53 protein-coding genes (2 of these 53 running past the window's edge) are annotated in these 57,671 nt (G+C 34.3%); 24 read left to right on the top strand and 29 right to left on the bottom strand.

Translation table 11 applies throughout. From position 1 onward, the window contains the following. The 12 genes from WHC90_RS12320 to WHC90_RS12265 all read left to right on the top strand — a co-directional run. Positions 1-195, top strand: partial view of a DUF1456 family protein gene (locus WHC90_RS12320; RefSeq protein ID WP_188599063.1) — the 3' portion only. It extends 60 nt beyond the left edge of the window; the window shows 195 of its 255 coding nt (coding positions 61-255); its start codon lies off the left edge, out of view; its stop codon occupies positions 193-195. Between the two features lie 17 nt (positions 196-212). Beyond that, positions 213-1,370 (top strand): TlpA disulfide reductase family protein, encoded by a 1,158-nt coding sequence (locus tag WHC90_RS12315; protein ID WP_188599064.1) that lies wholly within the window; start codon positions 213-215, stop codon positions 1,368-1,370. Positions 1,371-1,562: 192 nt separating this feature from the next. Next, entirely contained in the window at positions 1,563-2,240 is a 678-nt protein-coding gene (gene trmD, locus WHC90_RS12310; RefSeq protein WP_188599065.1) for a tRNA (guanosine(37)-N1)-methyltransferase TrmD, read from the top strand. Beyond that, positions 2,233-3,711, top strand: a complete 1,479-nt coding sequence (locus WHC90_RS12305) for a glycosyltransferase family 39 protein (RefSeq protein ID WP_188599066.1) — start codon at positions 2,233-2,235, stop codon at positions 3,709-3,711. Before trmD ends, WHC90_RS12305 begins: the two co-directional genes overlap by 8 nt. A gap of 113 nt (positions 3,712-3,824) precedes the next feature. Further along, entirely contained in the window at positions 3,825-4,175 is a 351-nt protein-coding gene (gene rplS, locus WHC90_RS12300; RefSeq protein ID WP_188599067.1) for a 50S ribosomal protein L19, read from the top strand. A gap of 710 nt (positions 4,176-4,885) precedes the next feature. Next, entirely contained in the window at positions 4,886-7,111 is a 2,226-nt protein-coding gene (locus WHC90_RS12295; RefSeq protein WP_188599068.1) for an NADP-dependent isocitrate dehydrogenase, read from the top strand. 80 nt (positions 7,112-7,191) lie between these two features. Further along, complete coding sequence (locus WHC90_RS12290; RefSeq protein WP_188599069.1) at positions 7,192-8,445, top strand: efflux RND transporter periplasmic adaptor subunit; 1,254 nt, start codon at positions 7,192-7,194, stop codon at positions 8,443-8,445. 2 nt (positions 8,446-8,447) lie between these two features. Next, positions 8,448-9,824: an ABC transporter permease gene (locus WHC90_RS12285; RefSeq protein ID WP_188599070.1), complete on the top strand. Its 1,377-nt coding sequence runs from the start codon at positions 8,448-8,450 to the stop codon at positions 9,822-9,824. A gap of 9 nt (positions 9,825-9,833) precedes the next feature. Continuing rightward, positions 9,834-11,294: a TolC family protein gene (locus WHC90_RS12280; RefSeq protein ID WP_188599071.1), complete on the top strand. Its 1,461-nt coding sequence runs from the start codon at positions 9,834-9,836 to the stop codon at positions 11,292-11,294. A gap of 81 nt (positions 11,295-11,375) precedes the next feature. Continuing rightward, positions 11,376-12,197: an N-acetylmuramic acid 6-phosphate etherase gene (murQ, locus tag WHC90_RS12275; RefSeq protein ID WP_188599072.1), complete on the top strand. Its 822-nt coding sequence runs from the start codon at positions 11,376-11,378 to the stop codon at positions 12,195-12,197. Further along, positions 12,184-12,432: a DUF6095 family protein gene (locus WHC90_RS12270; protein ID WP_188599073.1), complete on the top strand. Its 249-nt coding sequence runs from the start codon at positions 12,184-12,186 to the stop codon at positions 12,430-12,432. Before murQ ends, WHC90_RS12270 begins: the two co-directional genes overlap by 14 nt. After that, a complete protein-coding gene (locus WHC90_RS12265) occupies positions 12,429-13,493 on the top strand; it encodes a hypothetical protein (protein WP_188599074.1) in 1,065 nt (354 codons plus the stop codon). The genes WHC90_RS12270 and WHC90_RS12265 overlap by 4 nt, the downstream gene beginning before the upstream one ends. A 75-nt stretch (positions 13,494-13,568) precedes the next feature. On the opposite strand, the gene ettA is transcribed toward WHC90_RS12265, so the two are convergent. The 9 genes from ettA to aceB all read right to left on the bottom strand — a co-directional run bounded on the left by ettA (position 13,569) and on the right by aceB (position 23,597). Next, the gene (ettA, locus tag WHC90_RS12260) at positions 13,569-15,263 is read right to left on the bottom strand and encodes an energy-dependent translational throttle protein EttA (RefSeq protein WP_188599075.1); all 1,695 of its coding nucleotides are present in this window, start codon (positions 15,261-15,263) and stop codon (positions 13,569-13,571) included. Between the two features lie 95 nt (positions 15,264-15,358). Beyond that, positions 15,359-15,541 carry a CAL67264 family membrane protein gene (locus WHC90_RS12255; protein WP_188599076.1) on the bottom strand — a complete coding sequence of 61 codons (183 nt, stop codon included), beginning with the start codon at positions 15,539-15,541 and terminating at the stop codon, positions 15,359-15,361. A 166-nt stretch (positions 15,542-15,707) separates the two neighbouring features. After that, a complete protein-coding gene (locus WHC90_RS12250; protein WP_188599077.1) occupies positions 15,708-17,732 on the bottom strand; it encodes an NADPH-dependent 2,4-dienoyl-CoA reductase in 2,025 nt (674 codons plus the stop codon). A 118-nt stretch (positions 17,733-17,850) separates the two neighbouring features. Next, entirely contained in the window at positions 17,851-18,567 is a 717-nt protein-coding gene (locus WHC90_RS12245; RefSeq protein ID WP_188599078.1) for a pirin family protein, read from the bottom strand. 15 nt (positions 18,568-18,582) lie between these two features. After that, positions 18,583-19,446: a pirin family protein gene (locus tag WHC90_RS12240; RefSeq protein WP_188599079.1), complete on the bottom strand. Its 864-nt coding sequence runs from the start codon at positions 19,444-19,446 to the stop codon at positions 18,583-18,585. A 5-nt stretch (positions 19,447-19,451) separates the two neighbouring features. After that, a complete protein-coding gene (locus WHC90_RS12235; RefSeq protein WP_188599080.1) occupies positions 19,452-19,889 on the bottom strand; it encodes a MarR family winged helix-turn-helix transcriptional regulator in 438 nt (145 codons plus the stop codon). A 63-nt stretch (positions 19,890-19,952) separates the two neighbouring features. After that, complete coding sequence (locus WHC90_RS12230) at positions 19,953-20,483, bottom strand: NADPH-dependent FMN reductase (RefSeq protein ID WP_188599081.1); 531 nt, start codon at positions 20,481-20,483, stop codon at positions 19,953-19,955. A gap of 155 nt (positions 20,484-20,638) precedes the next feature. Then, complete coding sequence (gene aceA / locus WHC90_RS12225; RefSeq protein ID WP_188599082.1) at positions 20,639-21,916, bottom strand: isocitrate lyase; 1,278 nt, start codon at positions 21,914-21,916, stop codon at positions 20,639-20,641. Positions 21,917-22,001: 85 nt separating this feature from the next. Then, positions 22,002-23,597, bottom strand: a complete 1,596-nt coding sequence (gene aceB / locus WHC90_RS12220) for a malate synthase A (RefSeq protein WP_188599083.1) — start codon at positions 23,595-23,597, stop codon at positions 22,002-22,004. A gap of 128 nt (positions 23,598-23,725) precedes the next feature. On the opposite strand from aceB, the gene WHC90_RS12215 reads away from it, so the two are divergent. The 4 genes from WHC90_RS12215 (at position 23,726) to WHC90_RS12200 (ending at position 29,149) form a co-directional block, all read left to right on the top strand. Further along, positions 23,726-25,210: a helix-turn-helix domain-containing protein gene (locus tag WHC90_RS12215; RefSeq protein WP_188599084.1), complete on the top strand. Its 1,485-nt coding sequence runs from the start codon at positions 23,726-23,728 to the stop codon at positions 25,208-25,210. Positions 25,211-25,285: 75 nt separating this feature from the next. Beyond that, the gene (locus WHC90_RS12210) at positions 25,286-26,914 is read left to right on the top strand and encodes an acyl-CoA carboxylase subunit beta (protein ID WP_188599085.1); all 1,629 of its coding nucleotides are present in this window, start codon (positions 25,286-25,288) and stop codon (positions 26,912-26,914) included. Positions 26,915-26,944: 30 nt separating this feature from the next. Beyond that, positions 26,945-27,661, top strand: coding sequence for a YebC/PmpR family DNA-binding transcriptional regulator (locus WHC90_RS12205; RefSeq protein ID WP_188599086.1), 717 nt, complete (start codon positions 26,945-26,947; stop codon positions 27,659-27,661). A gap of 225 nt (positions 27,662-27,886) precedes the next feature. Continuing rightward, a complete protein-coding gene (locus tag WHC90_RS12200; RefSeq protein ID WP_188599087.1) occupies positions 27,887-29,149 on the top strand; it encodes a helix-turn-helix transcriptional regulator in 1,263 nt (420 codons plus the stop codon). On the opposite strand, the gene WHC90_RS12195 is transcribed toward WHC90_RS12200, so the two are convergent. From WHC90_RS12195 to WHC90_RS12130, 14 genes are all read right to left on the bottom strand, one after another. Then, positions 29,131-30,198, bottom strand: a complete 1,068-nt coding sequence (locus tag WHC90_RS12195) for an AMP-binding protein (protein WP_188599088.1) — start codon at positions 30,196-30,198, stop codon at positions 29,131-29,133. The two genes, WHC90_RS12200 and WHC90_RS12195, sit on opposite strands and share 19 nt — an antisense overlap. After that, the gene (locus WHC90_RS12190; protein ID WP_188599089.1) at positions 30,188-31,132 is read right to left on the bottom strand and encodes a CPBP family intramembrane glutamic endopeptidase; all 945 of its coding nucleotides are present in this window, start codon (positions 31,130-31,132) and stop codon (positions 30,188-30,190) included. Before WHC90_RS12190 ends, WHC90_RS12195 begins: the two co-directional genes overlap by 11 nt. 3 nt (positions 31,133-31,135) lie before the next feature. Then, positions 31,136-32,179, bottom strand: coding sequence for an o-succinylbenzoate synthase (locus WHC90_RS12185; RefSeq protein ID WP_188599090.1), 1,044 nt, complete (start codon positions 32,177-32,179; stop codon positions 31,136-31,138). A gap of 27 nt (positions 32,180-32,206) precedes the next feature. Beyond that, complete coding sequence (locus WHC90_RS12180; protein WP_188599091.1) at positions 32,207-32,593, bottom strand: VOC family protein; 387 nt, start codon at positions 32,591-32,593, stop codon at positions 32,207-32,209. Between the two features lie 2 nt (positions 32,594-32,595). Then, positions 32,596-33,111: a hypothetical protein gene (locus tag WHC90_RS12175; protein WP_188599092.1), complete on the bottom strand. Its 516-nt coding sequence runs from the start codon at positions 33,109-33,111 to the stop codon at positions 32,596-32,598. 3 nt (positions 33,112-33,114) lie between these two features. Beyond that, entirely contained in the window at positions 33,115-33,792 is a 678-nt protein-coding gene (locus tag WHC90_RS12170; RefSeq protein WP_188599093.1) for a metal-dependent hydrolase, read from the bottom strand. 10 nt (positions 33,793-33,802) lie between these two features. After that, positions 33,803-34,630, bottom strand: a complete 828-nt coding sequence (locus WHC90_RS12165) for a DUF4349 domain-containing protein (protein WP_188599094.1) — start codon at positions 34,628-34,630, stop codon at positions 33,803-33,805. Positions 34,631-34,647: 17 nt separating this feature from the next. Then, positions 34,648-35,547 (bottom strand): 1,4-dihydroxy-2-naphthoate octaprenyltransferase, encoded by a 900-nt coding sequence (gene menA / locus WHC90_RS12160; protein ID WP_188599095.1) that lies wholly within the window; start codon positions 35,545-35,547, stop codon positions 34,648-34,650. 64 nt (positions 35,548-35,611) lie between these two features. Beyond that, positions 35,612-36,007: an SPOR domain-containing protein gene (locus WHC90_RS12155; protein WP_188599096.1), complete on the bottom strand. Its 396-nt coding sequence runs from the start codon at positions 36,005-36,007 to the stop codon at positions 35,612-35,614. Positions 36,008-36,025: 18 nt separating this feature from the next. Further along, positions 36,026-36,805 (bottom strand): (Fe-S)-binding protein, encoded by a 780-nt coding sequence (locus WHC90_RS12150; protein ID WP_188599097.1) that lies wholly within the window; start codon positions 36,803-36,805, stop codon positions 36,026-36,028. 124 nt (positions 36,806-36,929) lie between these two features. Further along, the gene (locus WHC90_RS12145; RefSeq protein ID WP_188599098.1) at positions 36,930-38,246 is read right to left on the bottom strand and encodes a (Fe-S)-binding protein; all 1,317 of its coding nucleotides are present in this window, start codon (positions 38,244-38,246) and stop codon (positions 36,930-36,932) included. Between the two features lie 24 nt (positions 38,247-38,270). Continuing rightward, entirely contained in the window at positions 38,271-38,873 is a 603-nt protein-coding gene (locus WHC90_RS12140) for a peroxidase-related enzyme (protein WP_188599099.1), read from the bottom strand. After that, a complete protein-coding gene (locus tag WHC90_RS12135) occupies positions 38,874-39,842 on the bottom strand; it encodes an MlaD family protein (RefSeq protein ID WP_188599100.1) in 969 nt (322 codons plus the stop codon). It lies immediately after the preceding gene. 53 nt (positions 39,843-39,895) lie between these two features. Continuing rightward, on the bottom strand, positions 39,896-41,017 hold the full coding sequence (locus WHC90_RS12130; protein ID WP_188599101.1) for an N-acetylmuramoyl-L-alanine amidase family protein: 1,122 nt from the start codon (positions 41,015-41,017) through the stop codon (positions 39,896-39,898). Positions 41,018-41,109: 92 nt separating this feature from the next. Between WHC90_RS12130 and WHC90_RS12125 the strand changes: the two genes are divergently transcribed. Further along, complete coding sequence (locus WHC90_RS12125; protein WP_188599102.1) at positions 41,110-43,731, top strand: putative LPS assembly protein LptD; 2,622 nt, start codon at positions 41,110-41,112, stop codon at positions 43,729-43,731. Between the two features lie 22 nt (positions 43,732-43,753). Then, positions 43,754-44,134, top strand: a complete 381-nt coding sequence (locus WHC90_RS12120; protein ID WP_188599103.1) for a Rid family detoxifying hydrolase — start codon at positions 43,754-43,756, stop codon at positions 44,132-44,134. A gap of 51 nt (positions 44,135-44,185) precedes the next feature. Here the strand turns inward: WHC90_RS12120 and gap are convergent, their stop codons facing one another. From gap to WHC90_RS12095, 5 genes are all read right to left on the bottom strand, one after another. Further along, entirely contained in the window at positions 44,186-45,184 is a 999-nt protein-coding gene (gap, locus tag WHC90_RS12115; protein ID WP_188599104.1) for a type I glyceraldehyde-3-phosphate dehydrogenase, read from the bottom strand. Positions 45,185-45,204: 20 nt separating this feature from the next. Then, positions 45,205-46,188: a 6-phosphofructokinase gene (gene pfkA / locus WHC90_RS12110; protein WP_188599105.1), complete on the bottom strand. Its 984-nt coding sequence runs from the start codon at positions 46,186-46,188 to the stop codon at positions 45,205-45,207. A gap of 103 nt (positions 46,189-46,291) precedes the next feature. Next, positions 46,292-47,389: a phosphotransferase enzyme family protein gene (locus WHC90_RS12105; protein WP_229664936.1), complete on the bottom strand. Its 1,098-nt coding sequence runs from the start codon at positions 47,387-47,389 to the stop codon at positions 46,292-46,294. After that, entirely contained in the window at positions 47,380-48,285 is a 906-nt protein-coding gene (locus WHC90_RS12100) for a nucleotidyltransferase family protein (protein WP_188599107.1), read from the bottom strand. Before WHC90_RS12100 ends, WHC90_RS12105 begins: the two co-directional genes overlap by 10 nt. Next, positions 48,275-52,675 (bottom strand): translocation/assembly module TamB domain-containing protein, encoded by a 4,401-nt coding sequence (locus WHC90_RS12095; protein ID WP_340819636.1) that lies wholly within the window; start codon positions 52,673-52,675, stop codon positions 48,275-48,277. The genes WHC90_RS12100 and WHC90_RS12095 overlap by 11 nt, the downstream gene beginning before the upstream one ends. A gap of 204 nt (positions 52,676-52,879) precedes the next feature. Here WHC90_RS12095 and tsaD point away from each other — a divergent pair, with 204 nt between their 5' ends. After that, positions 52,880-53,908 carry a tRNA (adenosine(37)-N6)-threonylcarbamoyltransferase complex transferase subunit TsaD gene (gene tsaD, locus WHC90_RS12090; protein WP_188599108.1) on the top strand — a complete coding sequence of 343 codons (1,029 nt, stop codon included), beginning with the start codon at positions 52,880-52,882 and terminating at the stop codon, positions 53,906-53,908. A 52-nt stretch (positions 53,909-53,960) separates the two neighbouring features. Here the strand turns inward: tsaD and WHC90_RS12085 are convergent, their stop codons facing one another. Continuing rightward, complete coding sequence (locus tag WHC90_RS12085; protein WP_188599109.1) at positions 53,961-54,743, bottom strand: S1/P1 nuclease; 783 nt, start codon at positions 54,741-54,743, stop codon at positions 53,961-53,963. A gap of 125 nt (positions 54,744-54,868) precedes the next feature. On the opposite strand from WHC90_RS12085, the gene WHC90_RS12080 reads away from it, so the two are divergent. The 5 genes from WHC90_RS12080 to WHC90_RS12060 form a co-directional block, all read left to right on the top strand. Next, on the top strand, positions 54,869-55,729 hold the full coding sequence (locus tag WHC90_RS12080) for an SPFH domain-containing protein (protein ID WP_188599110.1): 861 nt from the start codon (positions 54,869-54,871) through the stop codon (positions 55,727-55,729). Between the two features lie 216 nt (positions 55,730-55,945). Further along, on the top strand, positions 55,946-56,104 hold the full coding sequence (locus tag WHC90_RS12075) for a DUF4177 domain-containing protein (RefSeq protein WP_188599111.1): 159 nt from the start codon (positions 55,946-55,948) through the stop codon (positions 56,102-56,104). A gap of 14 nt (positions 56,105-56,118) precedes the next feature. After that, a complete protein-coding gene (locus WHC90_RS12070) occupies positions 56,119-56,631 on the top strand; it encodes a hypothetical protein (RefSeq protein ID WP_188599112.1) in 513 nt (170 codons plus the stop codon). Beyond that, positions 56,621-57,541, top strand: coding sequence for an alpha/beta hydrolase family protein (locus tag WHC90_RS12065; protein WP_188599113.1), 921 nt, complete (start codon positions 56,621-56,623; stop codon positions 57,539-57,541). Before WHC90_RS12070 ends, WHC90_RS12065 begins: the two co-directional genes overlap by 11 nt. Before the next feature lie 4 nt (positions 57,542-57,545). After that, on the top strand, positions 57,546-57,671 hold the 5' portion of the coding sequence (locus tag WHC90_RS12060) for an Arc family DNA-binding protein (protein WP_188599114.1). The gene runs 42 nt beyond the window's last position; 126 of the gene's 168 nt are visible here — the first part of the coding sequence; it begins with the start codon at positions 57,546-57,548; its stop codon lies beyond the right edge, outside the window.

The raw sequence follows: 57,671 nt of genomic DNA, 5'->3' as shown, positions 1-57,671 counted from the left end.
ACAGATATTATTGACATCTGTAAATTAGTAGATTTTAAAGTTTCTAAAGGAGAGCTTGGTGCCTTTTTTAGAAATGAAGATCATCCAAAATACATGGAATGTGGTGATCAGATTTTACGAAACTTCTTAAACGGTTTGATCATTCATCTAAGAGGTCCAATGCCTCCAAAAAATGAAAAACCAATCAAAAAATAAATTTTTAAAACACAACAATGAAAAAAATATTTTTAAGCATTCTTTGCTTTAGTCTATTAGCACTTAGCTCATGTAAAAATGAGCCAACAGTAGCTAAAGATAGCTTTACCGTATCTGGAACACTAAAAGGATTGGATACCAAATTTATGATGACTAGCTATACAGGACCTGACGGTAATCGAGTATCAGATTCTGTGTTTGTAGAAAATGATCATTTTAGCTATACTGCAAAAATCAAGGAGCAAACATCTATCGTATTTTGGCCAAATGTAGAAAGCACTATCAAAAGAACTGGCAGAGGCTACTACCCCGCTAAATCTTCACAATTTCAATTTCTTGCAGGACCTGGAGATCAAATAGAATTTAAAGGAGTGGTTACTGATTTTATTGATGCATATCCATCAGGTACTGACGCAAATAATGACTTAGCTATTATCAACAAGCAAGTTTATCCTTTAATGAATCAGTCGGTTAACATAATGCTTAAAAAGAATCTATTAGACAAAGAAGACCCTAAACATGAAGTTTATCAAGATTCTATTGATCAATTAGATGCTAAGGTTGTTGCATTAAAAAAAGAGTTTGTAAAAAGCCATCCAAATTCTGAAGCGGCTACTTGGTATTTATCAGACATGATGATGCGCAGTCAAACTAGTGATGAAGAATCAATTAGTTTATTTAACAATCTTGGAGAACATTTACAGAACAATCCTTTTTACAAACAATTAGATACCAGAATCAAAGCTGTTAAAACAACAATGATTGGAAGTATTGTTCCTGATTTTACAACCAACAAAACCTTGGATGGAACTGAGTTTAGCTTAAACTCTTTGAGAGGTAAATATGTGTTAATTGATTTTTGGGGAACCTGGTGTGGACCTTGTGTTTCTGAAATGCCTACAGTTAAAGAATACCAAGAAAAATACCCAAACAGATTGGCTATTTTAGGAGTTAACAGTGGAGAGTCTATAGAAAAGATCAATAATTTTATCAAACCTAAAAACTATGATTGGCAACAAATCATAAAAGGCACTGGTGCTGATAATTTTGTTTTAAAATTTAATGTAAAAGCCTACCCAACTAAGTTTATCTTAGATCCTGAAGGAAAAATTTTATACAAGTTTGTGGGTAGTGGCGAGGAGTCATTTGACCGTATAGATGAGTTGTTAAAATAAGATCGCACACAATTTAAGAATTAAGAAAAGCTGCCTACATAGGCAGCTTTTCTTATTTAAACCCTCAATAGTTGTTAAGCTATTCTTAGCAAATTCATCCTTGCAAACTTCAACTCAGGTTTAACTGATTGCTCGTAAAATGCAACACGAAATAATCTATAAAAAAATCACAAAAAATTGTAGCTTTGCCACATGCGTATAGACATTATTACTGTATCACCTGAATTGATTCAAAGTCCTTTTGAACACTCGATCCTTAAAAGAGCACAAGACAAAGGATTGGTGAGTGTGCATTTTCACAATTTAAGAGATTATGGCTTGGGTAGTTACAAACAAATTGATGATACTCAGTTTGGAGGTGGCGCAGGGATGGTTCTTATGTTAGAGCCTATAGACACCTGTATTAGTGAGTTAAAATCTCAGCGTGACTATGACGAGGTTATCTATATGACACCTGATGCAAAAACACTAAACCAAGGCACTGCAAATACGCTCTCATTAAAAGAGAATATAATTATTTTAACGGGGCATTACAAAGGAGTTGACCAACGTGTTAGAGATCTTTTTGTAACCAAAGAAATATCTATTGGTGATTATGTGCTTAGCGGAGGTGAATTAGCGGCAGCTGTACTTTGCGATGCTGTGATTCGATTAATCCCTGGAGTACTTGGTGATGAAACCTCTGCACTTACAGATTCTTTTCAAGACAATTTATTATCACCTCCAGTTTACACAAGACCCGCAAGCTATAAAGGACTTACTGTTCCTGAAGTTTTACGTTCAGGTAATTTTCCTAAGATAGATGCGTGGAGAGCTGATCAAGCTTATGAAAGAACCAAAAATATAAGACCAGACTTATTAGATGACTAAACTTAAAAGCCTCATACAAAAACACCCTGCCTTAGCAATCGTTCTTGGTTTTCAATTGTTCCGATTGTTTTTACTGCCATTTATGGGCCTAATGCCACAGGATGCATATTATCATTTTTACGGAGAACATTTAGCGCTTTCGTATTTTGATCATCCTGGCATGATTGGTTATTTGCTGCGCGGATTTACAGAAGTTTTTGGCAAAACAGTTTTTGTAGTAAAATTGGCTGATTTTGTAGTTACAACCCTAACGCTGATTAGTTTTTACAAACTTGCAACTGTATTTTTATCCAAGCAAAAAGCAAAGAATGCTTTGGTGCTCATGTCTTCTACCTTATTTATCTCTATACTTTCGTTTAACTCTACACCAGATGTACCATTATTATTGTTCTGGTCGTTGAGCGTACTGAGCTTGTATAAAGCCATCTTTGAATCTAAAAAATACCACTGGATTTTAGCTGGGATTGCAATGGGATTGGCTTTTGACAGCAAATACACAGCTCTTTTATTACAGATTGGACTACTTAGCTTTCTTGGGTTTTCTAACCGTTACAGAAAACTACTTATTTCGCCTTGGCTTTGGCTATCAATATTTATTTCAGCATTGGTAACCTTCCCTGTATGGTGGTGGAACTATCAAAATGACTTTGCTTCATTCGCCTTTCAATCATCGAATAGAACCGGCGATATTTCAAAATTTAAACTAACACCAGATTATTTCTTTGGTGCACTAGGCCATCAGCTTGTTTTACTTTTACCTGTACTCTTTGCTGTTTTTGTGACTTTTACTTTTAAATTTATAAAAAGAGCGCTTTTAAAGTTTAAACTCCCTTCATCAAAAACCTTATTTTTATTAGCCTTTTTTATTCCGACTTTTGTTGGCTTCTTTGCTCTTACCCCTATTTATTGGGTAAAGCTAAACTGGATGATGCCTTCATACATTACCGGAGTTATCATAGCTGCTCTATTTATATCTAAAAAATGGATTAAAATTCAATTGATTACCTCAGTGGTTTTTCATGTTTTAATTGCTTTGCAGATTCTGTTTTATTTGGTTCCTATTAAAAGTGATGATACTTGGGTAGGCTGGGAAGAACTAGCTGAAGCTACAGAAAATTTACAAAAACAGTATCCAGATACCTTTGTTTTTTCAAACGATAGTTACAAAACCTCTGCTGCGCTAAATTTCTTTATGGATCAAAAGGTATATGCACAAAACATTATAGGAATACATGCTTTGCAGTTTGATTATATCGGTGATGACCTTTCTGTTTTAAACAATAAAAATGCACTTTTTATAGATTCTGATAAGCGCTTTAAAAACAATGCCCCTAACGGGAGTATCCCTACAGAATTAAAGGGTTATTTTGAAACCATAACAGAATTAAAACCCATCATTATTAAGCTGCAAAACAAAGAAGTACGCAAGTTTTGGGTCTATTATTGTGTTAACTATCAGCACAAAAAATAATCTTAAAAAAAGAGCTACAATTAAAAATATTTGCTAAATTTGCAACCTCAAAATTAACCTCTGACGAGAATCGTGAAAGTTGATCTTTGAAAAACCCATAAATATATATAAAAATGGAATCTTTAATAAAATTTGTACAAGACGAATTTGTAACAAAAAATGAACTACCTCAATTTTCTGCAGGGGATACAATTACTGTATACTACGAAATTAGAGAGGGAGAAAAAGTTCGTACTCAGTTTTTTAGAGGCGTTGTAATTCAACGTAAAGGAACTGGAGCTTCAGAAACATTTACTATTAGAAAAATGTCTGGAACTGTTGGTGTAGAGCGTATCTTCCCATTAAACTTACCTTCTATTCAAAAAATCGAAGTAAGCAAAAGAGGAAAAGTTCGTAGAGCTCGTATCTTTTACTTTAGAGGTCTTACAGGTAAAAAAGCAAGAATTACAGAAAAAAGATATTAATTCTTTTTACTATAAATCATATAAAAAAAGCGTTGTGAATTTCACAGCGCTTTTTTTTATGAACAAATGTTTACAAGCACAGTTCATATCTTGTTGATTACTAATTTGTTAAAATATTTTATTTTCAATAATCAACTCTTATATTTGAGAAAGTGTATTAGTTAACTTATAGAACAAGCTCTTCAAAGGCATAACTCTAACAGACTAATCACTTAATTAAAAGAACGTTCTTTATATCTGTTTTTTGAGTGACATTTGATTTGACAGCAATGTTCATGACAAATGAATTAAAAGTTTTTGATCACCCAGAAAACACATTCGAGTTGCCATTCACATCAAACGTATACAAAAGTGTCTGTTTGCTGGGCAATTCATAATTAGAAATGATTTATTATCGTTTTACTAAGGCATAGAAATTTGTTTCAAATTTTTACTTGTAAACTGTAGTTAGATGATAACTACAAGGCGGCAATAATCATTTCAAAGAAGCCATATCGATACAAGCAATTGTTTGATATGGCTTTTATTATTTTATAAAATTAAGCAACTTACCCCTTCCATAAATATCAGATTCTCAAAAAAACTACTGCATTATTTGCAATTTCACAACTTATTTCTCAGCTTTAATTCGTAAATTTGTTGCACTTATTTAAACAAAACACACTACCCCATTTTCTGGGTTTACAACATAAAATAACACCTTTACAAACATGAGTACAAAAGCTAAAATTGTATACACAAAGACTGATGAAGCACCAGCTTTGGCAACCTATTCATTTTTACCAATTGTAGAAGCATTTACAAAAGCTTCTGGAATTGAAATCATTAGCAAAGACATCTCTTTGGCTGCAAGAATACTTGCAAACTTATCAGAATACCTTCCTTCAGAAATGCAGGTTCCTGATGCCTTAGCAGAACTTGGAATTTTAGCTACAAAACCAGAGGCAAATATTATCAAACTACCAAATATCAGCGCTTCTGTACCTCAATTAAAGGCTGCTATTAAAGAATTACAAGACTTAGGGTATCCTATCCCTGATTACCCAGAAGAAGCAAACACTACTGAAGATCAAAAAGTATTGGCTTGCTACAACAAAGTAAAAGGATCTGCTGTTAACCCTGTCTTAAGAGAAGGAAATTCAGACAGAAGAGCTCCAAAAGCCGTAAAAAATTACGCTCGTAAAAACCCACACTCAATGGGTGCTTGGAGTTCTGATTCTAAAACTCATGTAGCAACTATGAGTAGCGGAGACTTTTATTCAAATGAAAAATCTTTAACGCTAGACACTGCTGATACTGTTTCTATACAGTTTATAGGTGAGAACAACAATAGTCAGGTATTAAAAAGAGAGCTTCCTTTATTGGCAGGAGAAATTATTGACGCTACAGTAATGAGTAAAAAAGCGCTATTAGCTTTTTTAGAAACAGAAATTGCGGACGCAAAAAGCAAAGGTGTTTTGTTTTCTCTACATATGAAAGCAACCATGATGAAGGTTTCTGACCCAATTATTTTTGGTCATGCTGTTCGTGTATTTTTTAAAGATCTTTTTAACAAACACGGTGAGACCTTTAAAGAACTTGGTGTAGATGTAAATAATGGTTTTGGAAACTTATTAAGCAAGTTAGCAGAATTGCCAACTGCAAAACAAAAAGAAATTGAAACAGACATCGCTTCAGCTTTCGATAACAGACCTGCTATTGCAATGGTAGACTCTGATAAAGGAATTACAAATTTACATGTTCCTAGTGATGTAATTATTGATGCTTCGATGCCAGCAATGATTAGAACGTCTGGACAAATGTGGAACAAAGAAGGGAAACCTCAAGACACCAAAGCAGTTATTCCAGACAGTTCTTATGCAGGAATATATGAAGCCACGATTGAGTTTTGTAAAGAAAACGGTGCTTTTGATCCAACTACTATGGGTACAGTTCCCAATGTTGGTTTGATGGCTCAAAAAGCAGAAGAATATGGGTCTCATGATAAAACTTTTGAAATTAAAGCAGCTGGTGTTGTTCGCGTAATTAATTCAAAAGGAGTAACTTTATTAGAACACAAAGTAGAAGCCGGAGATATTTGGAGAATGTGTCAAGCAAAAGACGCTCCAATACAAGACTGGATTAAACTTGCAGTAAACAGAGCAAAAGCAACACAAAGCCCTACCGTTTTTTGGCTGGACAAAAACAGAGCTCATGATGCAGAAATAATTAAAAAAGTAGAAAAATACTTACCTAATTATGACACTACAGGACTTGATATTCAAATTTTAGCTCCAAAAGAAGCAACACTATATACTTTACAAAGAGTTAAAGACGGAAAAGAAACTATTTCTGTTTCTGGTAATGTACTTAGAGATTACCTAACTGACCTCTTCCCTATTTTAGAATTGGGAACCTCTGCAAAAATGTTATCTATCGTTCCATTGATGAACGGAGGAGGCTTGTTTGAAACAGGAGCTGGAGGATCTGCCCCTAAGCACGTACAACAGTTTTTAGAAGAAAACCACCTACGTTGGGATTCATTGGGTGAATTTTTAGCCTTAACTGTTTCTTTAGAGCATTTGGGAGAAAACAACAACAATGAAGAAGCTTTGGTATTGGCAGAAACTTTAGACGATGCAACAGATAAATTCTTAGACAATAAAAAGTCTCCATCTCGTAAAGTTGGAGAACTAGACAACAGAGGAAGTCATTATTATTTGGCTCTTTATTGGGCAGAAGCTTTAGCTAGTCAAACAAAAAATGCAGCACTTCAAAACCGTTTTGCAAAATTAGCTACAGCACTAAGAGAAAATGAAGCTACCATTGTCAAAGAACTGAATGAAGTACAAGGAAGCCCTGTAAACATTGGCGGATATTACAAATCAGACACACTTTTGACGACAAATGCTATGCGTCCAAGTAAAACTTTAAATAGTCTTCTAGAAGTATTATAAACTCTAACGATTAACATTTTTTAACACGAAAGCATGCCTAAGGCATGCTTTTTGTGTTTACATTCAACAAAAATTACTGGATGTCAAGAAAAAAATTAATTATAGGTAGTGTTATCATTGTCTCAGTACTCGCTGTTTATTTTCTTTACAATAAAAAAGAAGATGTCAATGCTCCAATCACAATTAAAGTAGCAAAAGGAGATTTCATCAATGAAGTTATTACTTCTGGAGAAGCACTATCATCGAGTTCAAAAAAGATTCAATTTCCCTCACCTGCGAATCTTCAAAAGCACAATATAAGAGAAATTAAAATTCAAGATTTGGTCCCAGAAGGAAGCGTAGTCAAAGAAGGCGACTATATTGGCCGGTTAGATCAGTCAGAAGTGAATGAAAAAATCATTGATGCTAAACTAAATTTAGAAAATGCTCAATCAAAATATATTCAACAAAAGTTAGACACCACGCTTAGCTTAAAGCAAGAAAGAAACGGAATAAAAGATTTGCTTTTCACCATCGAAGAATCTAAAATAAACTTAAAGCAATCTACCTACGAACCTCCTGCTAGTATAAGAAAACTTGAAATTCAAATAGAAAAAGCCAACAGAGATTTAAACACTAAAAAGGAGAATTATTCAATCAAAAAAATGCAGGCAGAGGCTAAAATGGTTGAAGTTGGCACTGAGGTTTCTAAAATAAAATCAAAGTTAGACGCCTTGATTGATCTACAAAAACAGTTTATCATCTACTCTACAGACAGTGGAATGATTACCTATATTAGGGAGTGGGACGGCAGTAAGAAACAGGTTGGATCTTCTATCAATCCTTGGGACCCTTCTATTGCTAGTTTACCTGATTTATCTAAAATGCAATCCAAAACATTTGCAAACGAAGTAGATATTAGAAAATTAAAAAAAGGACTTACTGTGGATGTTGGTTTTGATGCTTTTCCAGACATTACTTTAAAAGGAGAAGTAATCGATGTTGCTAATGTTGGTGAAACAAAGAGAGGTTCTGATATCAAAGTTTTTCAAATTATCATAAAACTATTAACCGAGGATAAAAATGTAAGACCCGGAATGACAACATCAAACAGGATACTTACTGATAAAGAATCAAATGTTTTGATGGTTCCAATAGAAGCAATTTTCTCAAAAGATAGCATCAGCTATACCTATGTAAAATCTGGTTTCTCTGTACTCAAAAAACAAGTGCTCTTAGGAAAATCAAACAACAATCTTATAATTATTAAAGATGGACTAAACGAAAATGAAGTGGTCTATTTAAACAAACCCAAAGGTTATGAAGATAAAAGTATTACACTATTAAAAAATTAAAAATGATAGATGCTATACTTGTTGAAAAATTAAAATCTAATTTTAGTGAAGCTCTTAGAGTGATTACGACAAACAAAGTAAGAACTTTTTTAACATCACTAGGTATTATTTTTGGAGTTGCAGCTGTCATCACAATGTTGGCCATTGGAAAAGGTGCTGAAAAAGAAATTTTAGCGCAATTAGAGCTTGTTGGCGTTAACAATATTGTTATAACACCCATCCCGGACGAAAAGGAAGACAATGAAGAAGGTGAATCAAGCACATCTGCTAATACAAGCAAACGATTTACCAAAGGCTTAGATTTATTAGACGTCGAAAACATAAAGAAACACATTCCTTCCGTAAATCAGGTTAGTCCTGAAATCATTTTAGACACCTATGTAACTAACAATGGATTTCAAAACTCAGTGAAGCTGATAGGGATTAACGAGTCATATTTTAGCACATCTAACATTACTATTGAAACGGGTAAAAACTTTACTGATTACCAATTAAAAAATGCACTTCCTGTTTGTATTATTGGCAAAAAAATTGAAAAAAAATTATTTACTGGAGAAAGCGCAATCGGAAAAAACATAAAAGTTAAAGATGTATGGCTAGAAGTTATCGGTGTCATAGAAGAAAAGTTGATTTCTGATAAAGCACAGGAAAACTTAGGAATCAGAGATTTAAATCAAGATGTATATATTCCTGTAAAAACTTTTTTAGTTCGATATAAGGATCGTAAAATTATCAGTGACAAACCAATTGATTTTAGTGGTGGTGGAATCATTATGGTAAGTTCTGGTGGTAGTAATGGTCCTAAAAAAAGGGTACCTCGGGGCAACTATCATCAAATAGACAAATTAACGGTTCAAGTTGAGAATTCTGATCAACTTAAGTCTACCGCAGACATTCTTTCTAGAATGCTAAAGAGAAATCACAACAATGTGTTAGATTTTGAAATTTCTATCCCAATCCAACTTTTAAAGCAGCAACAAAAAACCAAGCAGATTTTTAATATCGTATTGAGTATTATTGCGGGGATCTCTTTGCTAATTGGCGGTATTGGAATTATGAATATTATGTTGGCCTCTGTGTTAGAACGGACAAAAGAAATAGGAATCATTAGAGCCATTGGTGCAACCCAAGAAGATGTTATTTTACAATTCTTATCAGAATCTGTATTGATAAGTATCGGTGGTGGGATTATAGGAATTTTTTTAGGAATCATTTCATCCTATATGGTAGAAGCTGCAACCGGTATTGAAACAGTATTATCCCTAAACTCTATACTGCTTTCTTTTGTGGTAGCTACATTAATCGGGTTGATATTTGGTATCGCCCCTGCAAGAGCTGCTGCTAAGAAGAGTCCTATAGAAGCAATTAGATATGAATAAAACACGCATATGAAACATCTATTTATAATTTCATTATTTTTCTTTTCTGTTACAGCATTTGGTCAAAGCACTAAAATATCTTTAACGGAAGCGATAGAAATAGCACAAAAAAAATCACCAGATTACAAAGCAAACATCAATAAAAACCAAGCAAGTTATTGGCGATTTAAAAATTACAAAGCAAGTTTTCTACCACAGGTAAGACTGTCAGCAACCCTACCTTCTTATTCAAATTCAACGGCTAGAATTACAAACGATCAAGGGCAGGATATTTTTGTAAATCAAAATCAAGCCTTGTTTGACACACAACTATCTATTAGCCAAAATGTGCCATATACAGGAGGGTCTTTATCTATTAGCTCATCTTTAGAAAGGGTCGATATTTTTGGAACTGCCAAAGATACCCGGTATTCAGTTGTGCCTTTTTCTCTTAACTATTATCAAAACTCAATTTTTTACAATCCTTTTAAATGGGATCAAAAAATTGAACCTTTATTGCAAGAAGAAGCCAAAAAAGATTTTATAGAAAGTATGGAGCAGATTTCTTTGACCACTTCTCAAATGTACTTTACCTTATTAAAATCTCAAATGCAATTAAAAATTGCCGAAAAAAACTTATCCAATCAAGACACCTTGTTTCAAATTGCTAAAGGCCGATACAAAATGGGGAATATTGCAGAAAACGAATTATTACAAATGGAATTGGCAGTTTTAAACTCTAGAAATAGCTTAACCACCTCAAAGATCACCCTAAAAAGAGCAGTTCAGAATTTTTCTAGATACCTACAATTATCAACGGAAAATTTAGAGTTAGACATACCTAATAAATTACCCTTATTTAACGTAGATGTTCAAAAGGCAATACTAGAGGCGCAATCGAACAGAAAATCAGTTATCGAATTTAGACGTAAACGTATAGAAGCCGAAAAGGAGTTGGCAAGAGTTAAAGGAAGCAACCGTTTAGAATTAAATGTCAATGCAAATTTTGGAGTCTCCCAACAAGGACCGATTCTTCAAGACCTTTTTCAGAATTACAACAAACAACAAAGCATAACAGTAACCTTAGGAATACCTCTATTTGATTGGGGAGTCTCCAAATCTAAAAGAAAAATGGCAGAAGCTAATTTAGACTTGGTAGACACCAATATGGAACAACAAGAACAAGCTTTTGAACAAGAAATATACCTGCACACCTTAAATTGGTCAAATCAAAGAAATTTTTTAGACACATCCGAAAAAGCTCAGGAAATTGCAATCAAAAGATATGAAATCACAAAAAAAAGATACATTTTAGGCAAAATCACTATCACAGATTTAAACATTGCTCAGCAAGAAAAAGATGGTGCAGTAGTAACCTATTTAAACTCTTTACAGAAATTCTGGACAGACTACTACACCTTAAGACGATTGACATTATATGATTTTTTAAAAAACAAAAAAATCGAAACTGCTGATTTAACTTATGACTAAAAGCTTTTAATTAAGAATACGAAGTAGTACTTTTACGCGCATTAGTATTCTACTACGTCAAATTTATTTGTATTTTTAGCAATGCCTTTTACCAAAACCACAGAGCAAGACTCAAACTATGACAATTTAGAGCAGCTTTCTGCTGCTGAGTTGATACGCAATATTAATCAAGAAGATAAAAAAGTTGCTTTTGCAGTCGAAAAAGCCCTACCTCAAATTGAAAAACTAGTGGTGCTTATAGCCGAAAAACTCAAAGCAGGTGGGAGACTATTTTATATGGGAGCTGGCACAAGTGGTCGTTTGGGTATTTTAGATGCTTCAGAATGCCCGCCAACCTTTGGTGTTTCAGACCAAGTGGTTATTGGCTTAATAGCCGGTGGAGATACAGCCATTAGAAATGCCGTAGAATTTGCTGAAGATTCTAAGCAGCAAGGATGGGAAGATTTACAAGAAAAACAAATAACAGATAAAGATGTAGTCGTTGGTATTGCCGCATCAGGAACAACACCCTATGTAATTGCAGCTCTTAAAGCTTGCAATGAAAGAGACATACAAACAGGCTGCATAACCTGCAACCTTGGAAGTCCTTTGGCACAGGTTGCAACCTACCCAATAGAGGTTGTTGTCGGTCCAGAATTTGTAACGGGTAGCTCACGCATGAAAGCTGGAACTGCTCAAAAAATGGTCCTCAACCTAATCTCTACTTCTGTAATGATTCTCTTAGGAAAAATCAAAGGAAATAAGATGGTTGACATGCAATTATCTAATCACAAATTAGTCCAAAGAGGGATTAATATGCTTATGAAAGAACTGAACATCAGTCAAGATAATGCTGCTAGCTTATTAGAAAAAAACGGCAATGTAAGAACCGCAATTAAAAAATATCGTCATGAGCATCAATAACCAATTGCTAAGCAAAGGGATTAAGCAAGCTACCCTATTATTGTTTTTACTTATTAGTACTCCGATATTAATAACTGTGGCCTTTAAAGCCCTAAATATTTCTGACCAAGAAGAACAATGGACTGCGTACTTACTGTTATCAGCCGCTGCAATTATGGTAGTAATCACCATGGTTCTGGCTTTTAAAACGATCAGAACCCTTTTAGATGCACTCTTTAACTCAAAAGAATCTTGAGAAAAAAACAGCGCATAAAAAAATTAACCCAGTGGGAGTACTGGCCTTCGTATATGTTTTATATACCCAATATTCCCTTTGCCTTTTACCACGCGATTAAGGCTAGGAATCTAGTTTTTTACACCGCTGTTAATCCAAGTATTGCCAACTCTGGAATAGGCACCGAGTCTAAATACGAAACCCAAAAATTGATTCCGGCTCATTTGTTACCCAGTACGGTGCTTCATACCCCTGAGAACACAATCAACGAAACCCTAACTAAGCTTAAAGAAAAGAAGATCACATTTCCTATGATTGCCAAACCCGATATTGGTTTTAGGGGTATGTTGGTTCAAAAGATAAATTCAGAAACAGCGCTCATAGACTATTTAAACAAATACCCGATTAACATCCTCATTCAAGAATTTTTAACGGAACCTCATGAATGTGGTATTTTTTACCATCGTTTTCCAGGTACTCATCAAGGCACCATTAGCTCTATAACTCTCAAAGATTTTTTAACTGTTGTAGGAGATGGTCAACACAGTGTTTTAGAGCTTATAGAACAACATCCAAGAGCACAGGTCTATTTGGATCTCCTTACTAAAAACAATGAGATTGCTTTTGATACCATCTTAGAAATTGGAGAAAAACTACAGCTAACAGAAATAGGGAACCATTCAAAAGGCACTCAATTTATAAACGGAAACCATCTAATAAACAACAAGTTAGAACTTATTTTCACCCAACTAAACAAGCAAATAAAAGGTTGGTACTACGGTCGTTTAGACATTAAATACAGCAGTATTGAAGCCTTAGAACAAGGGCAGTTTAAAGTTTTAGAACTCAATGGTATTTTAGCAGAGCCTACTCATATGTATGATGCAAACAGCTATACCTATTTTAAAGCCCTTAAAGAAATGCGAAAACATTGGAAGCAATTGTACTTAATTGCTCGATACAATCACGATGTAAAAAAAGTACCTTATAGATCTGTTACTGGTTTATTAAAAGATGTTAGAGCTTTGATTATCTACACCAAAAGCTTGGCTAAACTACATCAATTTACACCCTACAGTTAGTCGTTAAAAACTTATACAATCTTTTAAAAAAAGAACTAAAAAAAACACCGCCAAGAGCGGTGTTTTTTTTGCTTACTAATCTCTAATTAGTTTTTTGTATTTAATTCGTTTCGGCATTAAATCACCACCCAAACGTTTTTTCTTATTCTCTTCATAATCAGAAAAACTTCCCTCAAAGAAATATACTTGACTATCTCCTTCAAAGGCTAATATATGTGTACAAACTCTGTCTAAGAACCAACGGTCGTGAGAAATAATCACAGCACAACCCGCAAAGTTTTCAAGTCCTTCTTCAAGTGCTCTCAATGTGTTTACATCCAAATCATTTGTTGGCTCATCCAGTAATAATACGTTCCCTTCTTCTTTTAAAGTCATGGCCAAATGCAAGCGGTTTCGCTCACCTCCAGAAAGTGCAGACACTTTTTTATTTTGTTCACTTCCTGCAAAATTAAATCGACTTAAATAAGCTCTAGAATTTACCTGTCTACCACCCATCATAACCAACTCTTGCCCATCAGCAAAGTTTTCCCAAATCGTTTTATCTAAATCAATATTAGAGTGACTTTGATCTACATAAGCAATTTTTGCAGTTTCACCGATTTTAAAACTTCCCTTATCTGGAGTTTCTTCACCCATGATCATTCTAAAAATAGTCGTCTTACCGGCACCATTAGGCCCAATAATTCCTACGATTCCTGCCTGTGGCAAATTAAAGTTTAAGTTTTCATAGAGTAGTTTATCATCATAAGCCTTAGATACTCCAATGGCTTCAATAACATTGGTTCCAAGTCTAGGCCCATTAGGAATGTAAATCTCTAATTTTTCATCCAATTGCTTTTGATCTTGACTCATCAACTTGTCGTAATTCTTTAAACGCGCTTTCTGTTTGGTTTGACGGCCTTTAGCTCCTTGTCGAACCCAATCAAGCTCTCGTTCTAAGGTTTTTTGACGCTTAGATGCTGTCTTGCTTTCTTGCGCCATACGCTGAGACTTTTGATCCAACCAAGAAGAGTAATTTCCTTTCCAAGGAATTCCCTCTCCACGATCCAATTCTAAAATCCATCCAGCAACATTGTCTAAGAAATATCTATCGTGCGTTACAGCAATTACGGTCCCTTTGTATTGTGCCAAATGATGCTCTAACCAATGTACAGATTCTGCATCCAAGTGGTTGGTAGGCTCATCCAATAATAAAATTTCTGGCTCTTGCAATAACAAACGACACAAAGCAACTCTTCTGCGCTCTCCTCCAGATAAAACTCCAATTAATTTATCAGGATCTGGAGTACGCAATGCATCCATTGCAATCTCTAATTTGGTATCTAACTCCCAAGCATTTGAGGCATCAATTTTATCTTGAAGCTCTGCCTGCTGCGCCATCAATTTGTCCATTTTATCGGCATCAGAATAGACCTCTTCCAAACCAAACATATCGTTTATTTTATTGTACTCATCCAAAATAGCAACTGTTTCTGCTACTCCCTCTTTTACAACTTCTAAAACAGTTTTAGTAGGATCTAACTGAGGTTCTTGCTCTAAGTACCCAACATTATAACCCGGCGAAAAAGTAACATCACCTTGGTAATTTTTTTCTACACCAGCAATAATTTTTAACAAGGTTGATTTTCCAGAACCATTGAGTCCTAAAATCCCAATTTTAGCTCCATAAAAGAAACTTAAATAAATATCTTTTAAAACTTGTTTGTTTGTACTTTGATAGGTTTTTGAAACCTTATTCATTGAAAAAATGACTTTCTTATCGTCAGACATAGTATGTTTTTTGAATTTTAATTTTTGACTAGAATAATAGACTTTTAGCTCAGCAACCTATTTTAAAGAAGCGATCAACACTAATTGATAATTGATTAAACCCTCCCGCGCAATGCGTTAAATACCCAGGCAATAGCAAAAAAGCCAACACCCACTGCAGCAAATCCCCAGCCGGCAATATCATCGTATCTAAAAGCTCCTAAAGCGATTAAACCCAATCCAACTAAGATCATTATAAAAGTTGCCCAAGCAAGTACTGTATTTTTATTCATTGACATAATAATTTGTTTTTTTGGCGCACCCTAAAGGTCGGGCTATTCGCTATATCTTTTTCTACTCGCAAAAAGCTCGTAAAAAAAGGATGTCGCTGTTATCCCTTGCGCAAGTTGAAAGACAAATATCGTAATTATTTACTGAATAATAAATGAGACTATGAAGTTTTGTTTATAAGCTTGCCGCAAGCCTAGCTCCTTGATTGATTGCTCGTTTGGCATCCAACTCTGACGCCACATCAGCACCACCAATTACATGGACTAACTTGCCTTGATCTATAAGAGGTTGATACAAGTCTTTAAAGGGTTGCTGACCAGCACAAACTACGATAGTATCTACTGCTAAAACCTTGTTTTCTTCTCCCTGCGTATAATGCAGCCCTATATCATCAATTTTTGTATAATTAACTTCACCAACAAAGTGAACTTTTTTCTTTTTTAAAGTAGCTCTGTGAATCCAACCTGTAGTTTTCCCTAAATTCTTACCAAATTTTCCTTTACTGCGTTTAAACATATAAATCTCTCTTGGTGATTCTGCAACCTCTTCTAAAACACCTTCTGTACCACTGCGGGCTTGTAAAGTTTTATCGATACCCCATTCTTTTAACCAGGCATCAATATTTAATGAAGTGCTTTCACCTTCATGTGCTAAATACTCACAAATATCAAAACCAATTCCACCAGCACCAATCACTGCAACGCGTTTGCCTACGGGTTTGTGATGTTTTAATACATCAATATAATTCAATACTTTTTTATGTGTAATCCCATCTATACCAGGCATTCTTGGCTTAATTCCTGTAGCTAAAACAATCTCATCAAAATCAGCAGCAAGCAAGGTATCTACAGTCACCTTTGTATTTAAATGCATCTGAACTCCGTGCAATTCTATTTGCTTGTTAAAATAGCGTATGGTTTCATAGAACTCTTCCTTACCAGGAATCTGTTTTGCCATATTAAACTGACCTCCAATTTTAGAATCGGCATCAAACAAACTAACCGCATGCCCTCTTTGAGCAGCTATGGTTGCCGCAGACAGTCCAGCTGGCCCAGCACCAATCACAGCAATTTTTTTAGGCTTTTCTGTAGGTAAATATTGCAGTTCTGTTTCATGACAAGCCCTCGGGTTTACCAAGCAACTTGCTACCTGCTGCTTAAACACATGATCTAAACAGGCTTGATTACAAGCAATACAAGTATTTATTTCATCGGCTTTATTATCCTGAGCCTTTTGTACCCACATTGGATCTGCTAAAAAAGGTCTTGCCATAGAAATCATATCGGCATCTCCTTCTGCTAAGACATTTTCTGCAGTCTCTGGCATATTGATTCTATTAGAAGTAATTAAAGGGATACTTAACTCTTCTTTCATTTTTTTGGTTACCCAAGTAAATGCTGCTCTAGGAACCGATGTTGCGATGGTAGGAATCCTAGCTTCATGCCAACCGATACCTGTATTTATTAAAGTAGCTCCAGCTTTCTCTATTTCTTTACCTAACTGAACAACTTCTTGCCATGAGCTTCCATTTTCTACCAAATCTAACATAGACAAACGGTAAATAATAATAAAGTCTGGGCCTACAGCTTCTCGTATTTGCTGAACGATAGCGATAGGCAAGCGCATTCTATTTTGGTAAGTTCCTCCCCAAGAATCGGTTCTTTTATTGGTGCGTGTCACAATAAACTGATTGATCAAATAACCTTCTGAGCCCATGATTTCTATCCCATCATAACCTGCCAATTTTGACATCTTTGCACAATTTACAAAATCACGCAAGGTTCTTTTAATACCAAACTGAGTTAATTTAAAAGGCTTAAATGGATTGATAGGTGCTTTTATTTTTGAGGGTGCAACCGTAAATGGATGGTAACCATAACGTCCAGAATGTAAAATTTGCATACAAATCTTACCACCTTCTTTGTGTACTGCTTGAGTAATTTTTTGATGCTTCTTAGCGTGCTTTTTAGTACTCATTCTTGCCGAAAAAGGACCTGTCCAACCTTGAATATTTGGAGAAATTCCACCAGTAACAATTAAGCCTACACCGCCTTTTGCCCTTTCTGCATAATAGGCTGCAATTTTATCAAATCCATTTTTCTCTTCTTCAAGACCGGTATGCATAGAACCCATAAGAATTCTATTTTTTAATGTGGTAAATCCTAAATCTAAGGGTTCAAAAAGGTGTTTGTATTTCATTTTAAATTCACTTAAATTATTATGCACGCATAGTATATGCAAGATAGTTACTTTTTTTTAAAAGATAACCAAATACAGCTTAATTATAAGGGAAACTAAAATTAAAAACAAAAAAGACTTACAACCCCATAGGAACGTCAATTACCAAAACAGTACTCTTAGTATTCGCTTGAAACTCTAGGTCTTTTGTTTCCCAAACACCAAGAGCATCCCTTGATTCTAATTGGGTTTCTGCAACTGTTATATTCCCTTCTATTAAAAAAACATAGACGCCATTTTGATCTTTTATCAAATAGTCTAGTTGTGTATTTTCATCCATCTCAGCAATACTAATATAAGCCTGCTGATTGATGGTTAAGGAACCTTTTACAGCTTTATCTACCGGAGAAACCAGCACTTGAAAGTTGTTTTTTCTACTCTGCACTTCAAAGGTTTTTTGATCATAAACAGGACTAATTTCTAGTATTTCTGGAAGAATCCACAGTTGTAAAAAATTAGTTTCTGTATCTATACTATCATTAAACTCTGAATGTGTAATACCACTACCCGCAGACATGACTTGCACCTCACCAACTTCTATTGCCTTTTTGTTACCCATACTATCCTTATGAGACAATGCGCCACTTAAAGGAATAGATATAATTTCCATGTTTTTATGTGGATGTGTTCCAAAACCCATCTTTGGCTGAACAATATCATCGTTTAAAACTCTTAGCAAACCAAAATTCATACGCTCTGGATTGTGGTAATGACCAAAACTAAAACTGTGCTGCGATTGAAGCCATCCAAGGTTTACTTGACCTCTGGTATTTGCTTTGTGAAGTGTTGTGTTCATCTCTTGTATTGTTAATTAATATAGGTATCCCATTTTTCCTTGCTGAAAATCTCTCAAGGCTTCCATTATTTCTGTTTGAGTATTCATTACATAAGGCCCCCAAGAAGTTACTTTTTCTTCTATCGGTACTCCAGATAAAATTAAAAAAGTACTCTTTTTAAGTGCTCTAATTCTAAAAGTATCTCCTTCTAAACCAAAAGAAACCAATTGTGTTGCGCCTTTAGCTACAGTGGTTAATTCATTAATAAGCAACTCACCTTCTAACAAATACAAAAGACTATTGTGTTTATTAGGAATAGGAATACTGATTTCTCCTTGCTCTTGTGCTGCTCCTGTAAAAACATTTACCGCTGTTTGAGTTCTAATCAAACCTGTTTTGTCCTCTAAAGTTCCTGCAACTACTTTTATAGATATTTTAGTATCTGATGAGATTAATTCAGGAATTTGCTCACTGCTTAAATGCTGGTAAGTAGCGGGAATCATTTTATTTTTTGCAGGTAAATTTAGCCACAATTGGATTCCTTCTAACTCTCCTCCTCGTTTTACAAATTCTTTGGTAGGTGCCTCTGCATGGATGATCCCTCTACCCGCTGTTGTCCATTGTACATCTCCAGCTTTTACGATCATCTCATTCCCTAAAGAATCTCTGTGTAATTGCTCTCCTTTAAATAAAAGTGTAATCGGTTCAAAACCTCGATGTGGGTGCGGTCCAAGATCAAAAGGATTGTTAAATTCACTAATGACATATGGGCCATAGTGATGTAGTAGCAAAAATGGGTCTATTTGTTCCATTTCTTGATTTGGAATAGGCTGTCTTAACCTAAGAGGTCCCATAGAAACCAAAGGACTTTGAGCTGTGTATGTAATTTTTTTAAGCATGATGATTACCTAATTTTATCTAATAAATTACTTAGGGTTAAGGCTTCAGAATCAGAAAGCTTGTCTAAAAAATCCATTTTTAAACTAGCATCTATATCTTTTAAGAGTCCAGTTCCGACTTTCGATATTTTTACAAAGACTACCCTTCTATCTTCCTCACATCGAAAACGCTCGATCAAATTTTTGTCACATAATTTATCCATCAATCTGGTGGCATTTGGAGCCCGTTCTATCATTCGTTCTTTTACGGTTTGCACTTTAATTTCATTGGCTGCTCCTCGTAGAATTCTTAAAATATTATATTGTTGTGGCGATATGCCATAGGGTTTAAAAAATTCATTCTCCTTGCTCATTAACCAGTGCGTTGTATACTTGAGATTGATAAACGCTTTGATTTTATTGTTCTTAAACGTTGATTGTATATCTTTAGAAATATCTCCCATGTCTTTTATCCTATGAAGATTGTATTTTTATGATTATCGTTACAAAGCGGCATACTGTTATTTTTAAAGGTGCTTTTTAAACTCTAAAAGCGCTGCATCTAACTGTTCTTGCAAAGAAGCATCCACCAACTGATCTTCTAAAAAATTGTTATTAAACGTTGGCAAAGAAAAATCAGCAACAATGTTGCCTCCCATATGTGGAAAACCATTCTTAGCAATTCCCAAAACTGATTTGGCCCCATTGGCTCCTGGAGAGGTGCTCAACAACAACATTGGAACCTTATTCCAAAAGTTTTTCTGAATTCGAGACATCCAATCAAAGAGGTTTTTAAAAGCAGTAGAGAAATTACCATTGTGTTCTGCCAGCGATAAAACAATACCATCTGCACTGTGTAAATGTTCTAAAAACGCTTTCGCATTTAAAGGTATTCCATTTTCTTTTTCTTCATCAATACCGTAAATAGGCAAAGGAAAATCGTTTAAATCAAGCACCTGTACTTCTACTTGATCGACTCTATTTGCTGCATATACTGCTAATTTTTTATTAATTGATTCTTTGCTGTTTGATCCTGCAAAAGCGATAATTTTCTTCATGTAATTGTATATAAATTAATAATATAAGTCCTAATTAAAGAACAAAGTTACGAAAAATATTTTTATTTTCCATGGAATATAATTCCGTTGAAAGTAAAAAGCCCCTCAATAAATCCGAGGAGCTTTTGACAAAGCAACAAAAATAGTCGTACTATTTAAAATTGTTCAACTTCTGTAGAACCAGCCATTGCAGCTGTACTTGTATCACCCACCGTTACGGTTTGCTGCACCGCATCAAAATAGGTTGTCCCAACAAAGCCTTGATGTTTAACAGCTTTAAATCCCTGTTTTTGCAAAGAAAACTCACGCTCTTGCAATTCTGAATACCCTGCCATACCTCTCTCTTTATAGGCTTTTGAGAGCTCAAACATACTTGTGTTCAATGCGTGAAATCCAGCAAGGGTTATAAACTGAAACTTATAACCCATTTCAGCTAATTCTTCACGGAAAGTCTCCATTTCTGCTACACTAAGTTTAGCAGCCCAGTTAAACGATGGTGAACAATTGTAAGCTAACATTTTATCCGGAAATTTAGCGTGAATCGCAGTAGCAAATTCTCTAGCATATTCCAAATCTGGATTTGAAGTTTCCATCCAAATTAAATCAGCATAAGGAGCGTAACTCAAACCTCTAGCTATCCCTTGTTTTATACCATTTCGAACATGATAAAAACCTTCATTAGTTCTTTCCCCAGTAATAAACTCATCATCTCTTTGATCAATATTACTTGTAATGAGGTTTGCAGCATCTGCATCAGTACGAGCAATAATCAAAGTTGATACCCCCATTACATCTGCAGCCAAACGAGCTGCTACTAATTTATTAATTGCTTCTTGAGTAGGCACCAATACTTTCCCACCTAAATGCCCGCACTTTTTAGCAGAACTCAATTGATCTTCAAAATGAACACCCGAAGCACCAGCTGCAATCATTGATTTCATTAACTCAAAAGCATTTAAATTACCCCCAAAACCCGCTTCGGCATCAGCTACAATAGGAGCCAAATAATCAAGTTTTAAATCAGTAGCATTGACACATTGAATTTGATCCCTACGCAATAAAGCGTTGTTAATTCTCTGAACAACCATTGGAACACTATTTACTGGGTATAAAGATTGATCTGGGTACATTTCTCCAGCCAAATTTGCATCAGCTGCCACTTGCCATCCGCTTAAATAAATAGCATCCAATCCCGCTTCAACTTCTTGAATAGCTTGGTTACCAGTTAATGCACCTAGACCAGCTACAAATTTTTGTTGGGTTAATTTTTTCCACAATTTTGCTGCCCCCATTTTAGCAATACTGTGTTCTATTAGATAAGAGCCCTGTAATTTAACAACCTCTTCTGCTGTATAAGGTCTTTGAATACCTTTCCATCGTGGATTAGTGGCCCAATCTGTAATTAAAGTTTGAATTCTAGCTTCAGTTTTCATAATTTTGTAATGATTATTAGAGTTATTATAGAATGATTTGATAATTAGATCCCGGATCTGTTGCCGCAGTTTTCGGGATTATTTTTTATAGATATTGATAAGCTGGTAAGGTTAAAAATTCTTCAAATTCATCAGCAAGCACCAACTGATCAAAAAGTTCAATGGCTAAATTGAATTTTCCATTTACGAATCTATCCAAACCTACAAGCTTTTGTATTTTTTCTAATTCTTCTTCTTTAAAACTTTGATACAAGGTTTCTGTAAGAATACGGCCATCCGTTAAAACGACTTTTTTTTTTAACCAATGCCACACTTGAGTTCTCGATATTTCTGCAGTAGCTGCATCCTCCATTAAATTATAAAGCGCAGCAGCTCCTACACCGCGAAGCCAACTTTCTAAATATAAAATACCTACATTAATATTTTTCTGAACTCCTTGAGCCGTGATTGTTCCTTTAGGCTCCAAAACCAAATCCTTTTCTGTGATGCAAACATCATTTCTGCGAATATGTAATTGATTTTTAGTAGGCATGTTTAAATCAAAGACTTCCATTACTAAATCTACCAACCCTGGATGTGCAACCCATGTCCCATCATGGCCATTTTTTACTTCTCTTTCTTTATCTTTTACAACTTTAGCAAAAGCTTCATTATTTGCATTCATATTATTTTTTATTGGTATTTGAGCTGCCATTCCACCAATTGCATGCACCCCTCTTTGATGACATTTCTGAATAACACGTAAAGAATACGCCTCCATAAATGGGCTTTCCATGGTTACTTGATCTCGATCTGGCACAGTAAAATTCTTGTGATTTCTAAATTTTTTAATATACGAGAAAATGTAATCCCATCTTCCACAGTTCAATCCTGCCATATGCCCCTTCAATTCATATATAATTTCATCCAACTGAAAACTAGCAGTGATGGTTTCTATTAACACAGTGGCTTTGATTGTTTGTTGTGGAATCCTTAAATATTCTTGAGCAAACACAAAAACTTCATTCCAAAAACGAGCTTCTAAATAATGCTCAATTTTTGGCAAATAAAAATAAGTTGCCGAATCCTCACTTTGAAGTTTTTTTATGTTATGAAAGAAATACAAACCAAAATCTACTAAAGAACCCGACAGTGCTTCACCTTTAAAAAACAGGTGTTTTTCATCTAAATGCAACCCTCTGGGTCTAACTAATAACGTAGCTGTATTAGCGGCTAACTGATAGTGTTTTCCTTTGATTGAATCTTCGAAAGAAATAGTCTTATTAACAGCATCCCTTAGGTTTATTTGCCCATCTAAAATATTGTGGATAGTAGGCGAAGTACTGTCTTCAAAATCAGCCATAAATAATTTTGCCCCAGAATTCAAAGCATTGATTACCATCTTGCGATCTACAGGGCCAGTTATCTCTACTCTCCTATCTAATAAATCATTAGGCAAAGGCGCACAAGTCCAATCTCCATCACGAATATCCTGAGTTTCTTTTGGGAAACTTGGAAAATTACCTGCATCAAAAAAAGCTTGCTGTTTTTTTCTGGATTCCAATAAATCAAGTCTTTTTGTATTAAATTTTAAATGCAAACTTTCTAAAAAAAGCAAAGCTCTATCTGTTAAAATTGTTTGATAATCACTTGCTTCAAAATTATTTATTTGAATTTTATCTGCCTTAGAAGTTTGTATCATTTTATCTATATTTTAGTTTCTACGTTGCAATAGTAAAAAATAATTTTGAACTCCACAAGCGAACGTTCGCTAAATTTATAAAAATATATATTTTGTAGAGATTCGCTAATTTTAAGTATCTTTGGAATATGGAAATAGAAGATGAATACATTCGGCTAATCTTTGGTTTAAAACTAAAGCAACTAAGAACAGATAAAAACCTATCTCTCTTTGGATTAGCGAAGCTTACTGGGCTATCAAAATCATATTTAAATGAAATCGAAAAAGGCAAAAAATACCCAAAAACAGATAAAATTGCAGTACTTTCTGACAAGCTCGAAGTACCCTATGACCACTTAGTCTCTTTAAAACTAGACAAAAACCTCGCTCCAATTGGTGAAATTTTGCAATCTAAAATCCTTAAAGAAATACCGTTAGATCTATTCGGAATAAAAGAAAACAACCTTATAGATATTGTAGCAAATGCACCGGCAAAAGTAAACGCTTTTATAAGTACAATTATTAAAATTGCTCAAAACTACAACCTAACCCGCGAGAGTTTTTTCTTAGCTTCTTTGCGTTCTTACCAAGAAGCACATAATAATTATTTTGAAGAAACAGAGTCAGCTGTTGAAAAATTCGCAAAAGAATATCAAATCAATTTAGATCAAAAAATTAAATCTCTAGACTTAGAAGAAATCCTAATAGAAGAATTTAATTACACCATTAACACCACAGAATTTTCAACCCACAATAACTTAGAAGAACTTCGAACCATCTATATACCAAAAAAGAACATACTACTTTTAAAAGAAAACATCAGCGAAGCTCAAAAAACTTTTATATACGCTAAAGAACTAGCATACAATTACCTTAAAATTGAAGACAGACTTTATACATTCCCTTGGATAGAATTTAAAAGTTTTGACCAAGTCTTAAACAATTTTATCGCCTCATATTTTGCAGGAGCATTAATTATTCCTAAAAACTCAATCGTTAAAAATTTAAAACAGGTCTTCAACAATCAAACATGGCAACCAAATGAGTTTGAAAACATCTTAAATCAATACAACTGCTCGCCTGAAACATTTTATCAAAGACTGACCAATATCTTACCTAAACATTTTCACATTAAAAACTTGTTTTTCTTACGATTTAACAAAACCAAGAAAAAAGAACTTTTTAAACTAAAAAAAGAGCTTCATATTACCCAACAACAAGATCCACACGGAAATAGAAACAATGAGCATTATTGCAGACGCTGGATTGCACTAAAAACACTTAACGACTTAGAAAAGTCAAAAAAATTAAAAACTACTTTTAATTTACAAATATCATCATACGAGAACTCCAATAGTAATTACTTAGTGCTTTCAAGCGCTGGCGCTGACCCGTTTAAAAAAGACCAAAACAGAAGCACCTGTATAGGCATGCTTCTATCACCACATCTTAAAAAGAAAATTCAATTTAGCGAAGACCCAAATATCCCCACAAGAATAGTTGGAGTCACTTGCGAAACTTGTGCCGTTAACAATTGTAAAGAACGCATTATGCCTGCGCTTATTCTTAATAAACAGCTTCAATACAAAGAAATTTCGGAAACGGTAAAAGGAATCCTAAACAAATTCAGTTAAGTTACCATACTCTCACGTATATACTCTCTATTTTCTAATGAATTTCTTATTTTAGCAAACTAAACCAACAACTAAATGGATCTAAACTTCAATAAAAACGAAGACTATAATAAAATGCTTGCTTCTGACTTAAGACAGCGCTTGGTAAAAGTAAAACTAGGTGGTGGTCAAAAGAGAATTGACAAGCATCATGCTGCTGGAAAAATGACCGCAAGAGAGCGTATTGACTATTTATTAGACAAAGGTTCTAAATCAATAGAAATCGCAGCCTTTGCAGGAGACGACATGTATGCAGAACACGGAGGATGCCCTTCTGGAGGTGTTGTTGTAAAAATTGGTTATATCCAAGAGAAACAATGCATCGTGGTTGCCAATGATGCAACTGTAAAAGCAGGCGCTTGGTTTCCAATTACCGGAAAAAAGAACCTTAGAGCACAAGAGATCGCCATAGAAAATAAGCTACCTATTATTTATTTGGTAGATTCTGCTGGAGTCTATCTACCTCTACAGGATGAAATCTTTCCAGACAAAGAACATTTTGGTCGCATCTTTAGAAACAATGCCATAATGAGCAGCATGGGAATTACCCAAATTGCCGCGGTTATGGGAAGCTGTGTAGCAGGAGGCGCTTACTTACCTATTATGAGTGATGAAGCCCTAATAGTTGAAAAAACAGGAAGCATCTTTTTAGCTGGAAGCTATTTGGTAAAAGCAGCTGTAGGTGAAAACATCGATAATGAAACTTTAGGTGGGGCAACTACTCATTGTGAAATTTCTGGTGTTACAGATTACAAGGCTAAAGATGATAAAGACGCATTGGATAAAATTAGAAACATCGTAGATAAAATTGGTGATTACAACAAAGCAGGGTTTAGTAAAAAACCAGCAATAGCCCCTAAAGAAAACCCTGATGATATTTTTGGAATCTTACCAAAGGCTAGAAACGAGCAATATGATATGCTAGACATAATCAAGCGCCTGGTTGATAACTCTGAATTTGAACAATATAAAGAAGGCTACGGAAAAACCATCCTAACTGGCTATGCTAGAATTGACGGCTGGGCAGTAGGCATAGTAGCCAACCAACGTAAATTGGTAAAAACAAAAAAAGGAGAAATGCAGTTTGGAGGAGTTATCTATAATGACTCCGCAGATAAAGCCACTCGTTTTATTGCCAATTGCAATCAAAAGAAAATTCCTTTGGTTTTCTTGCAAGATGTTACCGGCTTTATGGTTGGCAGCAAATCAGAACACGGAGGTATTATTAAAGATGGAGCAAAAATGGTGAATGCCGTTAGCAACTCTGTGGTACCAAAATTCACCATCGTTATCGGAAATTCTTACGGAGCAGGAAATTACGCTATGTGTGGAAAAGCCTATGATCCAAGATTAATTGTTGCTTGGCCAAGTGCAGAGCTAGCAGTAATGAGTGGAAACTCTGCTGCAAAAGTACTATTGCAAATAGAAACCGCATCTTTAAAAAAGAAAGGAGAAGTAATTACTCCAGAAAAAGAGGCAGAAATGTTTGAAAAGATCAAATCTAGATATGATCATCAAATATCGCCATATTATGCAGCTGCTAGAATTTGGACAGACGCAGTTATCAATCCTTTAGACACTCGAACATGGATTTCTATGGGGATAGAAGCCGCAAATCACGCTCCTATTGAAAAGCAATTTAACATGGGAGTTTTACAAGTTTAAAACTTATAATATTTATAAATAAAAATAGAAATGGGAAGAGCATTCGAATTTAGGAAAGCACGAAAAATGAAACGTTGGTCAGCAATGGCAAAAACTTTTACCAGAATTGGTAAAGACATTGTCATGGCTGTAAAAGAAGGAGGACCAAACCCCGAAACCAACTCACGCTTAAGAGCAGTTATACAAAATGCCAAGGCTGCCAACATGCCTAAAGACAATGTTGAGCGCGCCATCAAAAAAGCAACAGATAAAGACACCCAAAACTACAAAGAGGTCTTGTTTGAAGGATATGCTCCTCACGGAATTGCCATCTTACTAGAAACTGCTACTGACAACAACAACAGAACGGTAGCCAATGTTCGATCTGCATTTAACAAATGTGATGGAAATTTAGGAACTTCTGGATCAGTGGTTTTTATGTTTGACCATACCTGTAACTTTACGCTAAAAAAGGAAGATATTAGTATGGACATGGAAGAGCTAGAACTAGAGTTAATCGATTTTGAAGTTGAAGAAGTTTTTGATGATGAAGAGGGTGTTATTATTTACGCTCCTTTTGAACAGTTTGGAGCTTTACAATCTTATTTTGAAGAAAACAATGTAGAAATTTTATCTTCTGGTTTTGAAAGAATACCAACCACAACCACAAAATTAACAGAAGAGCAACAAGCTGATGTAGAAAAATTACTAGAACGTTTAGAAGAGGATGACGATGTGCAACACATATACCATTCTATGGAAATGTAAACCTTGTTTTTTAAGCATAAAAAAAGTCGTGATTATCATCACGACTTTTTAATTCAAATAGATTAAACCTAATATTAATCCCCCAATAAATATTGACTTAATCGTTAGACAAATGTATACTAATTTTAATTATTATCATAAAAACACCTACAACTAAACTACTACATATACAAAAAAAGCTATATTTACCTACTATAAAACTTCAACTAGCTATAATATCACTCCATGAAAAAGAGATTAACCATTCTAACATTCCTTATTCTATTTTTTTCATTTTTACCTCTTGTCGCACAAGAAAAAATCATAAAAAATGGAGATGAATGGAAGTACTATGACCAAGGGAATTTAAGCAAAAATTGGTTTCTAAAAACCAAAAGCACTTCTTGGAAAAAAGGAATAACACCTATTGGTTATGGAGATAACAAAGTTTCTACAATCATTAACTTTGGACAGGCAGAAGATAATAAAGACATTACAAAATATTTTGAAAAGGAAATTATACTGACTGATGCGAAAGAATTTTTAGGGTATGAATTTAAATTGCAGCGAGATGATGGAGCCGTAATCTATATAAATGGAGTTGAGCTGTTTCGAGACAATATGCCGAATACAACCATTGACGCATCAACCTTAGCTTTGACTTTTGTAGATATCGAAAATGAAGATATATTCCACAATACATTCTTTGAAAACACCATCTTTAAAAATGGCAAAAATACCATTCGCGTAGAGATTCACCAATCTAGTAAATCCTCTAGCGATTGCATTTTTAGTCTAGAACTTATTGGCTATAAAGATCAGTTAGTATACAAAGAGATTATTGCTCACAAAGAATTAATGAAGGTAGATTTAGAGGATCAAATAAACTTCTTAAACTCAAAGTTTGATATTGAAAAAGTAACCTCATACAACCAACTTTTAAATGATTCAAACGACAAGTTAAAGTATATCATCTTTGTTTTATTAATCTTACTACTCATTGTAGTTTTTAGTGCATTTTTATACATCAGTTACCTAAAGGGACTTGAGCGAAGACTTTTAAGAAAGAACAATGACTTAAGTGATCAACTGTTAACCAAAGAAAAAGAAATGGTAAAAATAACCACTAACCTCCTACACAACAAACAGCATTTTAAAGAGATTAGAGCCGATATCAAAAGCATCCAAACCAACGAAACAAAACTAGTCAAATCAATAGTGCAAAACATCGATAGTGTATTAGAATCCGATAAAGAATGGGAAAGTTTTCAGGTGCATTTCAATGCTGTTAATGATAATTTTTATGACAAACTCATCAAATTACATCCAGACTTAACCAATACGGAGTTGCGTTTTTGTGCTTTTGTAAAATTACATATGCAGACAAAAGAAATTGCTAGAATTCTATTAATTGACCCAAGATCTGTCCAAACAGCAAGATATCGAATCAAGAAAAAAATGAAGCTGGGAGAAGATGTAGATCTGAGAGATTATTTACTGGACTTATAAGAGATTAAATCCAATGTTTTTTTACGTTGGATTTTTTTTGTCTCAGTTTCTACAAAGTTTTCTAGCCAATAAATCTCCTTTGGGATCTCGTACTTTGTGAGATTAGGAATTTTGGTCAACTGCTCCTTAAGAGTCATATTCTCTTTGCCTTCTATAAGTAAGATTAGTCTTTCACCTAATTTATCATCTGGCACACCTGCTACAAAAAAACGTTGCTCAATAAGTATTTCAATTTTTTTCTCTAGCTTTTCTGGATGCAGCTTGATTCCTCCTGAATTGATGACATGATCAAAACGACCTAACCATTCAAAACCAGTCTCTGAAAACAAATCAACCACATCATTTGTGCGTATCTGATCATCAGAAAGCAAAGGAGCATCTATCAGTAAGCAGTTTCGCTCATCAACTGACAAATAAATATCAGGCAAAGCAGTAAACGAAGGAACTGGATTAGCCTCAGCATATTTGTTTAATTGCTTTAAGGCAATATGACTAACAGTCTCTGTCATACCATAACTTGCATAAACTGTTGTGGAAACGGATTGAATTGCTTTATTTAAGGTTCCAGAAACCACACCTCCACCGACGATCAAGACCTTTATTTGATTTATTTGAAGAAGAGAAGACTGTAATTGTAAAGGGACCATTGCAGAAAAATCATATTGCTTATGATTATTTTCCAAAGGGCTCAAAACAGGCTCCTGAACATCTAGCCTCCAACCCAGAACCAGTGCTCTCACCAACATCATTCTGCCGCCAATATATTCTGTAGACATGCAAAGCAATGCAGAAGTACCTGCATGCAAACCTAAAAATTGACCAGTTGCTTTGGCTGAATTGACCATCGCTTCTTTAGCTAACTTAATGGTCTTTGGAGCACCTGTAGAACCAGAAGTCTTTGCATGGATATACGTTTGATCAGAAAACCAATCAACCAAAAATGCATGCAGAGAAACCGAAAGCGTTTTTGAATACACCAACAACTCCGTAACAGAATCGAAAGATTGATCATTTAAGGCAAAACCACTATGTATCTGATTAGTTTTCAATACTGATCGGTTTTACAACTTTTCCAAAAAGTTTATCCTTCCAGTTTTTCCAACCGTATTTCTTAGAAAACACCAATAACAGCAATGGGTAAAACACCAATACAGAAGCAAACATATCCCAAGTTACTTGAGGCTCTGATGTATCAACAAACAAAGCTTCTGTTCTAAACACAGTCCAATCTGTAGTAACAAAGAATGCTGCAACAATATTATTAGAAGCATGCAAACCAAGTGCAAGCTCTGTTCCCTCATCCATTAAAGTAGTAATCCCGTACAGCAAGCCAGTTCCTATATAAAAGACCATGGTAATATAACCTAGCTTTTCTACTTCGGGATTCATCCCGTGTAAAAGACCAAAAACAGCCGATGTAACGAGCAATGGAAACCATTTATTCTTTGCTAAAACACCAAGGCCTTGCATTAAATAGCCTCTAAAAATAAATTCTTCGGCACTGGTCTGAAAAGGCAAAAACACAAAGGAGATTAAAACTAAAAACGCAAATGGGACTAATTTAAAATTCCAAACATAATCTTCTGGTGACAAAAAGATTCCAATACTTATAGTTACCACCGATACACCTCCCCAAAGAGCAAATGCAAAAAATACACGTTTCCAATCCAAGCGTTTTCTAGCTGTAAGTATGCTTATAAATTTTCTTTTATGCAGATACCTAACACAGAGAAACAGAACTAGTATGGCTACCATAAAGGTAAAAATCATTAAAAACAAGTAAAGATTAGAATCCATCCCTATCTCCATAAAATTAGTTAGAGCACCTTCTTGAAATTTTTCTAAATCGCCATCAACTGTAATAAATGCTGCCAATATCAATGGGATTCCAGCAAACTGTATCCCTAAAAAAACAAGTACCAGTGTTAAAACATAAAACCAAGCACTTGTATTCCCTGTAAATCCTTTTTGAATAAAATTCATATCCTAAATATTAAAATTGAAATCCCATAACTTTGACGGGTTGTAATGTAAGCCTCCTTTAACAACTTCTAAAGGAGCAGCTATATTATTTGTAAATAAACCTCCTGTACCTAATCCTTGAGGTAACTTATTACCTAAAGTGTAGGTAAACTGAGCAATTGCATTTAAACCCACATTGCTTTCTAATGCACTTGTAATCCACCAAGAAATTTGGTGTTTCTCAGCTAAATCTATCCACGAAATACTCCCAGAAAACCCACCAACCAGGCTTGGCTTTAGGATGATATATTGTGGATGTATCGTTTCTATAATTTGCGCTTTATTTTTAGTGGTATGTGCCCCGATCAACTCTTCATCAAGTGCTATTGGCAAAGGAGTTTTTTCGCAAAGTTTTGCCATTTCTAACAGCTGACCTTGTTTAATAGGCTGCTCTATAGAATGCAATTCAAAATCAGACAAACGCTTTAATTTTTCTAAAGCCTCATCTGGTTTAAAAGCTCCGTTTGCATCAACGCGTATCTCTATAACACTTGCTGAATATTCTTTTCTAATTAAATTTAACAAAGCCAATTCTTCTTCAAAATTGATAGCTCCTATTTTTAGCTTGATACACTGAAAACCTTCTTTTAATTTTTGTTCAATTTGAGACTTCATATACTCCTTTGTCCCCATCCAAACCAAACCATTAATTGGAATATTTCTCTTCCCTTCTGTAAACTTAGATGGAAACAATTCAAATTTATTATCTGATTTTAAGGATAAAAAAGCTTGCTCAACACCAAACTGGATGCTCGGATAAGCTTCAAGATTAAGAAGTAACTCTTTTAAACCCAAAGAAATATTTTTGCAAACCCATTTGAGTTTTTGCTCGTATTCTGGTGTATCATCAATGCTTAAGCCTCTAAAAACAGCACATTCACCAATGCCGATTTTATAATTTTCTTCTAGTTTTAAAAACCAGGTTTCCTTGGTTTTTAGAACCCCTCGAGAAGTTCCACTAGGAGTTTTAAAATGCAGAATGTGTTTTTGGTAATTTGCTGTAATCAAGGTCTTAGTTCTAAAAAATGATACTGTTTAGGTATTGTACAAAGCGATTCTGTTCCCTTCTGTATCAAGTAAAAGTGCCATATAACCAATTTCTTTATCAATCAAAGTCTTTCTTTGTAAAATGGTCCCACCTGCTTCCTCAACTCTTGATAATTCATCAGACAAATCACCTGACTGAGAGTTAAAATACAACAATGGACCGTGGCTTGAAGAAGGAATAAAATCTTTATGACAAACGAGTGAACCACTAATACCGGGTGAGGTAATATCTTCTGCTGGGGGAAACCAGCCCATTAGTATACCTCCAAAATCACGTATTGCGATCTCTACTTTAAAAACAGTCTCGTAAAATTTCTTAGCCCTTTCCATATCTGTAACAGGAACCTCGAACCAGCTAATCATATTGATTTCCATAATTATTGTTTTTCTATATAGGATTTAAAGTTATCCAAATAATTTTTATCTAAAGTAATGAATTTATTTTTTAGATACGGAAATAAGCATTGCATCAAATAATCCTCACTTTTATAAACAACATTTTTAGTAATAACAGTAGTACTACCAAGCTCTTGAAACTCATAATCATCCGTCTTAAACAATTGATCTGAATGAAGAGTAAAAATAAGCTTTTTATTAGGAATGTAGGCTATGGTTTTTTCTATAAAACGAATGGTATCAGTGGTTTTAACCATATTTAACTCATAAAGACTCCCCACAACTCCTTCTTTTATATCAAGAGCTTTTATTGACTGCAAATTGGGCTGCCATTCTTTATGTGTCTTTTTCGCATAAAAGTGTGTAAACACTTCTTGTAAAGGCCTATCAATACTTGTATTAACCTGATAGCTCGTTTCTTTCACTAACAAACCCGTAGACAAAAAAACAATAAGCAACAAAAGCAACAAACGAAGGAAGCCTTTTAAAAATTTCATTTCTTAAATCTCTAGACTGGTTCCAATTTCTAGCAAAACCAACTCTTTGTTTAAGGCACTAAAATAGTCTTTAGCGATTTCTGCATCTATTTGAATTGGCGGAAACGTATTAAAATGACAACCAATAACCTTAGGGCATTCTACAAAATCACTAGCCATAGCAGCATCTTCATACCCCATAGTAAAAGTATCACCGACAGGTAAAATAACAGCGTCTAAAGCAGCGTAAAGTGGAATGAGTTTCATGTCATAAGTTAAAGCAGTATCTCCAGCATAATAAAGAGACTTTTCTTTGGATGAAATTACAAAACCTCCTGGCTCTCCACCGTAAGTACCATCTGCAAAAGAAGAACTATGCACTGCTTTTACATACTTAACAGAAAACCTATCAAACCCAACAGTACCACCGTGATTTAAGGACATTCCTTTAAATCCTTTAGACTCGTAATGACTTACAATCTCAAAGTTTGAAATAATTAATGCGTCGCTTTGTTTTGCCAACCACTCAACATCTAAAACATGATCTTGATGTGCATGGCTAATTAGTATATAATCCGGTTGAAGCGCATTAATATCAATATGAGAAGCCAAAGGATTCCCTGAAATAAACGGATCTATAATAATGAGTTTCCCTGAAATCTCTATACCGAAGGTTGAGTGACCATAAAAAGTTATTTTCATTTTTCTTTATTTAAGATTTACTAGTTTTCTTTTTTTTTAAATACCAAACAACCCCTATAAAAACAAGAAGGAAAGGCCAAAAACTAATACCCATCATAAAAACCGTTTTAATATTTTCTAGACCTTTCTTAAAACTACCTTTAACCTGTCCTAAAAAACCTGATTCTGAAGAGGCAATTTTTGTGTAAAAATTAATCGTTAGACTAGAATAAGAAACCTGGTTTTGTAAATATTTTATTCTTCCCTCTGCTGATTCAATCTCTTCTCTTACTTTTCCAAGCTCTCTCTCTACACTTAAAACTTCAGAAACATTTTTAGCTTTCTTTAAAAGCTCTAAATACTTTTGCTCTAATAATTTTCTTGTTTTTAATCTTGCTTCAAGATCAAGGTATTGCTCTGTTACATCGCGGATATTTGTATTTCTATTATCAAACTTCTTAACTCCTTGTGAGAGTTTTTCCATAAAATTATCAAAAGAATCAGTTGGGATTCGCACAGAAATAGTATTACTTATTTGATCAGAAGAAGAATACGTGTTATCAGAAGACACATAGCCTTTTACGTCTTTGATCAACTGCTCTATGCGTTTTTGCGTTGCTTTTAAATCATCCACTTCAAAAGAGACATTGCCGTTTTTAATAAGTTTTCTTTGATCAGCTTGATTGAATGTTGCATCATTTTCTGCATTGATTTTATTAGTAGCTAAAGTTGCCAATGATTTTCTTGAAGTAGCCGTATTATTATAAGACTCTATAACATCAAGCCTTGCTTGTTCTTCATTAGTTGTACATGCAGCAGCGACAAGAAACAAAAGAAATAAAAATTTGAAATTTTTCATAAAAACGGGTTTAAATTTTATACTACAAAAGACAATCCAAAAAGGATGCCAAAAAGAAAAGTACTTAGAGCTACTTTCTTTAATTCACCGTCAAATAGGGCTGGAGTATTATTTTTATAAACAAAATAAACATGTTTAATTATTGGCACAAAGGCTACTAAAAATAAAAATTGCATCGGTGTCTGATAGTGAAGCAATACATAGATTAATGCAGTAACAAAAGCTAAAAAAATTAATGTATAATGATATTTTTTAGAAGCTTGTATACCCATTTTAACTACCAAGGTATTTTTGCCTGACAACTGATCATTTTTACAATCTCTCATGTTGTTAAGATTTAAAACCGCTGTACTTAAAAGTCCAATCGAAACTGCTGGTAAGAAGACCTCGTAGTTTATGTGTTTTACATATAAAAAGTAAGCGCCAACAACACTTAACAATCCAAAAAAAACAAAGACAAAAACATCGCCAAAACCACTATAGCCATAAGCAGATTTACCTACCGTATATTTAATGGCCGCTACAATAGAAAGAACCCCTAAACAAAAGAACAATAAGGAAAGCAAAAAATCTTCTTTGCCAAAAGCAACATAGATTAAGGTAAGAGCAGCAATTAAGGTTAGTACAATTGTAATGTTCATAGCCCCTTTCATCTGCTTTGGAGAGATGACCCCAGAAGCAACTAGCCGTTTTTCACCTATTCTATTAGCATCTGTTCCTTTAATACCGTCGCCATAATCGTTGGCAAAATTTGACAATACCTGAAAGCCTATGGTGGTTAACAAAGCCAAGACACAAATCTCCCATTGAAAAGCCTGCTCTGCTTTGGCTAAAAAACTTGCAAGCACAATTCCAGAAATAGACAAAGGCAAGGTTCTAAGTCTTGCTGCCTGAATATAGTTTTTAATAGAACTCAATAAACTGATTTTTAATGCTGATTAGGCTTTGCTAGCTTCTCTTTTTAAAGAGTGTTTTTAATATCTAATTAGTTGACTTTAAAGCTTCTTGAATTGGAATTGGAGCACCATTCTTTAAAGCTTGCACAAAGGCTCCTGGGTAAACATCAAGTAAACTTCTTCTACTGGCTCTAGCTTCTTGATAGGTTTTATAAGTTCCTAAACTATATTTAAACCATGGGTTTACATTATAGTTGATTACATTTGGAATGGCTTCGTGTTTTTTACTCTGCTTGTTATAACTAGCTGCAATTTGCACAGTGTATACCAAAACATCTTTTTTAACCTCTACTTTTGGTTCTTCTTTTTTAATCTCTGTTTTAGGAACAGGAGGTTTAATCGTTTTTTTTGGTTCTTTTTTCCCACATGAAAAAAGCATCAAACTAAAAAATAATACTAGGCAAGTGTATTTTGTGTTCATAGCGTAACTATTTAAGGTTTATAAATTGTTTGCTTCGGCAATTAGCTCTGCAATATCTTTAACGACAACTTCGTTTTCTTTTTCTTTAAACTTAATACCATCAGTCATCATGGTATTACAATATGGACAACCCGTTGCAATAATTTCTGGCTTAGTTGCTAAGGCATCTTCGGTTCTTAACACATTAATGTCCTTATTCCCTTTTTCTGGTTCTTTAAACATTTGTGCTCCACCCGCACCACAACACAATGCTGTAGATTTATTGCGTTTCATTTCTGTTAAATTAACCCCCAAACGCTTAATCAAAACTCTTGGCGACTCGTATTCATCATTGGCTCTTCCTAAATAACAAGGATCGTGGAACGTAACTTTTTTATCTTTTAAAACAGAATTATTAATATCTAATCTTCCGTCTGCAATTAATTTTTTAATGAATTGAGTATGATGAAAAACTTCATACTTCCCTCCTAAACTCGGGTACTCATTTTTTAAAGTATTAAACGAGTGGGGATCACAGGTAACAATGGTTTTAACCTCATAAGCATTTAAAACTTCTATATTGGTAACAGCTTGCATCTGAAATAAAAATTCATTTCCCGCTCTTTTGGCTGCATCACCAGTAGAACTTTCTTCGGTTCCAAGTACAGCAAAATCTACTTTTGCTTGATGTAAAATTTTTACAAAAGCTCGTGTAATTTTTTTAGCTCTATCATCAAAACTCCCAGCTGCTCCAACCCAAAACAATACTTCTGGTTGTTTTCCCTGAGCCATCATGTCTGCCATTGTTGGTACTATCATAATCCTTAGTTTTTTGTTGTTCGTCTTTAGTTTTGAGTAATTACACTAAAAATTAAAAACTCAATATTTTTCATTGTTCTCGTAATTATTTTTTCTATTCGTCAAAAATCACTCGAACTGGCATTTATTCTTCGTCTTTCCAATTTAATCGATCCATCTGGTTGTATTGCCAAGGTGCACCGTTGTTTTCTATATTGGTCATCATCATATTCAATTCTTGTGGCGCAGCACTTTCTTCCATCACCAAATACCTTCTCATATCAATAATAATCGATAAAGGATCAATATTTACTGGGCATTCTTCTACACAGGCATTACAACTAGTACATGCCCACAGTTCTTCTGGAGAAATATAATCGTTTAACAGTTGTTTTCCATCATCTTTAAAGGTCCCGCCGTTTGCATCAATATTCGCTCCAACTTCTTCCATTCTATCACGAGTTTTCATCATGATAGCTCTTGGTGATAATTCTTTTCCGGTAAGGTTTGCTGGACAGGCAGAAGTACAACGACCACATTCTGTACAGGTATATGCATTCATCAATTGTACCCAATTTAAATCGGTAACATCAGAAGCCCCAAACTTTTCTGGCACATCACTTTCTGTACCTTCTGCAGGTGCAGCATATGGGTCTGCATTTGGATCCATCATTAACTGCACTTCTTTTGTTACAGCTTCTAGATTATCTAATTCACCTTTTGGCTTTAATTTAGCATAAAAAGTGTTTGGGAAGGCTAATAAAATATGTAAATGCTTAGAATAATATAAATAATTTAAGAAAGCTAGAATTCCAACAATATGAATCCACCAAGCTGATTGTTCTATTAAATGTAAAGTCTCTGGTGAAAATCCGCTTAACAAGGGATAGACAAATTGACTAATAGGATTTCCGATTCCCGCTTCTTGAAAAGCAATATCAGAAGCATTCATTACTATAAACAAGCTCATTAAAACCATCTCGAAATACAAAATGATATTCCCATCATTCTTTGGCCATCCCGTCATTTCTTTATTCCAAAAACGCTTGATTCTGATCACATTTCTACGAATCCAAAAAACAACAACTGCAATAAATACAATGGCTGCCAATACTTCAAAGGTTCCAATTAAAAAACCATAAAAAGCAGCACCTAAAATAGGTTGAAAAACTCTGTGTGTTCCAAACAACCCATCAATAATAATTTCTAAAACCTCAATATTAATGATGATAAATCCAAGATATACAGCAACGTGTAAAATACCAGAAACCGGACGACGTACCATTTTGTATTGCCCTAATGCAATTTTGGCCATGTTTTTCCATCGAGCTGCTTTATTATCTGATCTATCTACATCTTTCCCTAAATTAATATTGCGAATTAATTTGCGAATATTCTTTACAAAAAAACCGACTCCGGCTATTAATATCAGTGCAAAAATAATGTTTGGTAGGTATTGCATATCTATTTATTTGGTGCGTTTATTTTATTGATGATTCCAATGATTTTCATCATCAGAATTGCTTGGAGATAAACCAATAATATCTCCTTTTGTTGAAACTCCTAAACCTAAAACGGTCCTATTTGCATAGTTAAAATAACTTACAACCTGATTTATTTCTAAAATCTCCCCGTCAGACAAGCCTTCACTTCTTAATGAAATAACATCATTTTCTTGAAGGTCTGAGGGTTCTAAAGTTAATCTTTTAGCATATTCTAAACCACTATTATAACTATTTTCTTCAAAAGGCTGATTTTCATTTTCTAAATCAGACTTAATTTGATTGGCTTTTTTGTCATTATCAATCAATCGTCTTAATCCTTCAAAATGATGATTGATACAGTAATCACAGTTATTGAGCAAACTCACATACACTCCGATCGTTTCTAAATACCATTTTGGCAAGCTGTTATTACTGTTGTGCAAAACGTTCTTATACAAGGCCATATGACCCGTCATCGTATGTGGACGTAAACCATGAACCATCATAATATTATCAACATTATTATTAGGTCCTGTTACTTTCTCATACAACCGCTTTAACTTTCCTGTTGCATCTTCAAACGAAATGGTTTTAATCCAACTCATTTAATTATTAGTTTCTTCGTTTGCTTTGTTTTTTTCTGGATCATAGGGTACAGCTCTTTTCCCAAACAATGAGAAATGAACAAAGCGTTTTGGATTTAACTTCATCTCTCTAATAAGTTCTTCCAATTCTTTAGACATGCTTGTTAAGTTGTTGTACATGGCGTCGTCTTTTACCAACTTCCCAAGAGTCCCTTCTCCATTCTGAACTCCCTCCATAAGCACATTTACATAATCTAATGATCTTTGCGCTTTTTTAACCATTTCACCCATATTGGCATTGACCAAAGTATCTGACAACTGCGCTAGGTTTTTTGTAATCACTCTAGTATTATCAAAGGTGTTTTTTATACCAATCTTGCTCGAATCCAAGAGTTGATTAACAGATTTCATCGTTTTTCTAATATCAGAAATGGTAAATTCAAGATCTATAATACTGTTATTAAGGCTTTTTCTTGCTCTTACATCTAAAGTTTGATTTAAACCTAAGAACAAAGAATCTGCACTAACAATTACATTTTCTAATTTAGCTTGTAAAGGATTTAGTTTTTCTCCAACACTCGAAAAAATATCAGACTCTACCTCTCCTTTTAAATAATCACCACTTACAGCAACTTCACCTTCATAAGATGGGATAATCGCTAAAGATTGTCCCCCCATTAAACTTGCACTATAAATTTTGGCAATGCTCTTTTTTGAAAACTCAAAGTCATCTTCAATTAGCAGCTCTACGACTAGTTTTCCTCTTTTTTCTGGATCACTATTAAACGTGATGTCTGTGACTTTACCAACCTGTAGTCCATTAATAGTAATGCTACTAGCTTTTTTTAGGCCTTGGATATTATTGTACTCAACGTAAAAATGACGCTGGTTTGGAGTTAAAAGGTTTTCTCCCTTTAAATAATTATATCCCCAGATAAATAATACAACAATTACAACGGCAACAAAACCAGTTTTTAGTTCTTTAGACATACGGTACTAATTTTAAACAATATTACTAATAATTTTTTGAGCTGATTAGTAAATTATGGTGTTTTTAATGCTTCTTTTACTGATATTTTTTCTCCATTCTTAAACGCTGAAATAAACGCAGAACGGTATCCTACTTTTTTTGCTTCATTCAAAAAAGTTTTAATTTTTGAATAATCGGAAGTATTTCCGTAATAATATTTATAATAGGCCCCAACCTTAACGCGTTCTACATTTTTTAAACGCTTAAAATTATAAGATTTGGTTTCGATATTTTTCTTACTAGATGCAATCTGCACTTTAAAAGTTATATTAGACGTGGCCTTGATTGTTTTATCTGTATTAACTGGAGCAACAACCCTTGTGTTGGTCTGACTAACGGTGTTTAGCTTTAATTGGTTTACATAGGTAACAATAGTCTCAGCTGCTGTCTTAGCTAAAGCTTGCTGCCCACTTCTAGAGTTTAAATAACGCCCCTCCTTTTTGTTGGTCAAAAAGCCTAGCTCTACAAGTACACTTGGCATAATGGTCTCTCTCAAAACCTGAAAATTACCCATCTTAACTTCTCTGTTATGACGTTTTAATTTTTTTACCATTTGAGTTTGAATAAGACTAGCCAATTGCAAGCTCTGCTCTAAATTCTCTTCTTGAAGTAAGGATAAACCGATAATGGAAGCCGGTGAATTAGGATCATAATCGTAATTTTGCTTATAGTCTTTTTCTAAAAGAATAACACTATTTTCTCGTTTTGCAATTTCAAGATTTGTTTTATTACCATTTGCTCCTAAAACAAAAGTACCCAAACCATAAGCCTGTGATGTATGCGAATCGCAATGAAAAGATACAAACAAATCAGCTTTTACATCATTTGCTATATCTCCACGTTTCCACAGCTCAACAAAATTATCTTTTGTTCGGGTATACACAACGCGAATATCTTTGTTTTTTGATAAAATTTTACCAACCGCTAAAGTAACTTTAAGCGCAATATCTTTTTCTTTAAAACCACTACCTAAATTCCCTGGATCTCGACCTCCGTGCCCTGCATCTAAAACAACTGTGTAAATTTTTCTCTGAGAAAAAAGGCTTTCAGCCCCAGCGATAAAAAAAACAAACAATACCAAAAAGCACAAAACTTTCGTTTTAAAAATAGATTTGGTATCTTGAAGACTAGTCATGGATAATTTTTAGTTAATTTTGGCAACTCAAATTTGGTGCTTCAACGAATGAAGCATATTTTTACATTTTTACAAAAATAGCATTAAAAGCGTTGCAAACAAAGACACTACACATACTTTTATTAAGTTTTCTAAGCCTTTTTTGCTTTCAATTGACCTATGGACAAGATATCAAGGCTAAAACCAAGGCTTTAAGCATTCCTTCTAAACAAAAGGACAGCATCTTAAAAAAGGACAGCTTGCTTTTAAAAAAGCCAACAGACACACTTAAAAAAGACAGCCTAAAAACTAAAAAAAGCGCTATTGAATTTATCATCACACACAATGCTCATGACGATATGATTCAAGATTTAAAAAATAAACGAACCATCTTGTACAACAACGCTCATGTAATTTATGGCGATATTGATTTAAAGGCAGGAATCATTATTGTAGACAACAAAAACAACACCCTTTTTGCTAAGGGAATCAAAGACAGTTTGGGCTACCAACAACGACCTGTTTTTAAACAAGGAACTCAAGAATCTGAGCAAGATTCAATTCTCTATAATTTTGAAAGTAAAAAAGCCATCATCTACAACTTAAAGACCAATCAGAATGGCCTAATTACCTACGGAGAAAAAACCAAAAAGGTCAATGATTCAACCATCTATATTAGAGATATTAAATTTACAACCTCTAACAAGCCGAATCCTGATTATTATATCAGAACCAAAAAAGCAAAGTTAGTTCCTGGTAAAAAAATTATAGTAGGGTTAAGTAATTTGGTAATTGCTGATGTTCCAACACCAGTGGCCATTCCTTTTGCCTATTTTCCGACAACAGAGACCAGGTCTTCTGGTTTTATTATTCCCGCATGGGGACAAACCACTAATCAAGGGTATTTTCTACAAAACGGAGGGTATTATATCGCTTTAAATGACTATGTTGATATTACCTTATTAGGAGATTTATACACCAACGGAAGCTGGGGAATTACTGCACAGTCTAACTATGTGGTTCGCTATAAATACAATGGTAATTTTAGTTTTAAGTATGAAAATTTAATCCAGAGTTTAAAGGGTTTTGACGACTACAGTAAAAGAACCAATTTTAATATTCGTTGGTCTCACAATCAGGATTCAAAATCAAATCCGAACTCTCGCTTTTCAGCATCGGTAAATCTTGGTAGTAGCAAGTATTATCGAGAATCATTAAACGAGGCAAACAACAATGATTTTTTAACAAATACACTGAGCTCTTCAATTTCATATTATCGAAAATTTGTAGGAACTCCTTTTAATCTAAACGCTACTGCAACACACTCACAGAACACCAATACACAGGCCATTACTATGACCTTGCCTTCTGTTCAGGTAAACATGGATCGCGTCTACCCTTTTTCAGGTAAAAATGGAGAGAAAACCAATGCTCTGCAAAAGATGGGTGTAAACTATAGCCTTAAAGGAGATTATAGAATCAACACCGTAGATTCTCTATTCTTTAAACCAGAAATGTTTGATACAGCAAAAGCGGGAATCCAACACAATGCAAATGCTAGCACAAATCTAAAAGTTTTTAAATATTTTACCTTAGCTCCAAGCGCAACATATAAAGAGGTTTGGAATTTTGATTATATTCAAAAAAACTATGACCCTCTAACGACCACGGCAGTTACCGAAACTATCAAAGGTTTTAAAAGTTTTAGAGAATACAACCTGGGTGTTGCTTTGAGTACTACATTATACGGGGTTTACAATCTAAAAGGGCGAATAAAAACGATTAGGCATACGGTTAGACCTTCTATTTCTTATGGATACCGACCTGATTTTGCTGATCAGTACAATTTACAAGTTCAGCAAAGTGCAGACCCTCTTGATCTAGAAACCTACTCACCTTTTGAAAACGGTATTTATGGTCAACCCGGAAGCGGTTTATCAAACTCGATTGGAATAACCGTAAACAATGTTTTAGAAGCTAAAGTAGCATCAAGAGACTCTACTAATCTAGAAGACAAAAAAATTACCTTATTAAACAACTTAAACTTTAACACCTTTTATAATATAGCCGCTGACAGTCTGCGTTGGAGTCCTGTAAATGTAAGTGCCGGAACCTTGCTATTTAAAGACAAACTAACCGTAAATATGGGGGCGATTCTAGACCCATACCAACTAGACAGCAATGGTAATAGAATTGACAAGTTTAACAGCAATCTATTTAGAGTAACCAGCGCTACACTTTCTGCTAACTATTCAATATCAAGTACAGATTTTAAGAAAAAAGAACCTAAAAAAACTCAATTTGACGCACCTTCTAACGATCAGTTTGGAGACAACGCAAACACCAACGGAGACCCTAACAACTCAAACACAGAAAAGAAAGCACAACTTTACAAAGCATCAGTTCCATGGAGTCTAAACCTAATGTATGCTGTAAATTACAGCAATAATGGAATTATTAAAGGAATTGGCTCTAACACCTTAATGTTTAATGGAAATATAGAACTAACACCTAAATGGTCTGTCCGATTTAGCTCTGGTTATGATTTTGAAAACAAAGGTTTCTCATACACAAGACTTGGTTTTACCAGAGATCTAGACAGCTGGAACTTTAATTTTGATTGGTCTCCTTTTGGAGTAAATAAATCTTATTATTTTAGAATTGGTGTAAAATCTGGAATCCTAAACGATTTGAAATGGGATAAACGAAGCTTACCTGATCGTTTGTTATATTAAAAATTAAGAAAATTTAAATAAAATGAAAAAAATCATCACTACAAGCAAAGCGCCAGCTCCAATCGGCCCATACAACCAAGCCATTTTAGCAGGAAACACACTTTACACCTCAGGGCAAATCGCCTTTAATCCAGAAAATGGAGAATTGGTTTTAGATTCTATAGCTGTAGAAACTAAACAGGTTATGGAAAACCTAAAAGCCGTTTTAGAAGCTGCAGAAATGAATTTTGAACAGGTTGTCAAAACAAGTATTTTTATTTCTGACATGAATAATTTTGCTGCAATTAATGAAGTGTATGCAGACTATTTTAATGAAGAAACTGCTCCTGCACGTGAAACCGTTGAAGTTGCAAACTTACCCAAGTTTGTAAATGTAGAAATTAGCATGATTGCTATTAAATAAAAAACGCCGCTTTGATTTTCAAAGCCGCGTTTTTTTTATTCTTATTTGCTCTTATAAGGTAGCAGCATATACAGCTAAATCAACCAACTTAGTAGAATACCCAATCTCATTGTCATACCAGGCAACCACTTTAACAAAATGATCATTTAAAGCCATCCCTGCATTTGCATCAAAAATAGAAGTTCTAGTATCTCCAACAAAGTCTTGTGAAACCAACAATTCTTCAGTATATCCTAAAACACCTTTCATATCATTTTCTGAAGCAGTCTTCATCGCTGCTTTAATATCTTCATAACTGGTACTTTTTTCAAGTCGCACAGTAAGATCAACCACAGAAACATCCATAGTTGGAACTCTAAATGCCATTCCTGTAAGCTTCCCTTTCATGGCAGGAATAATCTTACTAACCGCTTTTGCAGCACCCGTAGAAGATGGGATAATATTGTGCAAGGCAGCTCTACCACCTCTCCAATCTTTTGATGAAGGTCCATCAACAGTTCTTTGAGTTGCCGTTGTAGAATGCACTGTAGTCATTAAACCTTCTACAATTCCAAAATTATCATGCAATACCTTTACGATGGGTGCCAAACAATTTGTGGTACATGACGCATTCGAAATGATAGTATCTTCTTTGGTTAAAAGCTGATGATTAACTCCCATTACAAACATAGGAGCATCTGCTGAAGGAGCAGAAATAATTACTTTTTTTGCACCTCCTAGAAGATGTAAATTAGCTTGTTCTTTACTTTTAAAAATACCTGTACACTCCAAAACATAATCTGCTCCAATGGCATCCCATTTTAAATCACTTGGGTTTCTTTCTGCTGTTACTCGTATTGGATTTCCATTTACCATAAGGGTTTGTGAATCTTTTACCTCTACAGTCCCTTTAAATGCTCCATGAACAGAATCATATTTAAGCATGTATGCTAAATAATCTACTTCTAGTAAGTCATTTATTCCTACCACTTGTACATTGTCTCTCTCCATTGCAGATCGAAAAGCCAACCTTCCGATACGTCCAAATCCATTAATTCCAATTTTTATCATTTACGTTCTATTTAATCTGTTTATGTTGACATAATATCTGACACTCTCAATAATTCTGTATCAATTTTATGATGTCCTTTTATTGCTTTTTCTAAATCTGTAGGCTTGATTTTATTATTGACCAATCCTACCATTAAATTTGTTTTTCCTTCTAATAATAATTCTACCGCTTTTACACCTAACCTACTGGCCAAAACGCGATCAAAACAGCTTGGAGAACCTCCGCGTTGCATATGCCCTAAAACAGAAACTCTCACATCGTATTCTGGCAAGTTTTTCTCTACATAATCTGCCAGTTCAAAAACGTTTTTACCTGTTTTATCTCCTTCTGCAACCACAACAATACTGGATGATTTACCTGATTTTCTACTTGCTTTTAGAGAATCTAACATACGGTCTAGGCCTAAGTCTTCTTCGGGTATTAAAATTTCTTCTGCACCTGCTCCTACTCCTGCATTTAAAGCGATAAAACCAGCATCTCGTCCCATCACCTCAACAAAAAACAAGCGGTTATGTGAAGAAGCGGTATCACGTATTTTATCAATTGCCTCTACAGCTGTATTGAGTGCTGTATCAAAACCCAATGTATGTGTAGTTCCATAAATATCATTATCGATGGTCCCTGGAATACCCACAATAGGGAAATTAAATTCTTGATTAAAAACAACGCCACCTGTAAAACTTCCATCTCCACCAATAACTACTAAGGCGTCAATTTCATTCTCTTTTAAATGCTTATATGCTTTACGTCTACCCTCTTCTGTTCTAAACTCCGTAGACCTTGCTGATTTTAGGATGGTACCTCCCTTGTTAATAATATTATTAACGCTCCGAGCATTAAGATTGATAAAATCTCCCTCAATCATCCCCTGATAACCTCTGTAAATCCCTACAGATGCAATCTTATAAAACGCACAAGTCCTTACCACAGAACGAATGGCTGCATTCATTCCAGGTGAATCTCCTCCTGAAGTTAGTACTGCTATTTTTTTAATTTTCTCCATCTTTTATATCTATAAAGTTACCGATTAATTAGCTAACATTCAGAAAAAAAAGCGAAAACGATTTCGAAAAACAGTCCTTAAATACAATAAAGAAATAGATGCATTAAAAAGAAAAAACCTGAGTGATGTACGTTTTAATTTCTGAAAAATTTTGTTGAATTTCTTTTACCAAAGTAAACTGATTTGCGGCTCTATCTAAATTATGTGCAGGATAGTTTGTTTTATAATAAACATCCTCATTTAAATAATCAGTTAAAAACCGGAGCCCCATAATAAATGGCAATACCTGAAGACTAATCGGTAAAAGTTTCACTTCTTCTAAGGTACAATTTTCTTTGATATTTTCACTAAAACCTAGAGTATAGGATTTAAAATAATCCAAATGAAACTGCACTTTTAACAAATCGGATTCATCCTCATCTGCCGTATTGCAAATGGTTCGGATTGCATCCGCATAATCATAGTGTAGTACACCTGGCATTACTGTGTCTGTATCAATCAAACAGATAGCTATATCTGAAGCATTAAAAAGTATGTTCGAAATTTTCGTATCGTTATGGGTTAACCGCAGCGGAAGCTTATTCATAGTAATCGCCTCATCTAAAACTCGCATGTTTTCTTGTTCTTTTTGCACAAAATCTATCAGCAGTTCAGCAGTCTTTAACCTTGTCGGGCTAGCTGCATTTAACGCAGTAAGAAACTGTCTGTAACGATTATCAATGCTATGAAAATCTGGTAAAATTGTTTTGATAGATTCCAATGGAAAATCTGCAGTTAAGGCCAAAAACTCACTGGTCGCTTTCCCTGCCTGATAGGCAATTGCTGTGTTAGGTGTTTTTTCATAGGTAATCGATCCTTTTATAAAAAAAGACAGATTCCAATAATGATTATTATGATCCACATAAAAGAAAGCACCCTGCTGAGTTTTTACAAAGCTCAATACATGCTGATGAAGCTTATCTTTTGAGTACTGTTGCATTTTTTTTTGCAAGTGCAAACTCACCAAAACCTTGTTTTGAATCATCAAAGCCGCTTCAGAAAAGACATTACTATTGATTCTTTGGAGGACAAATTTCACACCCTCTTTTGTCTCTATTAAATAGGTATCATTGATATGCCCAGTATTTAAAACCGTAAAAGACTCTATGCTTGTTTGAGTATCAAAAGCTTTAAAAACTTCTTGCACCTGTATCATCTCCATAAATTTTCTGGATAAGCCCCTTGAGCAATAAAATCTTTTATTCTACTCACAACCAACTCTTTATCTTCTTGGTAAGTAACCCCCATCCAATTGGCAGAAGTCTCTAAAACACGCACCCTTACCCTTTGTTTTTGCAATAACTCATCTATCACCGAGGGTAAATAAAACTCGGTAGTCAAAGAATTAGAATTAACACTTAAAAACTGTTCAAAGGCCGCTTCTAGATCGCTAAAAAACTCAGGATAAAACCCCCAAAAATTCATTGAAACCAAAGTATCCTTAGGCAAGAGCTCCTCCTTACCAGCTGCTGTTTTATAACTGATAACATCTTCTTTTTGAACAATAGCTGTTCGTTCTGTAATTTTTAGCAATTGCAGGTCTGAATCTACATAACATTGTCCTCTAGAAACCGATCCATTTGCAGACAAAGTATTTTGCACAGGATAACCGACCATAGCGTATTGCTGTCTATCTGTATTGGTTTTTAAAAATCGATACATCGCTTTAAAAGCATCAAAGCCATAAAAATCATCAGCGTTAATTACACAAAACTCTTCTTGGATATGCGTTTTTGCCACCAACAGCGCATGTCCAGTACCCCAAGGTTTTACTCGAGAATTGTTCTGGTATGTTTTTGGAATATTTTGGATCTCCTGGCAAACGTATGCAACAGTAGCTTTCCCTGCTAATTTGCTATCAAAATCTGCTTTAACCTCTGTTAAGATATCTTCTCGAAGAATAAAAACGATGTTTGTAAACCCAGCTTTGATGGCATCGTAAATAGAAAATTCCATGATACTTGCTCCAGATGCAGATACTTCATCCAATTGCTTGGTTCCTCCATAACGACTACCAATGCCAGCCGCCAACACCACAAGCGTATACTTATTGTGCATTCTTTTTTACTGGATTAAATTTGACTGTTTTTGGTTGAGTTGGCATCACAACAGTGTCTTTTGATTGTTCTAACTGCTTTTTTCTTTGTTTTTTAAGCCCCATTTTTTGTAGCAACTCAGACAAATTATTAAAATCTACTTGATAGGTAAGTCCTACACCTTGCGTATAGCCCTCTTCTTCTGTTGAGTATTGAATCTCGTTTTGTCTATTAAAAATAACACCTCTAAAGTTTCCTTTTTCATTTAACAGTACCTCTACTTTAACTTCTCCTACAACACTCGATTGAGTTTTAGACCCTACCGGAACCCCAACTTTACCATTAATAATTACCCGATCAGAAATCTGAGTACCAACTGATACATTAACCAAGTCATCTGTATTTAAATTATCGATATCACTCTTATTTGCCACATCATAACCCACACCAAATTGAACCTTGCCATCGCTACTGCTAATTAGATCTGATAAAACATTAGAAATCGCATTAGAAGTGGTTCCTATGATTGCATTAGAACTATTGAATCCTGAACCATTAGGATTGTAAAAACTATTGGTTACCAACAAGGTTAAAAATTGCTTGGTTTTTTCACCAACATTATTGTCATTCAATTTAAAATCAAGTTCTGATTTAATCGCTGAATTAACATTGGGAATTTCAATATCAAATTCTTGTTTTGAATTGTACAAACCTCCACTTATTCTTGTAATTAAGTTTACTGGTATTTTTCTATTGCTATTAAAGTTTTCTAATAATTGTCCTGGGTTTGCTTTGGCTACGTAAATTCCAGTTACATTTAAATTGGCATCGGTTGGATCTCCGTTCCAAGAAATTGTCCCGCCTTTTTCTACTTCAAAAGTTCTGTTAATTCCACTATTTTTAAACTCGTATTTACCTTTGTCTACTATAAAGTCTCCATACATAGAAAACCCGCCTCTAGTATCGATCTTTAGTTGAATATCCCCATTACCATTCCCTTTTAAAGAACTTCCTGTTTTTTTATCAATAACAACTTCTGCTGTTGCGTCTTTGGTAACTTCTAAATTGATATTTAAATTAAGTCCTTTGGGTGTATTAACAGCAAATTGCGACTTAGGATCAATTGTTTTTAACTCAGAATCAAAACGTATCAAACTAAAATTATCTACTGTTTTTAAATCGCTTAAAGGCAAGACAAAAACTGTATTTGGATTGGTTTTGGCATTTACATCAATTTGCAAACTACTAGTCATCCCATAAAGATGAGCTCCTCCATTAATAAAGGCTGTCCCGTAGTACAGGGTTTCTTCTGCATCTTCAGTGTCTAGTACCAATAAATTTTCTGTGTCTATCTTAAGGTTTAAATACCAATCTTTAAAATTCAAGTGTGAAATCCTTCCGCTAAAATCACCGATGGTTCCATACTTAACATCTTGCAAGGTTAGCTGATCAAAATTAAAAGATTGATCTTCTAAAGAAATTTTTGTGATGCCTTGAAAATCATAATCAACATTCAAATACGGAAATTTTAATCCAGCATCTTTGAGTGTTATTTCTCCTTTCATACTTGGGTTTCCCAAAAAGCCACTAACACTAAATTCTCCAGATGCTTCTCCTCGAAGTCTAGTAAGTATATCCTGACCTAGTGGACTAAAAGCATTGAGCTGAAACTGATCTAATTTTACTATAAAGTTTTTTAATTCTGGTCTTGTTGCACTAAAATCAACATCCCCATTGGCAAAAATACTTTGGCTTCCGTTATGAGTAAGACTCAAGTCTACATTGTATTTTTCGTAGGAGTTGTTTCCTTTTACAGACAATTTTAAATCCCCCTGCTCAAATGAATTGATTTTAAAGTTCTCAACGTCTAGGTTTCCCTCTGGCGAATACACTCCATCTTTTTGCAAAAAGTCCAAATCACCACTTAAAACACCATACATAGATAAACTATCTATTGGAGGCAAAAAACTAGAGAGCTCTACCTTTTTAAAATTGATCTTTAAATCTTTATATGTAGAATCTCTAAGAGTCCCTAAAAAAGTAATTTCTTGTTCATTTGATGCTAATTTAAAAGGACTAAAAACGAATTCTTCCTTCTTAAAATCAAAAACAACTTTATTATCTTTATTGCTTTCTGGATTAATATTCCAAACGTTATTCTTAAAATTAAATATCGATTTTTCAATACCTAAAACAAACTTTTGATCTTCATTAAAAGTATAATAAAAGTCCATATTGTAGGTTTCGGAGTTTTGGATCCCTCCTTTAAACTCTGACTTAAAAAACAAGGTGTCATTTTGGGTTCTATTGATCAAGTTTAGCTTGGTAGCATCATAATACTTGGTCTTGATATTTTCTGCCATTAGATGCGTGTTGTATAGCGGGTTTGTCGTATTTATCCTTAATGAAAGCTCATCGATTTCATTGCCATAGGCCACTACCTTAGGAGAAATAAAAGTAAAAACGACATCATTTGATTTGGAATCCAAACGCCCTCTAATTGTGGTGTTACTTCCTATAAAAATTTGAGGAAAAAATACATCTACAATTTGATTGTAAATTTTAAAATCAAACTCAATATATTGATCTGTATCAACTGGGTAAGGCTTGTAATTTGTATACATGCTACCCAATGCATTCTGGGCTATTGGCAGTAATTGATTAAAAGTAAAGACTCCGTTTAATTGTCCTTGAACAATATCATCCGAACTAACTTTGATCGTTTTCACCTCTTTGTCAAGTCCAGAAACGACTGAGAAGTTTTTAAAAACATAAGCCTGTTTTTGATTGGTGTAAACCACATCTTTAAAGTTGGCTCTTCCAACAATATTATCAAAATTATTTCCAACAACATCGATTACAATATCACCTTTGATATTAGATAAACTATCTCTGGTAAACAAATTCGTTTTAAGTAAATTAGCTTCTTCTATACTTGCCGTAAAATCAAATTTATTGACGCTTGACGAAAAATCTGCCAAACCATTAAATCGCATTTTTAAAAATGCATCATCAACTTTTAAATTCCCATTAAACAAACGATTCTGAAAAAGACCATCGACATATAAGTTTTGATACACATAATCATTAAACTCTAGTTGTTTAATACTTCCTATAACTCCGGTATTGATATTTTCTAATTTAAAACCAGAACCATTTACATCGGCATCCAAGCTAACCTTACCAAACAATGATTCATTAATAAAAGCACCAATATTAAAATCAATCAAAGAAATTCTTCCTTTGTAATCTGAGTTGTCAATATTTGTAATATTTGTAAGTTCTAGGTCTGCTCTCGCTTTTCCTAGTTTTGAATTGATCAATACATTGGCCTTAATCTTATCACTACTAACAAAGGTCTTACCAGAAAGTCTAAAATTACCTAACCGTGACAATTCTGTTGGCAGGGTTTTACCAAGCAAATTAGGAAGTATGCTTTTTAATTGCTGGTGGTTTGCTGTAATATTTGTTAAAGCGGCATCAAAGAGAAAATCTTTATCAGCATTTAAAATATTTTTAAAACTCATTTCTGATTTAATTTTCATTCCTTCATCAGAAACTAAATCAAACCCGTTTATCTTAAAATTGTTTAAATACCCATTAAACTCTCCATTAAAATGCAAAATATCATCACCGTCAATTTCTTCGTATAATTTATGCAGGTCTTGCATAGCCAAATCACTTTGATCGATGCTTGCTTTTATAAGTACTTTGTCTGTAAAAAATTGTAAATCCTCTCGATTATAATCAAATTTAATATTGGCCTGAACTAATGAATGTGCTGTCTTGATTCGGGTGTTCTCAAACAGCATTTGTGAAGTGGTATAGGTAAAATCAGTGGTTAAATCTACAACCTCAATTCCTGTGGTATGATTAAAGTATAAACCGCGAAGCTTAGCATATACATTGGCTCCTTCGATACGAAAATCACTCAAACTACCACCTGCATCTGATAATGCCAATGATAAAGGCTCTTTGTTATTGGCATCTGAAATACGAAAAGTAAGATTGTTAAGATAGATGTTTTTTGTGGACAGTAAAAATGTTGGAGCCAAAGAATCTACAGGAGTATCCGTATTAAATTTCTCAACAAAAACAGCTAAATTATCATCAGTTTCACCTTTGTAGGTTGTCATAAAAAACTGAACACCATCAAGAGAAACGTTCCCTAAATTTACATCGTTGTCCATTATTTTTTTAACATCTCGCAAAGAAGTACTTAGCTTATCAACAAAAAGTAAGGTGTCTTTATGATGGTCTCTTATTTCAACTCCTTTTAAACGAACAGAACCCAAAAAAGACAAATCAACCTGCTTTACAACAATGTCTGTTTTAAATTCTTTATTTAATGTTTTAGTAAGAGTTTTGGCCAATCGAGTTTGAACAGCAGGAATAGAAAAAACGATGCTCATCAAAAACAAAAAAAGCAGCATATAGCTGAATAAATGTACTATTTTACGAATCGTGTTTTTGATGGTCAATTTTGTTTAAATTAAGTAGCCTTATTGTGATAATAATCAAAAATGCTGCCATTAATTGCAAAGAAAGTTCAATTTTTAATAACTATTGAATTTGAATCGATATTTTTGCACAAGCAATTTAAAACAATTAATCGTTTGAGCCAAAAGTCAATCTATATTTTAGGAATAGAATCATCATGTGATGACACGAGTGCTGCCGTAATTTGCAACGGAGTAGTTTTAAGCAATGTGGTTGCCAATCAAGAGGTGCATGCTAAATACGGTGGTGTGGTGCCAGAGTTGGCTTCAAGAGCCCATCAACAAAACATTGTACCCGTGGTACAACAAGCACTAAAAGAAGCCAACATAGAAAAACACCAATTACATGGAATAGCTTTTACAAGAGGTCCTGGATTAATGGGTTCTTTGTTAGTTGGTACTTCCTTTGCAAAATCTTTGGCTTTGGGTTTAAAGATTCCATTGTTAGATGTTAACCATATGCAAGCTCATATTTTAGCGCACTTTATCAAAGAAGAAGATAGCAGGATTCCTCCTTTTCCATTTATCTGCCTTACCATAAGCGGAGGTCATACTCAGATTGTTAAAGTAAACAATCATTTTGATATGGAAATTTTAGGAGAAACCATTGATGATGCGGTTGGAGAAGCGTTTGATAAATCTGCAAAAATACTTGGACTTCCTTATCCTGGAGGACCCTTAATTGACAAATACGCACAGTTGGGAAACCCAAAAGCTTTTAAGTTTACCAAACCTAAAGTTGGAGATCTTGATTTTAGTTTTAGCGGATTAAAAACGGCCATTTTATACTTTATCCAAAAACAAGAAAAAGAGCAACCTAATTTCATTAAAGAAAACCTCTACGATATTTGTGCATCCATACAGTACACCATCATAGAAATTTTAATGGACAAACTTAAAAATGCAGTCAAACAAACTCAAATTACCCATATTGCTATTGCTGGAGGAGTTTCTGCTAATTCAGAAATTAGAAAACGCCTTAAAATGGCTGAGCAACATTGGGGTTGGACTAGTTATATTCCTAAGTTTGAATACACCACAGACAACGCAGCCATGATAGCCATTACAGGTTATTTAAACTTTTTAAACAACACCTATGCAGACGTTTCTGTAACTGCACAAGCACGGTTAAAAGTTACCGAATAAAAAAACCTCTCAGAGCAGCGCTAGAGAGGTTTTGTTTTTTTTTTACAAACTCCTATCTCAAAACTTCTTCTAACACTTTTGCCAATCGGATCCCTCCTTTTTGAAGCTGTGATCTAACAGTTGCAAAGTGATCATACATATAGCGATATCCAAGTTTTTCACCTGTTTTTGCAGATCCGTATACTTCTTGTGCCAAACCTTTGGTCTCATTTACCCAAGACACAACCGTACCCTGTGCTATCGCTTTAATTTGTTTTTTATTTAAATCATCTGTATTGCTAGCCAATTCTGTATAGGTCATATTAAAGCTATCAATCATTTGGCTATCCCAAATCCTGTGCATATTGGTTCCGTTATTAAACCATTGTACTTGAAAGGTATTCCCGCCTTTATCACTTAATCTTCCAACGTGCATTGGCTGATGTAGATCACCAATTAAATGCACTAACATTTTTAAATAAAAAGCTTTATCTGCCTTAGTAGCTTTGTCATCAAGCAATACTTGTTTGCATTTTTCAATTCCTGTAACCAGATCTCCTTGAGGATTTTTCACAGAACTTTCATAGGTATCATTATCATTTAAGTTTACATAATGCCAAGTATAAAAATTGCTGTATTTTCTATCTGATTTGATATCATCTGCAAAGGTAGACACCATTGCCAAGCTCTGCCCATCTAGCAATGCTTTAATTTTTCTTTTGATTTTTTTAGACAAATGAGCTTCTGCAATCTGACCTATAGCTCTGTGCCCAGTGTTTCCCCAATCAATCTCATTTGCAAATGCAGTTTGACTTACAAATAAAAACACAAACACTCCAATACATAAATTTTTCATATCTCCTTACTTAGTAATAACAATCGGCTAATTTATAAAAATAATTGGGCAGATATTTGGAAATATCAAAAAAATAAATATATCTTTGTGATATCATTTTAATATCATTATAAAAACACCATACCATGACAGAAGAAAAAATCATTAAACCAGCAAATGGATACCTTATGTTCTTTGTAGTATTGACTATGTTCGTAGGAGGAATCATCTTATCTATTATGAATGAAACACCTATTTATCTAATTGCAACTGCACTCGGATTTATCCTAATGTTTGGATTTATCTTAGTTAACCCAAATTCTTCTGCAGTATTATTACTCTTTGGTAAATATATTGGGACTGTTAAATCGAATGGCTTGTACTGGGCCAACCCTTTGTATAGAAAAAGAACTATCTCTTTAAGAGCTAGCAATTTTGATAGTGAGCGTTTAAAAGTAAATGACAAATTAGGAAACCCTATTATGATCAGCACCATTTTGGTTTGGAGAGTAACCAACACTTACAATGCTGCTTTTGATGTTGATAATTATGAAAATTTTGTTCGTGTGCAAACCGATGCAGCTGTTAGAAAACTTGCAAGCATGTATCCTTATGACAATTTTGCCGATGAAGGAACAGAAGAAGATATTACTTTGCGTTCTAGCGTAAATGAAGTTAGTGAAGCCTTAGAAAAGGAAGTTGAAGAGCGCTTATCTATTGCAGGTATTGAAGTCTTAGAAGCTAGAATAGGTTACTTGGCGTACGCTCAAGAGATTGCAAATGCTATGTTAAAAAGACAGCAGGCAACAGCTATTGTAGCCGCTAGACACAAAATTGTAGAAGGAGCTGTTAGCATGGTAGAAATGGCCTTAAATGAATTGAGCAAAAAGCAGATTGTAGAACTTGATGATGAAAGAAAAGCGGCAATGGTAAGCAATTTAATGGTTGTTTTGTGTGGAGATAAAGATGCTTCTCCTGTTTTAAATACAGGAACTTTAAGTCATTAATCATGTCAATCGCACTCATAACACTAAGCAGTTATCTATTGCATAACTTTAGTTTGATTTTTACCCATTATGTATTCTTATAAAGATGCTGGGGTTTCAAATTAAAAATAAAAAGGCAAAACTACTCTTGCTGATACTGATTCTTGCACTTATTTGTGCAGGTATCTTTATCGCACTGACGTTTAAAAGAATGTAAGTTCAATTAATATTTATAAAATGAAAGAATACAAAGTTGTCAATTGGAAGATGGGGCTCACAAAAAACAATGAGCGCTTAGAAGACACTCTTAATGAATATGCTCGTAGCGGGTGGAGACTTATTGAAATTGCTCCTCAAGGCGCCAGAATAATTCTAGAAAGAGAAAAAAATAGGTAAATTACTTTAGCAATATGAAAGTATTTAAAGAGGAACAACGGTTCTCACAAAGTTGGTTGATTGCCCTGATTATTATCAGTACAATTGTCCCTCTTATTATTGTAATAAAAAAATATTTAGACAAAAATATCAGTGTAGAAACATCAGAATTTATCGGAACCATTGGCCTTATGCTTGCTCTTACTTCGTTTATTTTTTTCTGTAAATTAAAAACCAGAATTGATGAAAAAGGAGTGTATTATCAATTTGTTCCTTTTCATTTTTCTCTAAAACTGATTTCATGGAATCAAATACAAACTGCTCAAATTAGAAAATACGATGCCATTACTGAATATGGAGGCTGGGGCTTAAAGAGCGTAGCGCTTTGGAACAGAAGCAGAGGGAAATCAATTACTGTGAGTGGTAATATAGGGATCCAATTGGTACTTAAAGACGGAAAAAAGATACTGATAGGCACCCAAAATGAACAAGATGCTAGACGGGTGTTGACACAATATATAAACAGAACTGAAAATAATGAAAACTAAACTACTACTTTTTTTACTCTTTGTTTGCTGCTACAGTTTTGGACAAAAAGCCATCACTAGCGAAGAACTTGTGTTACAAAATGATTCAATCATTTTACCGGGAACTTTAAGCTATACAAAAACTGGTACACCTTTAATTATTTGGATCCATGGTTCTGGAAATGTTGATAGAAACGGAAACCAACTACCTGTTATTAAAGCCAATTACATCCAACAATTTAGAGAGGCAATCAACCAAGAAGACTTGGCTTTTTTTAGCTATGACAAGAGAACAGCTAGTAAAGAAAATATGAGGTTTTTAAGCGCAGTACTTTTTACTGACTTTGTTAATGATGCTAAAAAAGTAGTGCAGCACTTTAAAAAAGATCCTCGGTTTACAAAAATTATTTTAATCGGACACAGTCAAGGTTCATTAGTTGCCATGCTTGCTTCAGAAAATACAGATGGATTTATTTCTATTGCTGGCCCTGGTGAATCTATAGATCAAACCATGATCAAACAAATTTCAAAGCAGAATGCTAATTTAGGTACTTATGCTGCAAAACATTTTAAAGAACTAAAAGAAACCGGAACCATAAAAACCGTAAATCCATTTTTAATGACTGTTTTTGCAAAACAAAATTTTGCATTCTTAAACTCATGGGCAGTATTTAACCCATCCGAAGAAATAAAAAAAATAAAGATCCCCACCCTTATATTGCAAGGAACAAAGGACCTACAGGTAGTTGCCGAGGATGCGCAACAATTACACAACTCAAAAAGCAATGCTAGTTTGGTATATGTAGAAAATATGAACCACGTGCTAAAAGAAATCACAGAGGATGCAGACAATCTGAAATCATATTATTCTGCTGCTTACCCTTTATCCAAAGAATTGATAGAAACGATTGTTGCTTTTATAAAAAAATAGACAGATGGCAAAAAAGAAAGCTTTTGCACTTAGAATAAATGAAGATATGATTAAGGCTATTGAAAAATGGGCTTCCGATGAATTTCGATCAACCAATGGTCAGATAGAATGGATGCTCATGCAAAGTCTT

It is taken from the genome of Polaribacter pacificus, assembly GCF_038024035.1.
Taxonomy (GTDB): Bacteria; Bacteroidota; Bacteroidia; order Flavobacteriales; family Flavobacteriaceae; genus Polaribacter; species Polaribacter pacificus.
Note: the sequence above shows the minus strand (reverse complement) of the source record. Positions and strands in the feature narration are given on the sequence as shown.

What these genes read in the sequence shown, in the direction of transcription:
- WHC90_RS12315 (WP_188599064.1), top strand. Translation starts at nt 213, where the DNA reads ATGAAAAAAATATTTTTAAGCATTCTTTGCTTTAGTCTATTAGCACTT.
- trmD (WP_188599065.1), top strand. Translation starts at nt 1,563, where the DNA reads ATGCGTATAGACATTATTACTGTATCACCTGAATTGATTCAAAGTCCT.
- WHC90_RS12305 (WP_188599066.1), top strand. Translation starts at nt 2,233, where the DNA reads ATGACTAAACTTAAAAGCCTCATACAAAAACACCCTGCCTTAGCAATC.
- rplS (WP_188599067.1), top strand. Translation starts at nt 3,825, where the DNA reads ATGGAATCTTTAATAAAATTTGTACAAGACGAATTTGTAACAAAAAAT.
- WHC90_RS12295 (WP_188599068.1), top strand. Translation starts at nt 4,886, where the DNA reads ATGAGTACAAAAGCTAAAATTGTATACACAAAGACTGATGAAGCACCA.
- WHC90_RS12290 (WP_188599069.1), top strand. Translation starts at nt 7,192, where the DNA reads ATGTCAAGAAAAAAATTAATTATAGGTAGTGTTATCATTGTCTCAGTA.
- WHC90_RS12285 (WP_188599070.1), top strand. Translation starts at nt 8,448, where the DNA reads ATGATAGATGCTATACTTGTTGAAAAATTAAAATCTAATTTTAGTGAA.
- WHC90_RS12280 (WP_188599071.1), top strand. Translation starts at nt 9,834, where the DNA reads ATGAAACATCTATTTATAATTTCATTATTTTTCTTTTCTGTTACAGCA.
- murQ (WP_188599072.1), top strand. Translation starts at nt 11,376, where the DNA reads ATGCCTTTTACCAAAACCACAGAGCAAGACTCAAACTATGACAATTTA.
- WHC90_RS12270 (WP_188599073.1), top strand. Translation starts at nt 12,184, where the DNA reads ATGAGCATCAATAACCAATTGCTAAGCAAAGGGATTAAGCAAGCTACC.
- ettA (WP_188599075.1), bottom strand. Translation starts at nt 15,263, where the DNA reads ATGTCTGACGATAAGAAAGTCATTTTTTCAATGAATAAGGTTTCAAAA.
- WHC90_RS12255 (WP_188599076.1), bottom strand. Translation starts at nt 15,541, where the DNA reads ATGTCAATGAATAAAAATACAGTACTTGCTTGGGCAACTTTTATAATG.
- WHC90_RS12250 (WP_188599077.1), bottom strand. Translation starts at nt 17,732, where the DNA reads ATGAAATACAAACACCTTTTTGAACCCTTAGATTTAGGATTTACCACA.
- WHC90_RS12245 (WP_188599078.1), bottom strand. Translation starts at nt 18,567, where the DNA reads ATGAACACAACACTTCACAAAGCAAATACCAGAGGTCAAGTAAACCTT.
- WHC90_RS12240 (WP_188599079.1), bottom strand. Translation starts at nt 19,446, where the DNA reads ATGCTTAAAAAAATTACATACACAGCTCAAAGTCCTTTGGTTTCTATG.
- WHC90_RS12235 (WP_188599080.1), bottom strand. Translation starts at nt 19,889, where the DNA reads ATGGGAGATATTTCTAAAGATATACAATCAACGTTTAAGAACAATAAA.
- WHC90_RS12230 (WP_188599081.1), bottom strand. Translation starts at nt 20,483, where the DNA reads ATGAAGAAAATTATCGCTTTTGCAGGATCAAACAGCAAAGAATCAATT.
- aceA (WP_188599082.1), bottom strand. Translation starts at nt 21,916, where the DNA reads ATGAAAACTGAAGCTAGAATTCAAACTTTAATTACAGATTGGGCCACT.
- aceB (WP_188599083.1), bottom strand. Translation starts at nt 23,597, where the DNA reads ATGATACAAACTTCTAAGGCAGATAAAATTCAAATAAATAATTTTGAA.
- WHC90_RS12215 (WP_188599084.1), top strand. Translation starts at nt 23,726, where the DNA reads ATGGAAATAGAAGATGAATACATTCGGCTAATCTTTGGTTTAAAACTA.
- WHC90_RS12210 (WP_188599085.1), top strand. Translation starts at nt 25,286, where the DNA reads ATGGATCTAAACTTCAATAAAAACGAAGACTATAATAAAATGCTTGCT.
- WHC90_RS12205 (WP_188599086.1), top strand. Translation starts at nt 26,945, where the DNA reads ATGGGAAGAGCATTCGAATTTAGGAAAGCACGAAAAATGAAACGTTGG.
- WHC90_RS12200 (WP_188599087.1), top strand. Translation starts at nt 27,887, where the DNA reads ATGAAAAAGAGATTAACCATTCTAACATTCCTTATTCTATTTTTTTCA.
- WHC90_RS12190 (WP_188599089.1), bottom strand. Translation starts at nt 31,132, where the DNA reads ATGAATTTTATTCAAAAAGGATTTACAGGGAATACAAGTGCTTGGTTT.
- WHC90_RS12180 (WP_188599091.1), bottom strand. Translation starts at nt 32,593, where the DNA reads ATGGAAATCAATATGATTAGCTGGTTCGAGGTTCCTGTTACAGATATG.
- WHC90_RS12175 (WP_188599092.1), bottom strand. Translation starts at nt 33,111, where the DNA reads ATGAAATTTTTAAAAGGCTTCCTTCGTTTGTTGCTTTTGTTGCTTATT.
- WHC90_RS12170 (WP_188599093.1), bottom strand. Translation starts at nt 33,792, where the DNA reads ATGAAAATAACTTTTTATGGTCACTCAACCTTCGGTATAGAGATTTCA.
- WHC90_RS12165 (WP_188599094.1), bottom strand. Translation starts at nt 34,630, where the DNA reads ATGAAAAATTTCAAATTTTTATTTCTTTTGTTTCTTGTCGCTGCTGCA.
- WHC90_RS12155 (WP_188599096.1), bottom strand. Translation starts at nt 36,007, where the DNA reads ATGAACACAAAATACACTTGCCTAGTATTATTTTTTAGTTTGATGCTT.
- WHC90_RS12150 (WP_188599097.1), bottom strand. Translation starts at nt 36,805, where the DNA reads ATGATAGTACCAACAATGGCAGACATGATGGCTCAGGGAAAACAACCA.
- WHC90_RS12145 (WP_188599098.1), bottom strand. Translation starts at nt 38,246, where the DNA reads ATGCAATACCTACCAAACATTATTTTTGCACTGATATTAATAGCCGGA.
- WHC90_RS12140 (WP_188599099.1), bottom strand. Translation starts at nt 38,873, where the DNA reads ATGAGTTGGATTAAAACCATTTCGTTTGAAGATGCAACAGGAAAGTTA.
- WHC90_RS12135 (WP_188599100.1), bottom strand. Translation starts at nt 39,842, where the DNA reads ATGTCTAAAGAACTAAAAACTGGTTTTGTTGCCGTTGTAATTGTTGTA.
- WHC90_RS12130 (WP_188599101.1), bottom strand. Translation starts at nt 41,017, where the DNA reads ATGACTAGTCTTCAAGATACCAAATCTATTTTTAAAACGAAAGTTTTG.
- WHC90_RS12120 (WP_188599103.1), top strand. Translation starts at nt 43,754, where the DNA reads ATGAAAAAAATCATCACTACAAGCAAAGCGCCAGCTCCAATCGGCCCA.
- gap (WP_188599104.1), bottom strand. Translation starts at nt 45,184, where the DNA reads ATGATAAAAATTGGAATTAATGGATTTGGACGTATCGGAAGGTTGGCT.
- pfkA (WP_188599105.1), bottom strand. Translation starts at nt 46,188, where the DNA reads ATGGAGAAAATTAAAAAAATAGCAGTACTAACTTCAGGAGGAGATTCA.
- WHC90_RS12105 (WP_229664936.1), bottom strand. Translation starts at nt 47,389, where the DNA reads ATGGAGATGATACAGGTGCAAGAAGTTTTTAAAGCTTTTGATACTCAA.
- WHC90_RS12100 (WP_188599107.1), bottom strand. Translation starts at nt 48,285, where the DNA reads ATGCACAATAAGTATACGCTTGTGGTGTTGGCGGCTGGCATTGGTAGT.
- WHC90_RS12095 (WP_340819636.1), bottom strand. Translation starts at nt 52,675, where the DNA reads ATGAGCATCGTTTTTTCTATTCCTGCTGTTCAAACTCGATTGGCCAAA.
- WHC90_RS12085 (WP_188599109.1), bottom strand. Translation starts at nt 54,743, where the DNA reads ATGAAAAATTTATGTATTGGAGTGTTTGTGTTTTTATTTGTAAGTCAA.
- WHC90_RS12080 (WP_188599110.1), top strand. Translation starts at nt 54,869, where the DNA reads ATGACAGAAGAAAAAATCATTAAACCAGCAAATGGATACCTTATGTTC.
- WHC90_RS12075 (WP_188599111.1), top strand. Translation starts at nt 55,946, where the DNA reads ATGAAAGAATACAAAGTTGTCAATTGGAAGATGGGGCTCACAAAAAAC.
- WHC90_RS12070 (WP_188599112.1), top strand. Translation starts at nt 56,119, where the DNA reads ATGAAAGTATTTAAAGAGGAACAACGGTTCTCACAAAGTTGGTTGATT.
- WHC90_RS12065 (WP_188599113.1), top strand. Translation starts at nt 56,621, where the DNA reads ATGAAAACTAAACTACTACTTTTTTTACTCTTTGTTTGCTGCTACAGT.